The organism is Cedecea selenatireducens, from assembly GCF_042138895.1.
Taxonomy (GTDB): domain Bacteria; phylum Pseudomonadota; class Gammaproteobacteria; order Enterobacterales; family Enterobacteriaceae; genus Cedecea; species Cedecea selenatireducens.
Window position 1 is genome coordinate 284759 of record NZ_JBHIKW010000004.1, and the last position, 53998, is coordinate 338756.

Genomic DNA, 53998 nt, shown 5'->3' on the forward strand with positions numbered 1-53998 from the left:
GTTGTCCTGATTTAACTGCATGGTGCCACGCCCGCCCGTGCCGCTTGTTCCTTCCAGCGCATCGCCGAGCGATGGGCCTTTCCCCTGATTTAAGAGCGCATCAAAGCCACCGCTGCCGCCTGCTGCAGGATCGACAATATCCATCAATTTTTGCTGTTCTTCAGCTGAAGCCGTTCCGCCAGTCGTGCTCTTGCTCAACTGCCACTGCGCGCGGAGCTGTCGAGTCTTTTCCGGTGTAATCGTTTTTTTGTACCAGTCGCCGAGGTCCATATCCTCTGCCATCGCGCCGATCATCTCCGGGGATGAGTTGCCGGCCGCTACCTGCGTGAGCAGCTTTTGCTTTTTATCCTGAATTTCTTTCTCATCCGGCAGCAGCCAGGATAACTTTTCAGCAACGGCGTAAATCACTTTCCCGACATAAATAACGCCTTTAATAAAGCTCGCAATCGCTGGATAAATATCTTCCATCAGCATCGTTTTAACTTTATTTATTCCCCCGCCTTTAAACCATGCCGCGAGGTCGTCGCTCACCTCGCGGATTTTTGGCGACAATTCCCCGCCAATGGCGCCGGCAATTTCCTGCGCGCCGGTGGTGAATACGGTCCAAAGATTGTTGAAAGCCATATTCCCTTCAACGGCACCATCGGCGCCTTCCTGCGTCACCATGTTGTAGCGGTGCTGCTCGTCCATCAGGTCTTTATATGATTTCCCGGAAAGCCGCATAAACGTCAAAAGCTTGTTACCTTCTCCACCAAAAATGGCATCGGCCAGCCCGGCTGAACGTTGCTCGTCTTTCATGTTCATCAGGCGTTTTATGACCTCTTCACCCTGCTGCTGGTTATTCATGCCTGCTAAGTCGCCGGCTTTAAACCCCAGCGCTGGCAGCGCATCATGCAGGGCGCCTTTGGTGGGGTCCTCCATATAGTCAGAAACCTTGTTTTTATATTCTTCGAACAAGTCCCCGACGTTTTCACCGTTTAAGCCCGCCTGCTTTCCGATACCGTCCCACGCTTTATAGGTCCCGATATCCACCCCGTAGGACCGGGCCAGGCCTGCCTGCTCGGCCGTTTCCTGGTTCAGCGCGATCGGCGATGCCAGCGCACCGGCAGCACCGGCAATAATCCCGGCGGAGCCCCAGCGAGCAAGGCCGCCCATCATGCCGCCTGCTTTTCCTGCTGCAGCACGTCCGCGCCCCTTCCAGTGGTCCATTCGTTCGGCGCGCTTCAGCGCTTTGTTCATCCCTTCCTGCTCGTTTGTTGCCCGCTGAATTTGCCGGGTCAACTTGTCGTACTGCTTGCGCATTTCGGCCACGTTTTTACCGGCAAGCACGCCCTCTTTGATTTTTTTTGCAAGCTTCTCCTGCTGGCTCGTCAGGGTTTTGGATTGTTTTTCGACACCCTTCAGACCGTCTTTAAGTCCGGAAACCGATTTGCTCCAACTCGGATCGATATTGCCGCCAAATTTGATGTTTGCCTGCAGGTTTTGCCCTACCGTTGCCATATTTACCGCCTTCCCTTTCTGGCCTGAGCCAGCTTTATGCGCTCCTGCTGCTCATCGAAAATGAGCTGCACGAATGTTTCAAACGGCATCGCGAGGATTTGATCAGGCTGCCAGCCAAACCAGCTCCCGAGTCGCCGGAGGCCGGTCAGGATTTCGCTTTCTTCCGCTCGCTGACCGGTGTTAAAAAAACATTGAACTGGCGCTCCAGGCGCAGGTAATCGCACCCTTCCATATTCATTAAATCGTCAGCCGTCAGGCCGCACATGTTGGCAATCATATGGATATCCGCCTCGACGTCGGCGCGCTTGTCTTTGTTGCGCAGCAGGCGATCGCGGACGGTCGGCGAACGCATGACGATTTTTTCAATTTCAACGCCGGCAAGCGTGGTGAATGGAAAATCGAGGGTGATTTCAATTTTGTTATCTGGAAATGACATAAAAACTCCAATAAAAAAGGCACCGCGCGGGTGCCTTGTCAGGGGGAATTAAGGGGTTAAATGCGGACTTTACTGCGCAGGCCGGCCAGCACATCCACGCCGTTTACGCGGCGTACAAACTGATCGGGGATAATTTCGAAAAGCTCCCGGCCGTCGAGCGTTGAGCGGTAATAATTGAGACTCATTTCCACATTTAACGACGCGTCACCCAGGTTGCTGTTTGGCCGGGCATCAGGCGTGATTTTAGTTATGATCCCTTCCATCTCATCAATACGCCCGTACTCTCCACCGGTGTACTGATAACCCTCATATGCAGTAAGGCGCGGGAAACTGCTGCCGCTGGTCATGCCAAACGACGCCAGGACGTTAGTATCCATGCCATAAAGCTTAAAGGAGCACATCATCGGTTCCATGCCGTCGTCGACCGGCGCGGCCATGTCCATGCCACCGGTGCGCATGTCGATTTTGATAATCGACAGTTCTGTCGGCGTGTACTCATGCGAGCTGGGCAGGCGGAGCCCGCCGTTCAGAAACAGAGTCCAGGCGCGTAACATGTTTTTATTCATTTAGTAACCATCTCCACCACAGCGTATGTGTTGTTAATCTTCACGCGCATCACCAGGTGCTCAAGCGGCGATTTTGGCCCGAAGTCATAATCGATATAGAGCACGCCGGCGGCGATCGTTTCGGCCGTGTTCAGCTCTTCATCAAGCCATGCCTTACCGCCGAAAATAGCCCCCAGCCCTTTAAGCTTACGCATGTAAGAATTAATCGTGCCGATGATGTCATCGGCCACCTGCTTATCGAGCGGGCGGTCAATGTAGAGCATCATCGTTTGCTCGATAGAGTCCTCGATAACATCCGCGGAACGGCGGACCGACTCAAAGCGCAGCTGGGGGTCGGTGGTGCAGAGGCGGTTCCCCCAGTGCCTGAAACCGTCGTAACGAATAATCGTTGAAACGTTATCCATGTTCAGCAAGTTGGCCACGCAGTTCGGGTCATTCAGCTCGAAGCTGTCCACCTGCTCGACGCCCAGGATGTTCATGATTTCCTGATTCGACTTGCTCCACCACCAGCCGTTCTCGCGGTCGATGCGAGCGCGCAGCCCGGCGGCACATGCGGAATAAGGGCGATAGATGATTTCGCCGGTCGTGGCCGCTTGTGCAACGCGTGGGCGCAGCAGCTCAACGCGGGCGCCGAACATGCTACGACGCAGCACAACATCTTGCGCCGTCGCCATCGATGCCGAATCAACATACGCCACGCCGCGCAACTTATTGGCCGTCGTTTCCAGTTGTTTGGCCACCGCGTCATCATCCGAAAAATCGGGGGCAATCAGAATGCGAGGCTGATACGTCGTGATGGATTTGCTGTCCTGCAGCGCCGCCACGGCCGCGATGATATTCGCGCGCTGCGTCTCTTCTTTTTCGTCAGCTTCAGCACGCACAATGACAACCAGTGCCCCTTCCTGGTCGAAAATGTCGGCCAGCGCTGCCGGCAGGGTCCCAGTAGCCCCCAGCTTTTTTGCCTGCGAAATGCCGCCGGCGACAACGACCGGCACATTAAGCGGATAGGGCTCATCAGTGCCGCCGGCTAGTGCTTCAGAGAACGGCAGCACAATGCCGGTAGCCTCACCCGTTGCAGCCGCTTCAATCTCGGAAATAGCCAGCGCATTAACGAGCGTTACTACTTCTTCAGCTGTCGTTGTGACTTCGCCTTTATCGTCAATACCCAGCGTAATGCTAAGAGCGCCATTGCTGTACATCGCAGTTGCATCAACGGCGGCCGGTAAATCCGGATCCAATGCCGCCGGCTTCGCCGTCACTGTAAATTTATTACCCGCAACGCCGGGTTTCTTCGCGCTAAATACCAGCAGACTACCCAGCAATACTGAGCCCGTTTGTAATACCGCAACGGTTCCCGGAGCGGCATCCGGCGCGGTACCGGCCAGGCCAATTACCGCCGTTTTAATCGTGGTTACAGCTACCGTGCCCTGCGTGAGCTCTATAGTCTCAACGCCGTGAAGTTCGGACATATTATTTATCTCCAGATATAAAAAAACCGCCGGGCGGCGGTCATGGGACTTTTGAATAAAAATGGATTAAGCGGTTTCGGGCCATGCAGGGTTTTCGAGAGTCAAATCAATATCACGCAGAGTGATAATTTCTTTGTGCAATGCTGCAAGCTTATTAGTATCGCCAGCGCGGGATGCTTTCATCGTCGCACTAATCTGTAGCATGTTCAGTTGCGCCATTGCTGCCATTACTTTTTTATCGCGTATTTTCGTGTTGCGTCGTATTGCCAGCAGCTCGACCAGCTTTTCATCACGAATGATTTCGCCGCCCATCACGCTCCACGCACCATCAGCACAACACCCCACAGGGAAATCGGCCGGGGCAACTTCCATCACTGACATGTTGCGCGGCCAAAGTGCGCCAGCGCACAGCGTATCGCCCATACCTGGGATGGGCTCATCTACTATTGCTAAAATAATATTATTACTGTCGTACATGATTTTTATCGTGTCGTCGGCAAATAGCTTCTGACACTCGAACCAGCATTCGCCGTTTTCAGATGCCAAAAACTCCAGACGTTGCGCTGTTTCTTTGCCGAATCGCTTAATCTGCGCCGCAGTCGGCTCTACTTTTTTGAAATTTTTATAATGTTTCATATTCATATCACCCTGGGATATTCGCCCAAACGCCGCCAATGTACTGCATGAAAGGTTTAAAGCGAGCATAAGACTGGTCATCACCATAATCGCCGCCCGTCAGTACATGCCCAGGCCAAGCATCCCCGCCGCCGCCCGGCCACCATTCTGTCACGGCGGCACCAAGCTGGACGCCGAGCACGAAATACTGCTGTACCCACGCCTGCACCTGCGAAAACCGCTGCTCCATGTAAGTTCCCGTGACTGTATTTGCACCCAACCACGCACTGAGCCAGCCACCCCACGTCGGACCGTAAACATCACCGAGCGCTCCAATGGTCGCATCACCAAAGCGAGCCTCACCGGGGACTGATAGCGAGCCGTCATTGGGGTTATAAATGAGCGTACTATCAAGAAACGAGCCGTCGCCCTGCTCTTTGCTGATGTGAATACAATAACTGGGGTAATCACTATTACCCGAAACTAACACCCCGTGGCTGATTGTTGCGCGATACCCCAGGCCATTAGTTACCACGGTCGCTTTCGTCATCGGCAAATAAACATTGCCGTTAGCAACATAATTAGCTGAATAAAAGAGAGCTCTCGGGTCGTTCATTTGATTCTGAAATGAACCGCCGCCAGGCCACACATTATCTTTGATGTTGTAATGCTCAGCGTTATTGAGATAACCCACCTCACCGCCAGCGGTTGGCACCGCACCAACATTCTCTGCCGTTGCCCGGCCCGCAAGCAATGCTCGCCCCTCGATCTCATCGCCAATAATTTCTTGCACTTCAACAAAAGCCGCTGATTTAAGCCCGAGATTTTCGCAAGCCTCGGCGGCGTCCTTAACGTCGGCCAGATTCGCGTCTTGTCGTAAAAACAGGCCATCACCCGTGGTGGCCACAAGCACAATGTCAGATGTGGGAGACACGGCCAGCCGGAAATTTATGATGACATTTACGCCACTGGAGGGTTTCTCAATTGCCGCTGTACTCCCTACAGCATAAAGCTCCCCGGCATCGGTCAGAATGCCTATCCCCCGGACCGTGAATTCATCTACACCGGCGGGCAGCTCTGCAGGCAGCACCAGTTGCAGTACAATTTGGGACAACTGTTCCTGTGAAACCGACTTGCCCGAAATTGCACCCCGGTAGACTTCATTCGGCAGCACTGTTAATGCCGGGTCTGGATTAAAAAGCTGGCCGCCACCGTCGGTAATCACAAACTGTGTGAGATTAACGGTCGTGCCGTTTGCCGTAGCCGCAGCTTCCAGCTCCGCGCCCTTATTCGTTATTGTGCTGTAATAATCAGCCATTAATTCGTCCCCACTGGTATATCCACTTCAATAAATGCCGTGCTGGCGCCGCCCACGTAAAATTCGCCGTCACTGCCCACTTCCCCGATGATGTCTATCGACGCGAGAAAGCTGCGTAAATTTTTGGCTTTGTTTACTTGCCTTCGAATTTGCTCATATAGCGCGGCGTTAATGCCTTCCGTGCTGTAAACCTCCACACGAAACGTATACGGCTCAGCCCGCGGCGCATCTTCAAACCATTCAATCACTTTAGTTGGATAGCCAACGGCGCCGAGCGCGCGCCGAACAGCACCGGCGGTGCCGCGGTGCTGATGCACATAAGCCGCATCTTTCACCACCTGCCGCTTTTGGGCTTCAGTCCATGCCGGGTCCCAAAAATCGACGGCATACTCCCAGGCAAGCCACGGCAGCAGGTGCAGCGGGCAGGTATCAGGATTTTTTACATCGCGGATAGTGAGCGGAATGGCAAGAACCAGCGAATTATTCGCCTCTTCCAGTGCGCGCTCTGCCGGCAAGGAGTTAGGCGGGAGCAGGCTGTTATACGACATCAAGAACATCCCTCATCGTGACATTGTTAGCGCTGCAATACGGCGCGGCGCCCACGACAGGCGGTATGTCGGCCGTCGGCTGCGTCAAAATCACGCGAGCAACACCGGGCTGATGTAACGCATGATAAATGCCGGAGATCGGGACCATGGAATCGATGGTATGCAGACCGGCCTGGTACTCTGTGAGATTGTTAAGCGCGTTTTCAAGAATCGTGCTGGCGTCCGGGCCTGCCGGGATTTCAAGAACGGCCTCGACGCTGTAGGCGTTTAGCGTTGCACTATAAACATGTACATAATCTGACAGGGGCCGCTTATCATCGGGGCTTAGTGCCGCATCAACCTTCGCGATGAGTTCCGCGCTGGCTGTCCCGTCCCCCGTACGGGACAGCACATAAATATCCACCTCCCCCGGCCGGCTATGTGTTTCCGGCCCGTAAGCTTCGACATCCAGCACATCGGCATCAGCTGATTTACCGTGAAACAGATACGCGTTATATGCCCCGGCCGTATTCAGTCGCGCCCAGCTCAGTTGAATGCGCTCACGGTATGCATCATCGCTTTCATAGACCGCCTCGACCGGCGGAATGGCGTCAGGATCGGCCGCGGTAATCAGCAGGCGCTTTACGTTAAAGTTAGCCCCTAGCTGATCCAAGTCGGCACGGCCAGCGCTGGACAGCAGCACCGCCCGTACCGCGTCATTGACTTTTTGATAGAGCAGGACGGTGTTATACGTAACCACTTCGCCCTGTTTCCAGGCCGGATCAGATGCCACCAGCGCATCATAAATCGCGTCGGCTTCTTCGAGTTTTGCGAGCCACTGAGCAAACAGCGCATCACTGTCCGGAACAACCACGGCATCCGGCACCGGGAGTTCGGATAAATCAATTGTTGATGTATTTGTTGCCATTAAAATTTAGCCCCGTAAGCCTCAGCGCCTCGCCCGTTTCGCGATTTTTGCCGATTATCGCCAGTTCGAACTCGCCAAATTTGATGAAAAAAACCTCCACTTTTTGCACCTGCAGGCGGGGTTCCCAAATCGCCAGCGCGCCGGCGGTGTCGGCGATAATTCGCACCCTGGTAACGTTGTCCTGCGGATTGTCGAGCCGGCTCGGTAACTTGCTGCCGTAGAGCCGGTTAAGTACACGGCTGCCGATCGGCGTGCTTAAAATATCACCTACCGACTGCTGCAGGTGCTCATCACCCGAGAGCGCTTTGCCGTTTTTCGCATTCACTCCGTTCATCCAATTTCACCCGTAAAAAAACCGCCGAAGCGGTTACATTTGTTGGTTAGGTTTCTGTGTTTGCCCGCCGGAATCGCCGATATGATCGTGTCCGTTGAATACTTCGCGAACTTTGCCCATAGAGCTTGTACCGTCCGACACTTGGCCGCCGGCGCCCATATTGCCTGCGGCATTAACATTGGCATCGAATTGCCCATCACCGTTAACCGTGAGCTTTTGCGTTACGGTCACCGGCCCGTCAAGCGTTCCCTCACCCACGATTTTGTAAGTACCGCCAGCGGCAAGCGTAATCGTGAGCGCGTGGGCGCCCTGGTCGTAGCGAACTTCAGTCCCGTCGGCGTACTTCGTGAGATGCGTGTTTTCATCGCCCTCCGGCGCGGCTACGGCGTCAGTATTCCAGCCCGGAAACACACGGCCGTTATTCAGATCCCCGGCTTCAGAGAGTACGGTAACGGCATCGCCAACGGCGTAAGGGTGGAAGTCTTGCCGCTGCGCGCTGGCGCCCCACTGACAAATCGCCAGCCAGCCGGTTGTGGTTTCCCCGAGGCGCACCCGGCACGACGGCCGCGGCGGTGCCAGATTCACAGCCGAGATAACGCCACGCCGCACCATGTTGGCAATACGCTTCTGCAGGTCGGCCAGATCACTCATCAGGCTTTTCCTTCTGGCCGTAAATCTGCCGGTAGTCGTTGACGTGCGCGCTGCCAATGTCCGGCGCTTTGCCAAGGAAAATGCCTTTGAATGGCCCGCCTTTTGACTCAAACGGATCTGCGCCCATTACCGCGCCCTGGCTAAAGTCGATACGCCACACAAGATAATCATCAAGGTTTGGATCGAAAGCATCCGGCTCTGCGCCTTTAAACACTGCCCCCTCCAGCCCCTCAATGCCGAACTGATGCCCGGCTATCCATTGCGTTAAATCGGCGGCACAGCTCTGCACAAACACCGCAGGCCGCGTGATATCCGTCGTCGCGGACCGGTCGCAGACGATATACAGCTCGCATTCCAGTGCTATTGACGATTGGCCGGTCGTCACCCCGTCGCCTGGCGACCAGTTCGCTATAGACAGAAAGACAGCCGGCGTGGTCAGTTGCGTTTTTTCTTCCGGATAACTGTCGGCATTTCGCACCCAGAATATGCCCCGCAACGCATCGAGCACGCTTTCATAATAATTGGGAATCGAAACAGGTTGCGGCATCGCACAAACTCCTTAAAGATTAATCTTCTGCTTCACACGGCCGCGTAAGTCGGACTCGAAGTGATGCATGAAAATGTCCATCGTTTCACCGAAAACGTTGTCCTCGATACGGTCCAGCATCGTTGCATAAATCGGCACTTCGGCTTCCCGGATGCGTTTTCCCGACTTCTGAAAAATGGTACGCCGGCCCTTCCGGGTTTTACTGATAAATGCCCCGTCATACGTTTGTGCCGGCATATCCCCGGCGGGCGTGAACGACGGCGGAGCGACAGCGCGCCGCCTTTCCTCCCCGGCAATATACCGCCCCGTTACAGGGTCACGCAGTTCGTGATGCGGCAATACCTTTCCTTTGATTCGCCCCTTCAAATCCTTAACTTTGATGGCATTCAGACCGAAAAAGAGCTTTATCTCTTCCATCGTCTTTCCCGATCGTCCATGTCGGAAATGCATCAGACGCCGGCGAACTAAGTTCATGCTGCGCGGGGAAATGCCGGCTTTCATTTCTGCTCGAGCACGCTTCTGCAGCGTGACTGCAGTACGCTTCAGCGCGCGGGAATAGGCCATCTCGAATTGCTTCTGCGTGGCACCCAATACGCCCTGAATTTGCTTAAGCGCGGAAAGGTCGATATCGATCGGGAGGTCGCGGGATAAGCGTCTTTCGCGAGCCATTATTTTTTACTCCATCCGCTCGGGCCGGCCGCCGCTTTCCCCGGTTCTCCGCGCGCCAGGCGGACGACGGTGCTGCCGGTGTCGTCCTCGCCCACGTGCAGCACCCAGTACATTTGCGGCCCAATTTTTACCCGGTCATATTTTTTTAGCCCGGCAATCAACGCCGTTTTTACAAACAGCGTTGGGTCCACAATATCCGCCAGCGCAGCGCCGCCGGGTAACGCGGCAACGGCGTCCGGATCATCGAAAACCGCACTAACCGGGTCGGGGCTCCAGACGCCGTTTATCTGCAGATAAACGGCCGTTCCCATCGTCTCGATAATCGCGGAATCCGCCCGGAATAGCGCGTCATCAAAAAGATTGTCGAACGCGTCCACGGCTTATACCTCTCGTACCAGGCCTTTTAGCGCCTGCAGGTCGGTAGAGGCCACCAGTACCTCGCTATCCTGCACAACAACACGCACCATGCGCCGGGTTTTCGGATCCTGGCCTTTCACGTGCAACGTGCGCAGCGCGCGAACCAGCACAACCTTTTCACGGTCTTCAACAGGCGGTTTCGGGGTGTCGTTCGTTGACTCCCCGGCGCCCGCCCCCTGCCCGCCATCGCCTTCGTTACTGTCTTCGTTACCGTCCCCGTCGTCGCTCAGCGCGTCGAGTTCCTCCTGCAGCTCGCGAACGCGAAGTTTCAAATCCTCCACCGAGCCATCGGTGCTGATAGTGCGCCCCAGCTGCTTGCCCATGTCGTTTAGCTGTTTAATCAAATCGTCTTTAAGTGCCATCTTTTTTCTCCTGGGTATTCAGGGCCGAAGCCCTGAAAAAATTAGCCGCCGGTCAGGCGATGGTGATAACCACAAATTCATCGGCATCTGCCAGAACCATCAGCGGGGCGCTTTGTGTCATGGTGAATTCGCGGGCCGGGTCGCCCTTCTGGATCCAGTTCTTCGGATAGCGACTGGCTTTAGTAATGCCCTCGTTAATCGCTTCGATATCCTGAATCGCGCCGTAGGTACTGATGCCGCGCGCCTGCGTATTGCCCATGATGATGGTGTTATCCGGGAGGTAGTTTTCCTTAGCACCTGTTTTCGGGTTGATGTGTTGCCCGTAGTAAACGACGATGACCACATCGCCATAATTCCCTTTCACCGATACCACTTTGCCCAGGTCTTTGAGCGCCGTTTCAAGCACGGAAACCGAACCACGGCGGCTATCCAGCTTTTTCTCAACCTTGTCAAACGAGCTGAATTCCGCCCAGGCCAGCGGGTCCATAATGGCAATATTGATAACCCCTGATGCGTTCAACGCGTAGGCGATGAGGTCGGCCGTAGGGTCATAAGTGGCTTTATCCTGCTGCGACCATGCCGCCGCGCCGGCCTGAATAATGTTGTTAGCCGGGTTGCGCTGCAGGTCCACTTCCACGGGTTCAAACTGATCCCCGGTCATCATGTATTTGCCGAATACAACGGCATCCACACACTGCTTTTCTTCGACCTGCTGGATGGCCAGCTCTTCATCTTTCAGGTTCTGCAGCACCAGGCGGCGGTGACGGTAAGCCGGATCTTTCAATGCCTGCGGGTCTTCATCCGGAAGACGGCGCAGCACCATGTTGGGGTTTACCTCGTGTTTTGGTTACATGAGTCAAATTAGAATGTATGAGATTGACCTAGAAAGAGAAAAAGCTTAAAAAAATAGTTATCTGGTTCTAAAAGCAATACATGCTGCAATACAAAGAGAAATTGATCTGCGAATTGGTTTCAGGTCATTAGCTTTGACTTAAGCCATAAAAGTTCAATTTGAAATAATCACTTATGAAAACAAGGGTTGTTCTGTGAAAATTTTTCTTGCTCACGCTAAAGAAGATGAAAAGGTTACTGAAGAACTTTACGAAAGGTTAAAACAACTCGGATATAGTCCATGGATGGATATTAAAGACATACCAGCGGGCGTGAATTGGGATTTTGAGATACAGAAAAACTTTTCAAATTCAAATATTATAATTTTAATTTTGAGTAAGGTCAGCACCCAAAAAAATGGCTATATTCGCCGTGAAATCAATGATGCAATCGATAAACTTAAATACCATAAGCTAGATGATATAGTCGTAATTCCTTTACTAATAGATGGCAGTGACGTCCCCGCATACATATCAAGCAAGATTCAATTCATCGATTTCACAAGAGAAGATGGATGGATTATATTAGAAAAGTCTTTGCTGCTAGCCGCATCACAACAAAACTTAGAGATCAGCCAAGGTATTACGTATGGAGAATTTTTGTTTACTAATGGTCTATTCATCGAAAAATATAGTAAAGAACCAGGGCATGAAATAGAAATCGCATATCCAATAATCAAAAGTAAAATTTATCCAAAGTCATCAGAATTGATATCTAACTATTATTCAGGAAGAGTATCGGAGATTATATTCAACCAGCGAACGTCAATATGGCCAATGGAATGGCAATGGGATAAAGAAAACCCAAGCTCATACACTAGCTTTTACAATGAAGGTTATAACATAGCCTTTTGCAATAACAATATAATAAGCATAATACATGGCTATTATTGGTATGGTGCTGGAGCAGCACACCCTAATAGCAATATTAAAACAACGAACTTTGTAATTACAGATGAAGATTACGCAATAAAATTTGAATTGTACGATGTATTTACTGATGACCTAGCTCGAGAAGGTATATCTAAAATAAAATCAAAGATAATTTCTGAGACAGAAAAAGCATTCTGGGAAAAAACTGGGGAAAGACCGAGCGAAGATGATATTAGAACATTTTCCGAAGGAATAATTAACAGTAACCTAGATAATTTCACCGTAAATGCTGATGGATTTACTTTTCACTTTGCACCTTACGAAATACACTGTTATGCATTAGGCTCATGGGAGTTTTTCGTTTCATTCTATGAGGTAATTGATTATATCAAAACAAATGGAATAGTTTCATTAATTAGAAAGCAAATATAGTTGTTACAGGTATTGTACTTAAATCATAGACATGTAGTAAAAAAGTAAAATTTGGAATTTATGCCTAGAGTTTTTGTTCAAAAAGTAAACTGGGAAGTGAACTCGCGAAAAACGAGTCCAAAAAGGCCACCTAACTTCCCGGTTAAATGGGGTATGGGCTCATACAAAACAAAGAGTTAGGGTCAACTAAGTAGGAAGTGGGATCCGCCCCAGAAAATCTCGTAAATAGCGCGTTTTCGCGCGTCTTACGCCCCTCGGCGTTCCGTTCGCTGGAAAGTACCTTCAAAAAAGGCGGCCAAAAAGCCGCCTGTTTTTCACCCAACATATTTGTTTGGTTTTTCCTGAGCGTTTTTCCTCGCTCTTGCTATTTTGAGGCGCAGGGCCTCACTCGGCTTTTTTGGGATAGGCACCAGGCAGGCATTGGTCCGGCACGGAATATTATTTATCCATGTCACGACTTCGCTTAAGTACCATGCCTTGCGGCCCTCAGTCACCTGTACACGCTCAGGAAACTCACCACGTTTCTCGAGGTTCAGCAGCGTTCCACGGCTAAGGGTGGTTATCTCCATCACCTGTTCCATATCAACAAGCCGCTCACTCAGGTTCATTTTATCGGCAATATCCATCATCGACTGCAGCTCTGCATCGGGCCAGATCGCATCAGCAACGGCCATCAGGCTACATCCCTTATCATCCTTAAACATAATTAGCTCCTCAAACCCTCGATAATGACTGTACGGAAATACCTGAACCCACAAATGCTGATACCTTCGTGGGAAGTGTTGTGACCGTTTCAGGCCAGTTGAGTGCCTCCACGTTCAGCACGCCTGTTTTGTACACCTGGCACTGCGTTCTGGCGGCCGTATCGACCTCCATAGCCGAAACATAGACGGCCTGCCCGGGATGCGCTCCATCCCATGGCACCAGACCGCCCGTTGTCGCATCCAGCATTAACGGTGTTAGCGCGGGAATGACACCCTGACCAGCGCTATAGATGCCCAGGGTTGTTACCAGCATTTCAGTGCCGGCCACCAGCTCAACATGATGCACAGACATTTGGCCTCCTACGCGATATGAACAGTGACAAAGCGGTTGATACGTGCCGGAATCGGCTGCGGTGCTGAGTGCGTTTGAACATACTCAATAGCCGGGTCGCCTGGAATGATATAGTTTTTGGGAACCATATCGGCCTTGGTGATGCCCTGGCGGATAAGCTCCGGATCCTGAATCCCGCCGTAGGCCACGATACCTTGTAATGCCGTATTGCCCAGCACCATCACGTCAGGGTTCAGGAAATGCTGTTCTTGCCCCAATTCATCGGTATAACGGCCGCTGTACACAACGATCGCCACGTCACCAACATAGCCTTTGAAGCTCACTGAATCGCCCAAATCTTTAAGCGCAGTTTCAAGCTCGGAATTAGAGCCGCGACGTGTATCGAGAACTTCTTTCACCGCCTTGAATGAACGGTAGAGCCGCCAGACGTTCCCACCCATTACAATGATATTTGTAACGCCCTCGCTCTGTTCTGCGTAAAGCTCAATATCATCATTCGGATCGAACGTGTCTTTATCCTGAGCTGACCAGGCAACTGAGCCTGCTTGCGTGATAATATTTCTCGGTTTAATTGCCCAGTCGACTTCGTAGCGTTCGATCCCTTCACCCTCGATAATATTTTTACCAGTAGTGATGGCCTGAATAGCAAGCCACTCAATACGCGCCCGAATAGCTACAGCCTGCTTTAACACTGCCTGCTTTACTTTAATTTTATGCACATCATGAGAATTAAATCCCTCAGGAGACACACCCGCTGGACGAACAGTTAATTTATTTGGGTCGATGCTACTTTTCGGCTTCATATAGCCAGGGCGAATTGATTTCGACTCATACCCTTCATCTCGAGAGACCGTGCTACCTACCATAGGAGAACAGAATGCGGCCATGGGGATATAAGGATCATCAATTTCATCGAGAATAATATCGCGAGTTTCAAAGGCTACGGAACGAGAAAAAAACAAATCAGTGAAAAGTGTTTTTAAACGTTTTTGAATATCCTCACCACTCACGGCCTGAATAAGCGTATACGGTTGATATAAATTAGTCATAAAGTTTCTCATTAGTAAAAGACGAAAGGATGCTAGCACTCCCAAACAGTAATGTCTGAATGCAATAGCGTACAATAGAGTACAAAATCACTATGTAGCGACAAATCAGAAAGTTAACGTGCTAAGATTTCTTTTGTCGTACATTACACCGATAATTATCCATTAAGCAGCTCGCAATTTGCGGCTGCTTTTTTTTGCCGATTAAAATTAAATCCCTTAATTATTTTACGGTTCACTGACTGCCCCCTTCCTTCTCAAGCAAGAAATCCACCACCACCAGCCCTGATTCATTCACCAAATGCCGTACGAGTTTATTGTGTCCATCCTGCAATTTTCTCTATATATAAACAAAACATACGTGGTTCACGTGGTTCACGTGGTTCAATTTGTAAAGACATCTGTTTTATAAGGAGTTTTACAAAATCACTGAACCACGAAACCCTCAATTTGAACCACGAAAGGCCTTTTCTTACGTGGTTCACTTTATTACGTGGTTCAAAATGCTCTCTACGTGGTTCAAAACCGTGCTTACGTGGTTCACTCGTGGTTCAATATTTCATAATAAAAATCATTATTAACAATAATATAGCTATGAGGTACAGCTACTGAACCACGTGAACCACGACAAAAAACACTCACACATGTATTTTAGTTTTCACCCTCTTCAAACTCCTCTGGTGCAAACTGCAAGACGTAGACGTTAACCTGCCGTCCGTTGATACGTGGTGATTTCTGCTGGAATCGCTGGCCATCAGCCGATCCAGCTAAGACCCCCGCAGAAGCCAGTACCCGTGCAAATTGTCTTGCATTAAAGCCCTGAGCTATCTCATTTTCGAATGCGGCCGGAAATGTGTAAAACATCAGCGGCGCATCATCATTTGTGCTCTTTCGCTTCCGATAACCAGCAAGATTGCTAATTGGCAGGCTAGCCGGATCGTAAGGAAGAGGCGCAAAACGACTCAGGCCATGCGCATTGAGGAATGCCTCACACTGAGCAACAATCTGCTGGTGCTCTTTATTGCCGGTACCGAACTCCTTCACCCATGCATTGAAAGCGTGCTGTATAGCGTCGCGGCTGTCCTGCGCGTCCCAGCCAGTAATATGCATCGCCAGCACCAGGGCCGCCTCCAGAATGGCAAAACGTTCTGATACCCGGTGAACCTGCTCTCCGTAGTCGGCAGGGATTAATCCACGCCAGCGCCCCTGTGCATCCCTTACGGCCTGCCTGGCTTCCTGCTGATGATCTGCAAGCCACTGGATCCACTCCCGCCCGGCTGCCCCATGATTATCCTGGTACGCGTCTTTCAGTGCGTCAGCATGCTGTTTACCGTTTTGGTACTCATGGTAGGAAACTGATTTCTCCATCGGTAGGTTGAGCAGGCGGACCAGCTGCCCGGCCTTCACTTTCAAGCCACCAGCAGAAAGAAACGTCTCGATATCCATTTCACCGGTGCTGATCGCCACCGTTCGCCAGCGCTTCAGCTCCCGGTTACCTCCCTCCTTCGCTCCCTGTAGCTTTCCGGCACCGTTAAACAGCGTATAAGCCGACGTGGCCACATCACGGGCGTTACTGCCCTGCCCGATTTCGTCCAGGGGCAACAGGCCGTCGTTATGGGCCTCTGCCTCGTTGGCAATCCCCAGCGCGGTGCCGTACCAGGTGAGCCGAAGCGCATCGGGTTCGCCATACAGGCTGCTGGCAATATTTGCGGTCGTTGTCTTGCCGGCGCTGGATTGTTCGAACAGGTGGACACCAAAACCATCAGCGCCCACCAGACCTATCAGGGGAGCAGATAGCGCCGCCGCTACGCCCAGCATCATCGAGGGGTTGCCGCTGGCCAGCCGTGAAACCGTCTCGCGCCAGCTCGCCGCCGTACCTTTGATGCTGTAGCCTGCCGCCGCCGCACTACGACCGTTAAACAGGAGCGGTGTTTCCGGACTGCCGATAACCTCACCATCCGGCATGATGTAGGCTCCAGAATGCCAGCCGCTGGTGTTACTGATTCGCCACTCCTGCCCGCTTCCACTTTGCTGCAGCCAGTCGGCCAGCGTGGCGCGGAGCGTTGATTTTGTCGTGACGTTTACGCCACCAGCTTTCAGCATGCGCCAGCCGTCGCGTTCACCGATATCTGCCGCGGGAATAGCTCGTGTAATATCGTTCCCTGCTCCCGGCTCTCGCCAACGCAAAATCAGATAGCGTTCTGCGCCATCGCTGCCGGTGCCAATGACATCGAGGGGCGAACACAGCCAGGCCTCAGGATGAATAATTTCTCCTGTGTCGCGCTCAACCTTTGGTGTGATCCAAAAAACACCATCACTACGGCTTTCCACTCGGGGCTTCAGCTCATCTGCCAGAAAATCTTTCTGGCCCCTTCGCTTTTTGACCGGCATTTTTATAACCACACTCTCCCCGCGTTCGGCTTCATCACGCAGCGCTACAAGACGAGGGGTCCAGTCCTCGAGGTGTTCAAAACTTTCCGAGCAGAAACGCGCCTCCTGCACGTTGGCCAGCGCCAGCTGGGTGGCAATGGTCGTGATCTGCTTTTCGGTCAGCGCGCCGGCGCGATAGACACGAGCACAACGGCGATTGTGATCAACGATCCTTAGGTTTTCTAAACCAGCCAGCTGCTTAGGCCCCAGGCAAATGGGTGGGATATCGTCACCGATAGGATTGCCCTCCTCCCAGGCCTTTGCATGCGTCCAGGCATCAGCACCAGCAAAAATAATTGCCTCAACCATGACGTCGGCAGGAAGATTTTTTACGTTCGGTGCATTTTTCATTTTTTACTTTTCCCCGCCTGAATCAGCTCACGTAATTTTCTTATTTTTTCTTCAAGATTTTTTTCACGACACCATGACGGTATATTTTCATTTTTCACCAGCACAAACTCGCGCCGTAGCCGGTCAGGTGAACAGATACAGGGGTTTTCATACCCTTCCCGGAGGTACATCACCCGGTTGTGGGCAAAGTCAGTAATTTTAATTTTTGAGCCAGCGCGATCTTTCCAGACGTCACCAGGGCGAATTTCAGGTTGAGTTGTGCCGCTGGCAACTAAGCCAGTTTTATTTTTTTTCATGATTTTTTTCCTTAGTTCGGCGTAACGCTGAAGCCGCTGTAGATCAGCTGCTCAATCAGGTTCGGTAACGAGGCGATGTGCAAATCATCTCCCAGATTCTCACGGGCAACCTCTTTGCCTTGTTCGTAATACGTCACAACCCTGCCGGTGAACGGTGTTCCATCAATCGAGCTTTCGGAATCAATTTTTCTGCTCCGGATAAGTTCGGCAAATTCAAACAGAGCGGGCACAGAACCGAGGATCTGATCCGTAGGGACTGAGTAATTGCACTTCACGGCGCCGCCCTCGACATAGAGAAGAATGCGGCCGGTAACAGGTTCGCGCAGCCGGATACGGTTCAGATCTGAAAGGGAGATATCAAGCATGGCTCGCCCCCCTTTCCGGGAAGCGTCCGGCGAATACCAGGAGACTATCTGCCGGTGATTGTTCACGGGCTTCGCTCTCTGTGCCGGCAGTGATGTGGATGATATGGCTACCGGTGATATCAAGAGCTAGAAAGCGCCATGTAAATTTGGGGTGAGTTTGGGTATGCTGTGTTCCAGCCATAGTCGTTACTCCTGTTAACGGTTTGGTCAGAAGCCCCATAAGTGTTCGCGCACTTTGGGGCTTCGCTATTTTGCCATTGCAAAACATGAAAGGTTACGTTGTAATTACAATCACAAATTCATAATAGGTATTTTGTAATTACAATGTCAACAGAAAAAACCAAGACTGACCAGTACCAGATCCGCTTAGCTCATGAGTTCAGAGCTCAGTTAGAGGACGAAATGCGTAAAGATGGAGATACTTCATTAGCTACATGGATTAAACGTATTCTTCGAAAAGAACTAAAGCACCGTGGTATCGATCCCAAAGGTTGATGTTTTACCGATCCAAACAGCAGGGCCTTTTTGGCCCTCATCAAAAAAATATTTGATCAAAATCCACGTTATAAGCCTTTTGTCTTGATAGCATCTCTACCTCTTAACTTCGCAAGGAATGTGAAAATGATTATCGAGCTTTTAGCCACTAGCAGCAGTGGTTCAGAATTCTACAAAGTAACTGTTTCTGACGATGCTAACCCGATATCAATTACATGCAGTTGTTATGCAGGAAGTTCAGGTACAATGTGCAGACATCGAATTGCTCTTCTAACAAACAAAACTCGTTGTATGTACTCTTCTAAAAACAATGAAGCAAGTAGCATTAAAAATGCAATAGATATTTTAAAAAAATCCGGATTGTCAGAAAAATACATTTCACTTGAGAATAAAATTTCCGTACTAGAAAAAAAATATAAAGAAGAAAAAAAGCTAATCAAACAAGAAATAAATTCATTAATCTAATACTAATTGGCCGGGGAACCGGCCAATTTTCACAAGCCAAATAGGTAGTTACGATGATTTTGATTTTGCAACATCACCAATCACATCCAGAGCCTTTCCATATAAAGTACTTGGCTCCTTACCCAAATTGATATGATCGTTAGATAAAATACTCATAAGAATTTTAGCTGACTCAACATTGCCACCTGATGCCATCAACGCAGTTATTTGTGAATCATACAGTTCCGCCAATCGAGAGTAATATCTAATGAAACTAACAGCAATTTGCATAAGATAGAGAACAAAACCTACGATACCTGCAGACAGTGCTATAGTTGCTATTAGATTACTGATTGTATCGTCATTTTGAGCAACTGGAGTGGAATTATTTGCCACAATAATCTTTGAATATAATTCAACCATTTTTTCTGCATTCATCAGTGAATCTTTTTTATGTGATAATTCACTCGATTTACTAATATCATTTTGTTTATCAGGGCGGGCTTTAAATGCATCATTTAATTCTGCATTAATAAGTTCCAAGAGACCAGCATCCTTCCCTGTACCAAATTTCGCCATGGAAACCCGGGTTAATGTTTGATAGTCTAAATCATAATTCGGAGTTAACCTGTAGGCAATAAAAGAAGTCAAGATAACAACCATAACTAAAATTGTGGCACCTACAAACAATCTTGAACGCCGTGCTTTTTTCGCACGATCCTGCAGATCAATAATTACATTTTTTAAATTATTCTCTAGTATATTACTCATTCATTCCCTCTCTTTATAATATAAAACTCATTTCCATTCACCTTTAATCCACGCCTGAACTTCAGAGAAGCGATAACCTACCGCGGACGCCCCAATTTTAACTCGCTTAGGGAATTTCCCTTCTCTCTCAAGGTTCCAACGAGTGCTGTTAGCCAGTGTGGTCAGTTGACGGCATTCTTTCTCGCGGATAATACGATCAACGTTCGGAATGTACTCCATCGCTTCTGCATCAACAACTACCATCTTTTTCATATTAACCAACCTTTTGCTTGAGAATTGTTACTTTAGAATCAGCACCAGAAATGCTGTTGAGATAGGTGGTCCATAGCTCTAACGCCTCAGACTTCTTCACCATAAATTTACTTCGGTTATAAATACCGGCGACACCAGGTAGCGCGTGGCCAAGCAGCTGCTCAATGACGTAGAAATCAATCCCCAGATCTGTCAGGTGGGTCGAAAGTGTTCTCCTTAGGTCATGCAGCGACCACTGCTTATCGTGGCCGAGCCGTTTACAAATCTTACCTCCTGTCTTACTGACGCTCTCCCTGATGCGTAGGCTGCCCAGCACGTGGTCAGAATGTTTTGTTTCAGCATGCACATTCACGATCCACTGCCGCATGATTTCAGGAACGGGTCGAATAATTTCCACACCTGTTTTGGAGTGTTCCTTAGGAACGGTCCATGTCCAGGCATCGAAATCCCATTCCTTCCATTCAGATAATCGGGGCTCACTCATGCGGCAGCCAAAAACGATGCAAAGAACAAACATTTTCCTGGTATAGGAGGACATCAGCTTTATGTCCGGAGTTACAAAGACTGCTTCCCAGAGTTCGCCAAGCTCTTTTTCTGAGAGCACCCGATCACGCTTTTCTGCGACCTTGCCAACGTCCGTCATTCTGAGGTCTTTCAGAACGTCCGATTCCATGTACTGACGAACACGGCAGTAGCGCAGCGCGAACTTGGCATCAGAAAACACGTATGCGGCCATGACCGGCGCCCGCCGTTTTATACGGTCAAAACAGTCCAGCCACTCATAAAGATGTGTTTCATTGACAGGCAGATGCCCAATGTACGGAAAAATATCTTTTTTAAATCGGCCAAGGGTTACTGCATGACTTTTGCGTCGGGCCTTACAATCGTTCTCGTACCAGTACATCAAAGCATCTTCCACCGTGACCGGGGCCAGCCGCTCTTCCGCCTGAATTTTTATCTGGATGCGTGGATCTCGTTTTTCTGCCAGCCAGCTGCGGCATTCATCGCGCTTCTCTCTGGCCTGTTTGAGCGTCATATCCGGATACTTGCCCAAAGTTAGCCAAACAGGAGCGGCCACCCCACCAGGCAGCCGGTAGAAAAAAACAAAGCTAACGGCCCCCTTTTTACTCAGCCTGACCGAAAGCCCTTTTCCATCGGCCACCGTCACCTGCTTTTCCCTGGGCTTACCCAGGAACCCTTTAAGCGCTTTATCGCTCAACTTATTCTCACCAGCCATTTCTAGCCCTCAAAAAGCAATACAAGTTGCAATACAGAGGTGATCGCAACGCGCAGAAAACGAGGAAAACCCAGAGAAAGCGAAAGAAAACATTACTCTTTATAATCATAATGTTAACTGTAAAAACCAGTAACTACAGGAAAGCCTCTGAAAGCCATGCTATGTACTTTGGTTTAACGTAACCCGGCTGCAGCTGGGTAGTCAGCCCCCCGCGGGTTCGCAGTACTTCGCCGGCGACGGTCGGCGAGACATAAACCGCCATCGCAACGTTGCCAGGAATTTTCGCCAAATCGACTTTTTCGGTGTCAAACTCGTAGGACTCTACGAAAAACAGCTTTTTGAAAAACTGCTCAAATTTGAATTTTTTTTGCGTGACCGCGATGAGGCGAGTGGTTGAATAAGAAGAATCAGACATAGATTTTTTCCATTAAAAAAAGGCCGCTTAGCGGCCTTTGCACGGTGATTTTGATTAGTTGACGCTGACGGCGCTGCCCACAAAGGCGTTTTGCTTCTGCTCCGCGCTAAGGCCAGCTGGCCAGAGCAAATCAGAGGTGCGGAAGGTCCCGGACTTGTAGTAAGTCACGCTGGCCTGCCCGGCGGTAACATTCAGCGCCAGCACGCCAATTGCCGTTCCTGCGTTGGCACCGTCCCAGGGCATCAAAAGTCCTTTTGTTGCATCGAGCATCAGCGGCGTTAGCGCCGGGGTGTCAGCCGCGATTTCTGCAGCACCGATCGCTGTGTTGGCATCATCGCTGCCGCCCAGCGGCTGGTGATGTACAAACTCTTCAATGTGAGCCATTGCTCGTGTCCTCTTTGTTAAACGGGAATATCGTCCCAGCCATCGTCTTCTGCTGCCGATGCCTGCGCACCGGTTGCCCCACTTACCGCCGCCGGAGTGTCATCCAGCAGCGCGTCAAACCCGGTTTCCGTGCGGGCTTGCGCACTTAGCGGCACGGTCGCCAGGATAGATTGAGCACTTTCGACGCTCATATTTTCCGTGCCCGCCAGCGCCCGTGCGGTGGCCTCACGCCCTTTCGCTTCCTCGCAATTCAAAATGCCCATGATCCGCTGATTCTCCGACTGCACCGCGGCTGCTACGCTGGACGCTGACGCCGTGGCAACATCAGCTGCAGGCGTTGTTGTTGTGGCTGATGTGCCCGCGGTAACAGCGGCAGCCGTGGTGCCCGTAGCGGCAGCATCGCCCGCCGTGGCGGTTGTGGTGGTTGTGGTCGTTGCCATTACTTCTCCGATAATTACGTGGTTTTTTTGTTTATCCAGGTGCTCACGCATCACGCCCAGGGCATCTGCGTTGATCACCACTTCATTAGCCAGGCCAGCCTTAACGGCTTCCTGTCCGTCGTACACGGCGGCCTCGGTCGCCAGCACGGCTTTAACGCTCATGCCGGTGTAAGTCGCTACCTTCCCCGCGAATCTTTTGCGCTGGCCGTCGATTTTTTCCTGAAAACTCACCCGCACGTCTTCCGGCAGCTTGTTGTACGGATTCCCGTCAACTTTATGGCTGCCGCTGAATATCAGCGTGATATCGATGCCTTCCTGCTCCAGCATCCCGGAATAGTTGCTGTGCGCCATCAGCACGCCGATCGAACCCGTGCGCGCCGTTTGGGTGACCAGGCGATGACTGCAGGCGCTCGAAAGCAGCTGGCCGGCACTGCAGCTCATATCGTTGGCCAGCGACCAGATCGGCTTTTCGCTTCGCATCCGGGCAATCAAATCAGCGGCATCAAATGCGCCGGCCACCATGCCGCCGGGGGTGTCCATGTCCAGCAGCAGGCCGTCCACGCCCGGATCGGCTATCGCCTGCATTACCCGGCTAACAATCCCGTTGTAGCCCGTCATACCGGAATACGGCCGTACAGCAGCCATCTTGCTGACCAGCGTTCCGGAAACCGGGATGACGGCGATCCGGTCTTTCACTTCGTAGCTGCGGGCCGTGGCGCTTTCACGCCCATCACCAAACAGCGACATTGTTTCGCCCATCGCCTCCCGGCTGATAATTGTGCCGCTGACGGCATCCACCAGCCGGCTGGCGCCGATTTCTTGCCCCAGCGCGCAAAAGAAAACCCGCGCGTAGGCGGGTTCCAGTAGTAAGGGTTGGTTAAACGCCATTCCGGCGATATGCGATAAATTACGCGGCACGCTGGCCCCCTGTTTCGTTGTTGTTGGCGGAGTTTTGCAACTGCGCATTGAATGCCGTTGCAATCCAGGCAGGCTGAGTGAGTCCGGCTTCGCGGCGTTCTTGCGCTTCACGGACCTGCTGACGGAATACCTCCTGGTAATCCTCGCCGAGCTTGCCGCACTCTTTTTCGTAAGTGCTGAGTCCGGCTTCAATCAACATGACCGACTCCTGCACTTCCTTCAGCCCATCGATGGCCATACGGCCGGCGCCGATCCACTCCGAGTTACTCCACGCCCCGCGGGCTTCTTGGTATGAGTAACGGGCTTTTGCCGGCATCCGGATAATGCCACGGGCAAATGCCTCTTCCAGCCAGCAGCCGAACATCATGCTGGCCTGTCGCGCGGCGATGAATTTGCGACGGCCGAGGAAATAGCGCCAGGACTCGTTAGCCGAAGCACGCGCGCTCGAGTAACTGACTTGCGAATAATCGCGGGACAGCTGCTCATAAGAGACGCCAAGCCCGGCGGCGATGTAGCGCAGCAGGGATTGCTCAAACACGGAATAGCCGTTATCCGTGTCCTGCGCAGTCTGCAGATTGAGTGAGTCACCGGGGAACAGGTGCGGCACCTTAGCGCCACCGAACTTAACCTGCGCCGCCTGGTAGTACACGATGTACTGCTGCAGCAGCTTAGATATCCCGCTATTGTTTTGCGCTGTCTTGTCGTCGCCGGCGCCGAGAATGAATTCAAACGCCTTTTCTGTATCGAGTTCGGATTCTATCGTCGCCGCGTACATCGCTTTCACAATCGCGGACTGCAGCTGCGTGTTTTGCAGCGTATCGAGCATTTTCATCTGCTCCATCACGCTGTAAAACTGGTTGGCGCCGCGCGTCTGGCCATCCTCCAGCGGCTCGAAAATATGAATCATGCCCGGACGACCGTTCGCCAGCTCGCGCGGGATGTAACGCCACTTCCGACCGCCCCACAGAGGATAAGTGTCTTCCGAAACGTTATAGCCCACGGCCGCGCCATTGCGATCAATAACAACGCCTGCGCGCTGTGTGGCGGAATCCATCACCCCGTTATTGTTGCTGACGCGTTTGGGGCTCACCATCTTGAACTGTGTGCGGAAAATTCGGCCTGCAGAGCGTGCCGCCGCCGCCGGCTGCGTGAACAATTCCCCGTTGAAGGCGTGCATGGCCACGCCCTCACGGATCATCATCGTGAACGTGCGCTTTCGCTCCACGTCCATATAGCAATGATGATCCTCGGCGTATTCGCGCCAGGCAGCTTCGACATCATCGGCCATCGCCCGCGAATCATCTTCCGAAATTCCCAGCCGCTGCCAGTTGGGCCGGTAGCTGAGTCGGAAAAATGAGCCAACAATGTGATCCTGGTGGAGCTGCACGCCATTCGCCGCATAACCGTTGTTGCGTACCAGGTCGTCGGCGCGGGCGTTGCCCCGCTCAAACTGCGGCAGCAAGGCCGCATCGGCGCTTTGGGACGATGGCAGCCACTGCGCCAGCTGTCCGCCGAAACCCGCCCCGCCGCCGCTGTATGATGCGTATTCACGCAGCGGCGTTTTGCCGTCCGGGGCCAGCAATTGCCCGCCGTTATTCATAATCCGAACCTCGCTGGGCGACGGCGAACCGATACAATCCCCAATTCACTCTCAAGATTTGCGATATACGTGCGCAGCTCGCTGAGCGTTGCGGAGGTAAACGTTACACTCCGCCCGTCTTTTTGTACCGATGCCACACGCTTGCCGGTCAGCAAGTCATGCAGCGCCTTGCGTGCCTCGTCCAGCTCCGCTTTTGTCGCCACTGTTATTCTCCAGCAAGTTGCGCCGCCAGGGCGGCAAAGGATTTATCCTGATCAACCTGTCCTGAATGCGCCCGACTCTCGGCCAGAGCATTCAGATCCAGTTGCCAGCGTGATTTACTGATGCGTAACGCCGCCAGCGCATAGACAAAGCAGTCCAGCGCCTCGTTTCGTCGTTTTTTACTGTCCCACAGCAGTTTTATCCGCCCTTTCTCGTACTTCTCGATCAGCTCTTCAGCCACCAGCTGCTGGGCTTCGACTAAATCGAAAATCTCCGGGTTGTTCGGGACGTGGATTAAGCCCTCTACCGGCGAACCATCAGCCGGCCGCTCGAGCTTGTAGCGGGCATAAATCACCTCTTTCGCGGTGTCGCTGCCCACTTCGGTGAGGTACACCCCTTTGGCGTTGCGCTTGCGGGGCATATTCGCCACCGGCTTGCCGTAGATGCTGGCACCCTTGATCGGGATAACGCGGAACATGCCGAGCTTTCGCGAACGCTTGTAAACGATGTCCGGATCAATGCCGCCGGTATCCCAGCAGACGCGGGCAATACTCATCATGTCGCCGCTTTCGCTGAGGTACTGACCAGCAATCGCCGCATCAACACGCAGCAGCGTGGCCTCTTCATCGTGACGGCCCATGATGATTAGCCGATCGATGAGATAAGCCTCTTCACCGGGCGCCCAACCCCAGACGCGCATCTCGTAGCGGTCGAGCTGGGAGTCGATACCGGCAGTGAGATACACAACGCGCAACGGAACCTGCGCGGCGTAAAGCTCGCCCCAGCTAAACACCAGCTCCGGCAACGGTCGCTCGCCCACTTCTTCGGACCAGGTTTCGCCCAGCGTGGTGTTAGTGAAGGTTTTAAGCTTGCCGGGGTCGCCTTTCGTCTTGAAATAGTCTTTGACGATCTGCACCCAGGTTGTGAACGGGCTGTACGCAGTCCAGATGTGAAACGACACGGCGTCCGGAGGGTCAATTTCCTCGCCGTCAGACGCGAACCACGCCAGCCCATCTTCGGTATAGATGCCGGTGTTATCGCAGATGTAGCGCGCGCCGGTGTAGTCCAGCTCGTTCTGATGAATCACGCAGCCGGAATGCTCACAAAGATAAAATACGGTTTTCGCGTCGTGGTTTTCCCACTTGAAGCCATAGGGCTCCTCTTTGCCGCCCCATTTCAGGTACTGCTCGCCGCCGCAATGCGGGCATTTGAGATGAAAGCGCATCAGGTGGCCGGACTCGCTGGCCGCGCGCTCGATCTGGCATACGCCCTTTATCTTCGGCGATGAGCCACGAATTGATTTTGGCCACACGGAACCCTCGATACGCTTATCGCCGAGGAATGTTGGCGAGCCTTCTTTCTCGATATCCTCATCGAACGCGGCCAGCTCGTCATAGCCCACAAAATCGACTGACTTTTCGCGATAGTTTTTCGCCGCTTTACCACCCAGGCACCAGAATCCGCGGCCGTTCGAAAAGCGTTTCATGGAAAGCGTGTTATCGCGGTGCTTCTTGCCATACCACGGCGCCATCTCGCGTAGTCCTGGCACATCGCGGATCGTCGGCTCGACGTGCGATTTCATGAAGTTTTCGGCATCACCATCGGTCGGTTGCCATAGCAAGCCATTACGCTGCTTGTGCTGCAGGAAATAGCTGAAAACGCCCAGCAGCATCTTGGAATAACCCACGCGGGCCGATTTGATGAGATTCACTTCGCGGATATCGTCGCTGCCCATCGCGTTCATTATCGCTACCTGAAAAGGCAACGTTTCCCAGCGTCCCTCGGTGTACGCAGATTCTTTCGGGAGGTAATAATGTTCGTTGGCCCATTCAACGGCCGTGACCGGCATCGGGCGAAACAGCGATTTAAGCCCGGCGGCTATCCACCGGCCAAGACTCTTAATCTGTTTTTTCGAGATACTCACTCAGCAACCCCGGCAGCTTTTCATCCAGCGCCGCCGCTTTGTTCATCGCCTTCACCACATCACGCTTTAGAAATTCGATGTAGCGATGATCAAGCGCGGGGAAACGTCGCTGCATCGACAACGGGATCCCGTCCAGAATGCCGGATATTTCCCCGGCAATTTTGGACAGGACGAACATGCAAAATGCGGTTTCGACAACCTCGGCAGCTTCTTTGGCGTTCTTCAGCTCCTGCCCGTCGGCCTGCGCGCGGGTCAGTCGGTGCCGTTCGTAATCGATAGTGCCCGGTACAAGCTCTGATTCGACCGTGGTCTGCAGCTCGTTTAGCTCTTTTCGCAGCACCTCGTTTTCAAGATCGGTTTCCCGCTTGCAGTACCAGTCAATGACAGCTTTTAGCGAATACGCATTATCCCCGCCACGCCCGCCGCTGCCGTCGCCGTTTTCAACCGGACAGCCTTGCGCCTGCCAGGTTGTAATTGTTCGTGCCGAAACTTCGAAGATCCCGGCCAGCTGAGTTTTGTTCACAATCATGCCCGGACCTCCCCGGAGAGAAAGTTGATTAAAAATTAAACTGGGAAGTGAAAAGGCTAAAAACACGGAAAAAAGGATCACGCCACTTCCCGGTTAAAGGGGTAGCGATTCTATGTAAAACAGAGAGTTAGCTTTAACTAAGTAGGAAGTGGGATCTGCCCCGAAAAATCTCGTAAATAGCGCGTTTTCGCGCGTCTTACGCCCGTCGGTGTTTCAAGTACTGGAAAGTACCTTTAGAAATGCAGGCCATCATCGTTGTTTACCTGCATAGAGGCTCAAATACAAAAGCCACAGAAATATTCAGTGACTCCTTAAATGATCAAATGTTTTTCATTTGGCTAATTTAAAATAATCATCAATTTTTTTGATTAATGATTTATTTAATTTAAATGTAATATTTTCACCAGTAGTTACTCTAACAACACACCTGAAATCTTTCGGGTTACCACCATGCTCTTTTAACCCATTAGCTATATGTTCAATCCAGTTAGGCTCATCATCAAGGTCAATCCATAATGATAATTGCTCTCCATACTCAAGCTTTTGAGGTAACTTTGCGGAGTGCCGGGAACTAAAAGGCTGGTAGAAAGATATGCTTTTCTTGAACACCCAATTAACGGACTGAATTTTAACTGAGTAAAGCGATTGGTTTGTAATAATCACTGAAACCCCATTATTCCGATATGGGCCGGCAAAAAAAACTGACTCCCCTATCTTACAACTGATTTTTACCGCAGGTTTCCTAAGCCCTAAGTGCAACGATACGCACACTGCTAAAAATGTTGCCAAGCCGGCAAACCAGGTACCAATCATTGACCAAAATGCCCAGTCAGCAGCATTACGATTCGCCACAAGTGTTTCATATGCTATGTAATTACTGTCCATCTAAACCTCACCCAAGTTAATACTTGATTGTAGTAAATACCAATGGCAGAAACATTCGCTAAGTATGGACTGTGATGCTTACCAATAATGGTGATCACATCACCGCGTTATAAAACGCGATTGCAGTTCACCAGCACAACTCGCAGGGGGTCAACACCTTTTGCTTCGGCAAGCACGCCGAGAAACCCCATGGAGTCAATATCTACATCCTCTGGATCCTGTACCGTCAAAAAATGGCTTCCCTTTTCGATCATATTCCAGTTGTCATCGTATATTTCCCATACAAGAAAAAATCGCATTTTACCCTCCATTATAATCATATCGGACAGTGGACATTATCACAGGCACTCAGTGAATACCTGCTGTGAGTCCTCGAACCGTCGTTTTGATAACATGCAAAATCACTGGAACACACAAAATTATTTGTAAGGCAATGAGCACGTTAGCAGTGATCTCGCTGATAGTGTCTACTGTCATATAGTCTACTAAAGGCGTATACACTAGCAGCCTGAACACAACAAGGTACAAGCCGACCAGAAAAATGTAAGCGAAGAGACTCCTTAGGATAAACATCAACAAGGGCTTTAATCCTAATTTTTTCTGCCAGTAAAAGGCGTCTTTTATCGTACAAAAATAATCCAACATCCTTGATTTCCAATCACTAAGTTTCATGGAACTATTTTAGCGAATTAGCTCACTTGATGCACCGTGTTTTGATGTATTCCTGCAGCCTGTTATTTGCTTGTTACTGGTTTCGATTCGCTTCCTAAGACGGAAATAATCCTGTTCAGAGTCGTCAGTAAGTCTGGGGCTGGCTGCATCATTCACACAGGCGTTGGCGTTGGCGTTGGCGTTGGCGTTGGCGTTGGGCAGCGAAGGACATATCCTATTTACGGCTGTGATATAGAAATTTGCTGTTGTATATTCATTTCAAACAGCATGGAGAGATCATATGAGCGTTAAGGTATTCAGGAGTGATATTCAACCAGATAGCGAATGTGCATATCAATTTTGGCTTAAAAATAACCCCGATGGATATGTCGTTAACACTTTAAAAGCCACCAGCAGCAAGGCCAGTAAAAGTGATGAACGTTTTACCAGAATTCACAAGGCAACGTGTAAAACGATTAATCCGCTGCTTGGGCAGGCAGGAAAAACAGGCTTCACGACAGGAAAATATCAGAAGCTATGTGCCAGTAGCTTTGAAGCGGCTGACAGTGAAGCAAGGATCGTTACTGGACTGCAACGTGTGAAGCGTTGCCCATGTATTTGATTTTGCGATTAAAGCCATCAAAAGTCACTTGGTGGAGCCTAATAGATTCTAGTGATGGCAGTAATAAATCATGTGCTAACAGAAAAAATTAAATCTATGACATAGAGAAACTACTCACCAGACTTATTTTCTTTCTCACTATTAGCGCCTTGAGTTGATAGATATTGTGCGGCTTCATTTTTCTTTCTTGTTTTCTCTGCATTTTCATACTCAGTAAGATCGTATGTAATAAATCTATTGGATTCAAAAGTATCACAACATCCTAAAAGAAGTTTTCTAACCCGATTCATTAACTCTCGATAGCTTAGTGCATCCTTTTTATGGGCAAGAACCTTTGACAATTCAGTTGCCAGATCCGACGGAAGCCATAGAAATGCTTCGTTGGTCAATTGCCTCAGTTTTCTTAGGTCTTCAGGTTTACTAACCCATTCAGCCATTAAATCAGCCACTAATACAGCTTTAGACCTTACCTCATATTTTTTCTTTATTGATTGTTCGACCCAAATTTTGAACACCGTTTGCACAATATATATTATTAGGGCGACAATAATAACCCAGTCACCCAGGTCATAATTCTTTAAAACTTCCATTAACATCTCCTTTTGACATAGAAGTACTTGTATCGGCTTTGTACGATAAAGCTTTAATTTTCCCTTAAGCATTGATCGCTAATGTATTGTTGCAAGCCAGCTATTTGCTTGACGCTGGTTTCGATTCGCTCCCTGAGACGGAAATAATCCCGCTCAGCGGCGTTACTAAGTCTTGGGCTGGCAGCATCATCCATTCCGACGGGGCAGGTGGAGTTGAGCAGCGAGGTACAGGCGGCGTTAATGTGCAGCTGATTAACGCCAGCGGCAATATCCCGCTGCAGCTGCGCAATAGTCGCTTTGGCATCAGCCAAATCCTTTGTGTATTTTTTATCGAGCACCTCCAGCTCCCCTTGGCGCGTCTTCATAACATCAATCGTGGCGTTTGCGCTGACGTAGTTCAGTCCCTGCACTTATCACCAGTCTTTCGGTGAGGTACCTTTTTGGCGTGTTCGGCGAGGAACTGGTCTTAAGGCGCTCCCCAGTTCGGTTTGGCCATACTGCTGTTCCTATGTTTATAGGACCATTAAAAAAACCACCCAGAGATGGCCTTTGTGATGGCGATAAAAAGCGCCCGGATGCGGTTAATAATTTATTCCGTGACGAGCTTTGAAGTCTCGCTCATCTCTAGGATGCACGACTCCCAGCACCTTAGAGACTTGTATGCGCTGATATTTTTCATTGAAGTACGCACGGGCTTCAGATTCAGAGTTGCCACGTGCGTAGAACTTTGACCATTGAAGGGCGCTGTCTTTCATTTTGAAATAAACAATGTATTGCTGCATATGCCATTCCTTGCTGAGTGCAAAGAGGTAACTTTATCATCATCGAGCGAACTCGCAAATGCCCCCACTGATGAAAGACAAAAACCTAATTAAGCTGGCTATTCAGCGCATTACACACTCAAAAATCTGGTTCTTTAACATTATTTTGTCTCGCTATAATTCGGCGTGCGGCGATGCTAACCACCTGATCATGGGTGAACTTTGAATGCAAATACAGTACGTTCTCAAACTCAAACCCTACAGGCTCAAAGTAACAGTCAACCCCTCTGGCCCTCACTTGCTTACATAAGCTATCACCATGTGAGGTGTTTCCGCTAAACCAGTAAATCCCATAGGCTGACAACGCATTTATAGCTTGCTGCACCATATTCATCTCCATGTTAAGAGCTTTACATTTTACAAGCTTAAAAATTACAACTTTTAGTTAAAGTAGTGAAACAATGATTTATTTTAAACAAAATTTTATAACATACTCTTGCAGTCCAGCTATTTGCTTTCCAGCGATTTCGATTCGCTCTCTGAGACGGAAATAATCCCGCTCAGCGGCGTCAGTAAGTCGGGGGGCGGCAGCATCATCCAGGCGGGCGGGGCCGGAGGCGTTGGACAGCGAGGCGCAGGCGGCGTTGATACGCAGCCGCTTAGCGCCAGCATCAACATCGCGCCGCAGCTGCTCAATAGTCGCTTTTGCATTAGCTAAATCCTTTGTGTATTTCTCATCGAGCGCGCCCAGCTCCAACTGGCGTACCTTCATAACGTCAATCGTGGCGTTTGCGCTATCACGTTCGCCGGTCACCGTGTCCCTTTGCTCTTTGTACTGCAGCGCGTTAGTTCGGTAATGATCCACGGCCCATCCCATGGCCACCAGCGCCCCAGTGGCAGCAATGCAGACCACCAGCACAACCCGACTCAATGCTGACTCCAGGTGCAGAGTTCATGTTCCACGTCGCGCCGGTTGATTAGCCCCTGCCACTGCTTGCCGCCAGCCCAGACCCACGCGCGCAGGCCGTCACATGCCACTTTATAGTTGCCGGCGTTCAGGTGCCGCAGCACAGAAGAGCGCTCGAACGCCCGGACGCCGACGTTATAGCTGAAGCTAATCAGAGCAGCTTTTTGATACTCATCAACTGGCACTTTCACTGAACGCTCAACAGAACGGGCAAAAGGCAGCATGTCTTTATCAAGCATCGCCTGGCACTCTGCCTCGGTGTATTTTTTGCTTTTGATGATGTCATCGCCGGTATGGCCATAACAGACCGTCAGCACGCCGGCAACGTCGTAATACGGCGTATGCCTCACACCTTCCAACTCGGGGATAACAAAGCTGGCGATCGTCAGCGCGCTGGCAGCCCCCAGCCCGGCCAGTGTCTTTTTCAGTGATGGGCTCATTTCTTCCTTACCTTCTCAAGCGTGTGAACCAGTACATCGAGCGCTGCAGGGTTATGCCCGTTAGTTGCGGCGTTCTCAGCATATTCAGCAATTATTGCCGTGCGCTTCGAATCTTCTTTCCGTGCGTGCCTGGCATCTATGCGGCCGCAAATGAACGAGGTAACGGAAACCACTGCCCCGAGCGCGCCGAACGCGATGTAAGCCAGATCCTGTGTGGATATTCCCATCGCCGCCGCCCAAGCCGTTACGACGGCAAAAAAGCGCGTGACGATACTCTCTGTATGCTCGTTAAATAACGGGCGCATGACTCACCCCTGAAATACTTAATAGTTATTGCGCCGAGCGTGGCGCGGATTGTTACTTCGATACGGATGGCTTGAAATTGCTAATAATCAACTCCCCAGCCTGATGGGTGTTTTTAATCCCCACCGTATAGGTCGTTTTAACGTCAGTAATTTCCAGCCCCGAAAATACCCGATGCATTTCGGGATGGTCGTTCACAGAGATAATCATTTTCCCCAGGCTCCGGTGTGCCAGCTCAGCCATCGCGGCGTATTCGGTCAGCTCGAACGGGACACCGTAATCCAACGTCTGCCAGTACGGCGGATCGAGATAAAACAATGTAGTGGCGCGGTCATAACGCGTGATGCACGACTTCCAGTCCAGATGTTCAATCGTGACCCGGTTTAACCGTAGCCATGCTTCAGAGAGCGTTTCCTCAAGCCTGAGAAGATTCAGGCTCAACGGTGAATCCTTCCGAACGCCAAATGTGCGGGCGCCCGTCTTCGCTCCAAAAGACAATTTTTGAAGGTAGTAGAACCGGGCCGCTCGCTGGATATCCGTTAACGTGTCCGGAGGGGTATCGTTCTGCCATTTGAAAATTTCGCGGCTCGTCAGCGCCCATTTGAATTGCTTAATAAACTCTTCCAGATGGTGTTGTATGACCCGGTACAGATTCACTATATCGCTGTTAATGTCGTTCAGGACTTCAGCTTTGGACGGTTCTTTCATGAAGAACAGAGCCGCAGCACCACAGAACGGCTCAACGTAGCAGGTATGCTCCGGGAACAACGGGAGCAGATGCCGGGCCAGCTTTCTCTTGCCGCCCACCCAGGGAAAAATCGCATTGGCCATAATAAAAACTCCATCCCTACGTCGAGTCAGGGAAATAATTCAGGCACAAAAAAACCCCGCCAAGGCGAGGTTCAATGTTTGATTTTGTTGGCTTTACGACGCTGCCATCGTGGCGCAGCTCTGCTAAGCATGAACCGATTATCTAACTTTTTGACTCGTTTTCAATACTTAAATGAATTTACTTTCCCGCAACATAATATGCATTGCGATAACTTAAACATTGTTTTTTAGGCTCCATCGCCCGGAATCCGGGAAATATCTCATTAATTGATCGCTTTGAACGATCAATCCCAGGTTATTGATCTACAGTACCAATTTTAACTGTATGGTTATTAGCACTAAACTTATCCCGCATACTCTAAATGGAATTAGTAATGACCATATATTTAGCTACTTATTTCGTAGGATTTGTTGGGATGTGGGTGCTGTCATTGCGTGGAGATAAAAGAAACGAAATTGAGTTTAACTTTTTTGAAACGCTGATTACCGCCACGCTATGGCCGTTCTTTGCAGTAGTTATTCCATGTATTACCGTTTATACATTTCTTACCCAAAGACTTACCGCGAAAAAATAACACACCAGCCGATAAAGGCCGGGACACGTTGAAAGTGCATCAAATATTGAACAACACCAATCCTCCTTAAACCCCAGGCTATAAATCTGGGGTTTTTTATATACAATCAAGTTAGGGCCATCTTTTACCCACGGGCCTTTGACACTGAATATTGTTAATCAACTGCTGATTCTCTACGAACCGCCAGAAAAACTTTAGCCTCAAATATCTGCACGCACCAGCGACAACGCCGGCGGGCCTCATGCTCTGCCAGCCACGGCGCCACGCTTTGCAGTTCTCGGGCGATGTCCGCAATCTTCGCCCTGCTCGTGTAATACTGCAGGCCAATGAGCAGCACCGGATCATCGCTCTTGAATGCTGCCAGTACAGCACGCTCAACGAGATCGGCGTCTTTCCGACGGTTTGTCTCGTCTATCATCTCGCTTAGCGATTTTGCCCAAAGAATTGTGTGTGCTCGAGCAACGGCACGGCGGCCTGTAAACCCCTCTTTCTTCGCCTTTGCTAACGCTTCGGTAATGCGTTGAAGCTGAGCATCGGACCACTCATCACTTTTAGCCGAGACGATGAACCGGTTGCAGTTCTCGAGTCGATATTCTGCCGGAGTCTTACCGCCTACGTATTCGCCCCATGCTATGAGCAACGATTTTATCCAGCCGGATTGAATACCCGTTAGCGCGGTAAATCGGCCCAGATAGCTTTTCCTTGGCGCGCCGGCAACGTGACGAACGGCAGACTGGTGCGCGCGGAGTTGGCGTGGGGTCATGAGTTTTCCTTTTTATTTATCGGGGAGGTTTTTAGAACTTTATCTATGCGGGCGCCAATCCAGCGCATTACCGGCACAGCCATTGAATTGCCGATCGCTTTATAGCGTGGGCCATCGGCAGCCCTGCCGCAGCACTCTTCAAACGTCAGCTTGCCGCCGCGCATCAGGTATTTGGCGAAATCGCGATCCATCTTTTCAGGGCTGATTTTGCGGCCGTATTCAATCAGAGTGTGGTCGTCTGGGAATCCCTGCAGGCGCTCACACTCGCGGGGCGTAAGGCGGCGAACCTGCATACCCCAGCCAATGGCCCCCACTCCCATCCCTGCACGGCCGCCGTTTGGCGTCAGTAAGGCATTTGCTGTTCCGTCGCTTCGCACCTCTACAGAGGAGCCCTCGGCGCGCCCACGGATAGCGAGGGTGTATGGTTCATAAGCGATAGCGGGATATCCCTGTCCTGGCTTACCGCCACCAGTTGATAGCGGGCCGGTAATCAGCCCATCTCCATTCTGAAGACGAACTTGATTCTGGCTGTTCTCAGCAAACGCTATGGCGAACGTCTCAACATCAAAATCAATACGCTGGCCTTTGGCCGTCAGGCAGGCCGCAACATCGATGTTTCCACTGGTATTGCCGCCGCCGAAAGCGATAACTGGAGTTCCCCGACCGGTGCCATCCTCGCTGCCGTCGAAGCCATCAGCTTTCAGCGTGTGGCTAATTTTCCCGCTGACGCACTCGGCGATCAGGTGTCCTGCTTGTCCCTGATTGTCGTCTGCACCACACGTTCCAACGCCGTTTGCAGTAAGGGCGGCAACTGCCGTTTGCGGTTCTCGGCGCGGCGGAGTATCCCTGCGCAGGCTTTCGAACTCAAAAAGTACCGCTGCGGGATCGAATCCCTCTCGAGCACTTGCGACAACGAACACACGGCGGCGTCGTTGGGCCACTCCGAAAAATTGAGCGTCGAGCACTCGCCAGGCAATAGCTCTTTGTGGTCCCAACACATAACCAGCGTTGTTCCATTTTCCCCCTGGTGATTCCAATGCACAGCTTTCTCCGGCAAGCCCCGCGAGAAAGCATCCGAAAGAATTATCTTTTGATGAGAGAACTCCGGGGACGTTTTCCCAGACGAGGATTGCTGCGGGTTCGTTTCGTTCGCGTCGTTTGTCGTCGATAGCATTTGCCAGCTCAACATAAGAAAGGGTTAATTGCCCGCGGGCATCAGAAAGACCATTGCGCAGGCCTGCAATGGAAAAGGCCTGACAGGGCGTGCCGCCAACAAGAATGTCCGGAGCGATAATCCCCCGCCGCACTGCCGCGGCGAGCTGTGTCATATCACCGAGGTTCGGGACGTGTGGCCAGCGTTGTGCCAGTACTGCAGAAGGGAATTTTTCAATCTCAGAAAACCATGCTGGCTGCCAGCCCAACGGTTCCCAGGCTACGCTCGCGGCTTCTATGCCGCTGCAAACGGATCCGTAAATCATGCCATTAGCCCCAGCTCTTCTTGCACCTGCAGGAGTAGCTGCTGTTCAGTACCGAAGATTCTTTGCCATGTTTGCCTGCCTGCGTGAATAGCAACGCCGTGGCCGCCGTTCCGGTGGTGCTGGTGGCAAAGGGGAATTACTGAGAAGTTGTCAGCGCGCTGCGCTATGCCGTGCCCGGTCCGGATGTGATGGATTTCCGCCGGCGTTTCACCGTGGCCCATCTGCCGGCAGACAATACAGCCCAGGGCGGCAACACGGCATAGATGCTCTCGCTCTACTTTAGTCATTGTTCACCGCCTGGGTAAACGCAGAGCATGAAAAAAGACCGGTCACCGTGGGTGCCAGCTGCTGAGTGTATTCAGATTGATAGTGCGCCATCGTGATCTCCGGTGGCGCGATAGATTTACGGGTGTTCAGCCCTGTTGAGCATTCTAAATCACTTCTTCGCCGTCTGCACTGCTTAGCTCCGCGTGCGCAGGTAGCGTAATCATTACCTGCTCCCTTATCAGGGGTAGAACAATGAAACAGCCACTACCATCTGAATAAACCTGGTAGCGCCCTGCAACCTTAAGATAATTCAATAAGTTTTCTTCATTCATACTCACCAACCAAAACAAAAATAACAATCTGATTTGACTATAAAAATCAGGATGGATTTAAGTCATGGTTCTGTATTTTTCTCTGATTCCTTCCCGTTGTAAATTGACTTAAATCAAATAAAGTCACTCGGTGTAACTATTACACCGAAACGGCCAAAAATGCATTTTATCGGGCGAGATCATCAGTTTTTTTACACCAAGAACTGAAAATATATTTTCCTTACATACCAAAACGACGAGCGAAATTTATGCATCCCGCTGTTAAGTTAATGAAAGATGAAATGAACAATCAGAAGATGTCGTTAAAAACGTTACAACGCTTAAGCGGAATATCATATGAGAGACTAAAAAATATCATGGCAGCCAGATCAGCAATGACACTCAAAGAGCGAGACAAAATTTCAGATGCGCTTGGTGTTTCACCGGTGAACTTTTTTGTAAATCGGCCTGATCTACACAATGAGGATAACGACCTGTTTCTCGACATTAGTTGGATGCCGCCAGACTTACGTGCGGCGGCAATTCGATATAATAAACAGCTACGAGAAGTATTTGAAAAGCGAACTTAATTATATCTAGCGCATGGATGCGCTTAGTTATAAAAGATGCAGAAATTCCTTTACCTATACCGGTCAATATAACCAACTGAAGATAGACATTAGCAATAGGTTATGAAATCATCTAGCATTACAAGTCAGAAATAAGGTGACTGACATAAGATTCAATTAATCTTTGTATTTCTGATGGTTGAGGAGTACCATCATCCATATAGACATCAACTTTCAACACCCCAGAAATCTCATTATATTCAGCATTTTTCACCCTAGCTCCAATTGCATCTGAAAATTCCTTAATATCTTGCAACTGTAATATCTTCCATGCAGAAGAAGAAATTTTAACATTTAACGAAACAAAACCACGAAGTATCCCAATCTCACTTTTATATCTAGCAGTAGTTTTATTGTTATTAACAGACCCCATTATCAATGACTTTAGCTCTTTTATTTCGGCAGATAAAAACTCTACACTGGAAACTTCTTTTTCATCAATCTTTGCAACTTTAAAAGTACCAAAGTGCTTAAGGAACGTGGTGTATTCTACATCACTCTTAGAGCGTTTGTACGTCTCAACTATTTTAGATTTAAGTTTTTCCTTAAACTCATTAATAAGTTGATACCTCAAATCAGATGGATATTCAAGGTGCTCAATTGCAGCAATATCGAAACTATATGGCGTTTTATCATCCTTAACGATTATTGTCGGCTTATCAAAAGCCAATCTCATGCCTAATTCAAGCATGACATTAGCATTCCTGCTACTGATGTCACATATTATTATTGGGTTAGAATATATATTCTGTACAATTCTTTTGTGTATGATACCAACATCATCATCAAAACTTACTAAGTTTGCAGTAAAACTTGCGGACTCTGCAACTTCACAAAGAATAGCGTATACATCTGCCCAGTGCTTCTCTGGATAACCTTCAGCTTTTGCAATGGGCATAATAATACCGCACACAAGTGGCTCTTTGACATCATCCTCACCTTCAGCAATCTGAGTTTTTCCTTGCACAGCTCTCGCCATATTACAACCCCTTAAAATTGATAGTTAGACAGATGTCACGAAATATGATTTAGTTTTACTAAAAATAGATATTGAACGTTATCAAATGATAAATTCACTTTAAACATTTTCATACAATAATAATGGATGTCTAATAAAGTAACACAGTTGCGAATAAATCTGAAGGTGGATGAATTTCACTCACGTTTAGCGATAATAATTAATTACGTTCTGAAACCAATTCAAAATTCATTCTACAACTCAGCTAAGATGTGACTATCTCATTCTTTCATTCCATTCAGCGATAACTTCATCCCGGATTCTTGATTTCATCCCTGCGCTTTCGCTGTAAGAGTTCGTTACACGCAGGCAGCCGCAGTTGCGTTTCAGGACGCAGTTATGGCAGTACTGGGCCTATGCGGTGTGTCTGTTCGTAAGGCTGGGTGCCCTTCGGGCAGTACGGATCTCCCTTTCGTCTTTCGCTTGTTCAGTCATTAGCCGGGCCCTTCTGCAGCGTTAATTTTTTCTCGTATACGTAAGCGCTACGATTACCGCTACGCGATAGCCGCCCTTCCCTAAACGCGTTGCAGAGCGCGGTTGAAACTGCTTTGCGGCTTGCGTTGATTTCGTCGGCCAGCTCACGCGCGGTGATAGGTCCGCGCTCTTCCACCAGCTTCACCAGCGCCGGCAGGCTTACTTTGGCGATACCCCCGCTGCGGCGCTGACGTGGATTGCTATGCGTACAGAAATGCCAGAATCCGTTGCGCTGCCAAACACGGCCGGTGCTTTCGAGTCTCAGCAGGGTTGCAATCGCCTGCCGCGGCTCAACCGCGCAGAGTTTTGCCAGCTCAGCTGCTGTGCTTTTTTCGTGTTGTTGTAGCGCTGCCAGAATTATTCCCATCAAATTTCCCTCTCGACTTTTCGTGACTCAGCCTGCATGGCTTTGGCGTTCTCAAGCCACAAGCGATCCCATTCCTGTTTTGCTGCATCTGCCGATTTCTGCCCGATGTTCGCCAGGCCAGCGGCTTTTCTAACCCGGATTTCCAGCGGTGTTTTAAACGCTGCCCTCGCCCACAATCGCCGGTACGCAGCATCACGCTCGGCAGTATCAATGTCAGGGGATCGCACCGACGGGCACCCATCGTCGTGCCACTTGCGCGCCAGCGGCAGGTAGCGTTCGAAGTTTTCGAAACTGAAAAGTGTTTTAGGGTTCAGGTATTGGGACATTTTTGGATCGCCGCCCCAGTGCTCGACCCGGTGATCGATAACCAGGTTCAGCTCGTCAGCAACGTATTCGCCGCTCAGCAGCCCGTTGATAAACCCGAGCGTGGTTTTGCCGTTCTGAAACTTCGCGCCAGTGGCCAGGTTGAGATGGTTTAAAACCCGCAAAGCCGGATCGGCGAAATCGTCGGGCAGTTCGTCTGCCTGACAATCTCTCTGTGTATTCTCTGTGTAATCACCTGATAGAAAGTTTGCGGGATCCCCGCAGGCTTGTTGGGTGGGTTCCCGCAAGCTTGTTTGCGGGGATACCGCATTCTTGTTTGGGCAGTTCCCGCAATCTGGTTTGGGGGAATGCCGCAATCTAGTTTGCGGGGTTGCCGTAATCTGGCGCGTTTGCTGGACTGAGAGCAATAAAAGCTCTTCCAGCCGCTCGGCGTTAACACGGTAATGAAGTGTGGCCGGCACACCGCGCAACTCTTCCTCTACGACGCCCAGGGCAACCAATCTTCGCCGGGCTGTTTCCTGCTCATCCCGGCTCAGCCCTGTTTCCCTGTTTATCTCCGACTGAGTTTTGTAGATCCAGCCACCGTCCATGCGGTTGTGCCAGTAGACAAACTGTGAGAGCAATACAGCCGCTGACGGACCTGCTTTAACCTTGCCGGCGCGCAGCTGCGCGAACGACGGCTGATATGCGATCGGCCTGTCCAGCAGTTGGATTAGTGCGGACATGAAGCCCCCTTAATAACAAACATATTTAGCGCAGGCTCTGCGGCAGCCGTGCTTTCTGAATTGGCCCGTGGCGCTCGGGCGATGCCGGACGCTTATTGTGTCGGGCAAAGAATTTCGCTTTTTCGATGAGAGTGAGCGTGCTGGTGTTTGGATTTGAACGGCGATAATCCAGTGCCTGAGTCACCGCGGCGCCAGCCTGGTTCTCGTCGTATTTGCCGTCGGCCGACAGCATGCCGCGTAGCTGCTTCGCTAAGAAATCTTCATGCAACATATCGGCCTCGCTTAGTGCAGAACGACGGAAGCACTGGTGCTGCCGGTGATGTGATTAACAAGATCTACGACAGTCGCAGCGACGTATGCATCAGCTGCTTCGTCAAGAGCTGCACGCGCCTGCTGCAGAGCTCTGTACTCCATGGAATTGGCAAGTACCAAGCGGGCGCTCAACTGGCGTGGCAATGCGCTGAGGATTGCCGGCAGCAGCTGGCGCACCTTTGCCTTTGATTGCGCTGAGTCACTGTCTAACCAGCGGAATAGGTTTTGCTGGTTTACGTGGTCGGCGTTCTGCGCATCTGCAGGCAGCAGTCGAAGCGCCCCGCCCCCCATGCGGAAATACTCGATGGATACTGCACGGCCAACATTTTCTCGGTTAATTTCCACGGCCCAGGCGCGAACAACGTCGCGGATCAATTCATGTTTGATTTGCATTGTTCAGTCCTCAAACCACAGGGGTGTTATTGTTTTTCTCAACTGGTAGGCCAGATGTTGGATTTGGATGAATATCAGGCCGTAACTCATGAGGCGTAACTCCAGTTAACTCATGAATTTTTTGGAGATACTTAGGTGGAATTTTCCCGGCATATTTATTCACGACTTTGTTTAGAGTTGGTGCGCTAATACCCAATGCGCGAGCCAGCTTTCGTTGCCCACCAAATGCGTGAATGGCTTTATCTAAGCCTGTTTTTAAATCGGACATTTATTGCTCCCGTTAACTTAACGAAAGCAAATGTAAGCACAAAGCTAACGAATGTCAACACAATGCATCAGGCACTTATATTGTTGGGGTGTTAGCCTCTGGCTTATAATGTTGGAATGGAAAATGAGAACCTTTCTGATCTGCCGCTGGTCACACAGCGCTTAAATGAGATCATTGATACCAAACACGTATCCAAAGCAGACCTGGCAAGAATTACTGGGGTCAGCCGCGCTTCTGTTAACGGATGGTTCAAGCGAGGAAGCATAAGCAAAGAAGCCGCCGCCAAGCTTGCAAGCCACACGGGCGTATCCATGGCTTGGATCTTGGGTGAAGATGAGGAAATTCATAGTCAATACAGCGAGGATGAAAGAAAGCTGATCGAGATTTACCGTGAGCTTCCTAGCGTAGAACGCACTAATATGCTTGCTGTCTTTGAAATGCGCCTTAATGAACTTAAAAAATTCTACGGAAAGTTTTTCGACTCAAACAAATAGTAATCAATAAGATACAGTAACTATTCTCCTTTAAAGGTCGCCATCAAGGCGGCCTTTTTTTGTTTTCCCAAAACTATTTTGCATGCCTTATGTTGACACACGTTAGCTTAATGCTAGCATGTGTACATCTTAGCAACGCATGACCATAGCAGCGCGATAGATTTCAAACGTTCAGCCGGCCAGGCTCAATGGCACCGTTGTAGTAACAAAAAAGCGCCCTGGTGGACGCTTCGCTCTTTAAAAACTGGATATTTCTAAATCTTTTAACTTGATTGCTGATCATTGCTTGCCGGAACTGGTTCAAACTTCCTAATTGATAGTGAGCAAAAAAGAAGGAGTAATATTAAGTATACTAACGCAACCCAATAAAATGCCGTCAAATGATCCATCCCAACATTTATTTTAGAGAAGCAATCAAATATTAATGAACATAGAATTCCGATAACTATATATTGAGCACCTAGAATTATATTGGCAACATTCGGATAATACCAAATTTTACCAATTGAAAAAACAACTCTGTTTGGAGTGGTTAGACTTCTACGCCATAAAACGAAGCTAATAATTATCCAAGCGTGTACTACTAAAAACTCACCACCCATTAACTCCTTTAAGGTCAGAGGAGTAATCATTAACGCGGTAAAATAAACCCCCAGCATAGAATAAAATGTACCACTTAACATCCCACGCAAGCCATCGTAATAACACTTATTGCGCTTTAGTGGCACTATTATTTTTTCTCTTTCCATTCAACCCTATACTCCTGTATTTAGAAATAGCCCAGAAAATGAATCTTTGCACTAGCTAATGGCAAGGATAGCACCAATCATAAAGTGAATATGACCTACTAAATATTGTAGTGCGGTCAATCCGACTATGTTCACCAGTCTTCAAACTGCAAAACCTGTGTTAAAGGAGACATCAGAAGATGGTACAACAATACGTTTCACAGGAGGTAATTAGGGGATGCGTCAGGCCAGGTATGTTCGTACGTCATAAGGGCATAACCTGGAAAGCATCCGCTAACACTCGTGGAAAATTGGTAATTTCCACCCTCCGTGACAGCGCGGTGATCAGGGACGTGTTTGTAGAAATCCTCTTAGACAGTCATGGGGATCCACTAGGGGAGTTTAACAAGGCCGAACATGGACTTATTCACTCTAGTCATATTAATCATTTCATTACTGATAACGATGTCATTCGCATTACTGATTTTCATCGGTTCTCTGCTACTGAGTTTTCTCATTAACATCAGAGACTAATAAATACAGAACATAAAGTCACACCATTAATTTGGCGGGGATACCCATAACCATTTCATGAAGGATGTACAATGAACTTCAATATAAATCAATGTTCAGTTAATTTAATCTCACCAGAAGTTGCCGAAGTAATAGTTGATGAATCTGTATTCGCTTATACACGCCTTGAGGAAAACCAAGAAGTAACAGTCATTTTCCCCGGCGCGATAATTCATGAATCATTCAACTCTCACGCAGATGCATTAGAAGAGATTGGCCGTATATGGCACCTCATTCGGGAAGCGGAAATTGGCATGCAGTTGTTATTCAGGAGCAGAAACAGAGAATGTCACACTGTTCAAATTGCCTCAAGCCATTAAACGACGAAACGAAAATAGAGCGACGGGAAGGATATAAGCAAAGACACACTGTTTTTTATTGTGATGATGACTGCGCGCGCAAGGCAGCAGAGCGCCAACAGGCAAAAATGAATCTTCGCAAATTCCATCGTTCCAGAATGAATTATAAATAAAAGGATACTAATCGTGAGTGATAAAGTTTTTGGCGGCTATAAAGAGCCGAAAAAAGGGAAAGAGAAAGAACTTAATCTCGAGCATTTGGTTATCGCCATCGAGGCTCCGAATCCGAAGGCCGCGGCAGTACTGATTGAGGCAGAATTCATCAAGCAGCATCTGGATTTGTCAGAGCACTACTTTGCTGTGAAGGTTTTCGAAGATCGCCCCGGCCTACCACGTGGCCCGCTTAACGAGTTCATCGGTGACTTTTTCGAGCGCGGTGTGCGTTGGAATAAAGAGCTGAAAGATATGGAACCTGTAAACCCGCCAGCCGGCACGAAAAAAAGTAGTCCCGATCCTGAATTTATAGAGGTGTCTAAATTGCCGGCTGATGTCCGCTCCGCCCTTCTCGCTCTATTCAGCCGTACGTCTCACATAACGAAGCATGAATATGGCCAGGCCTTAGATCTTGTTAACGATACCGAAAGCAGTTACGCAAAAGAACTTGCCGAGGCTATATCCCGCTCGCCGTGGATTCTGGCGCTCTACGAAGAGAAAGCCCTGCAACTCATTACTGCCGTTCGCACCAACATCCCGACCGGGAGCCAATGGCCGGTGTTCAAAAAGTACTTTGACGTCTGGAATAACGCACCCGTCGAGAAACGCGAGGGAGTGGAACGCAAAGCCCCGTTTTACTACAAACGCCCTGACACCGACGAATTCGGTGACCTCTTTACCCTGGATAAACTCAATGAGCTGTGCGCTGGTGGATGCGTGGAGATCACTAAAGTCGAGTTTCTACAGCTTACAGAGGCGCGAAAAGCCAAAGAGCTAAGTGATGCATCATTGCAGGCTGACGCCGAAGAAAAACCCGGCAGAACAGTGTTCAGTGTTGAAGAGCTAATCAATACCCCAGCTGCTGCACCTGCAGATAGCCGCAAAGAGCTTAGCCCCCGCCAGGTAGAGATTTGTTTCCTGTTAAACGAGCTTTTATCAGGCCAGACTGATGTGATTGACCAAGACGGCGCGGAGGATCTTCTTTTACGCGCAGGCCAAACAATATCTGAAATTTATCCCCTTCTCATTTCAGATATTGAATCAGCAGAGTTTCTGCTTTCTCCTGATTTTTCTGATGAAGAAATTCACTGCGTAGCGACAACATTGCTTGAACGTTGGAGCAATGATGTTTCGGTGCGTCAGAAGATAGCAATGGAAGACATAATCTTTTGGCGTAAAGAAGCTATTCAAAGTAACAAAGGCCCGGCACCAGATCCGGCGGATTTGCCACCGCTTGATAAACCGGTGCCATCTACTGCCTTATCTTTCAAGCAGCAGCTGATGCTGGCCGCCGTGCAGGGACTGTGCGCCAACCCAGCGCATGCTACCAGCTTTGATGAACTGTCATCGATGGCACTACATCTGGCCGAAACACTGGATCAAGAGGAGGCATAGCTGATGATAATTTCAAGCAGACACGATGTTGCCCTCGCCTTCCTGATCCAGCTCGCTGGCGAAAACAAATCCGTGGCCAAAATCGCCCATAACACTGGTTCTTCTCTAAGCAATATGGAACACACAGCGACAGTACTTCGGCATGCAGGCCTTATCACTTCAATCAGGGGAAAGACAGGGGGTTATGCGCTAACTCGTTCACTGGAACAAATCACTGTCGGTGATATTTTTGATGCTGTGGGTACCGAAACAAAGCGCCGGGGTTACGGACTCTTTGATGAGATACACCGGCGCCTGAAGGATGTTGCTGTCAGTGATTTATTGGCGAGACGGTCGTGTACAAAATAACTGCAGTAGTGAAAAAGCCGGGCGGAGGTCCTGTGGACTGGATGCGCTTTTCCGAGAAAAGGCTCACGCGAGAGCAGTGCGAAAAGATGTTATCGCGAAGCAAAGAAGCCGGGAGAACCTCTGAGGAAAAAGTAACCGTCTCAAAATTTAACTGCGTCTGCATAAAGCAATCGGCAAAGACCAAAAAATAATACCAGGGCGCCGCACTGGCGCCTGATTTTCAATAATCATTTTCAAATCGACTCCCACAGTATTGTGTAAGCCGTTCTGAGGTTTTACATGCCACAGGTCATTTTCAACGATAAATGGATGGTCGCTGCTGCCCTCACTGGACGCACAGGTTTAAGTGAGCGGCAGATCAAAGCTCTTCGTGATGGGGTCTGGATCGAAGGGATTCACTACAAGCGGCAGTCCGTTACCGGCGGCAAAACTAAAAGAGGATTGCTCTGGTACAACCTTCCGCAAATCAACCAACTTATAGAGGAGTTGTAATGGTGTTCCCGACAGGTGTTGAACTGCACAACGGCAAGATCCGCATTTCTTTTACTTATCGCGGCATCCGCTGCCGTGAAGTACTGAAAGGCTGGACCGTGAGCAGCTCTAACATCAAAAAGGCGGGAAATCTTCGAGCAGTCATTGTCAGTGAGATCCAGCTTGGCGAGTTTGATTATACCCTGCGCTTCCCCGAGTCCAGTTCAGTTAAAAAATTCACTTCGGCCCGGGTAGCTCGTTCGTGGGGAGAGCTTGTTGAATTGTGGATGGATGCCAAAGAGGAAGAGGTTTCCAAAAATACGATGGCCAGGATGAAGGCCCAGCTTAAAAGCATAGCTATCATCATTGGCGAGAGAACGCCCATCGATAAGATCACGCACAGCGACATGATGCAGTACAGGAAGAAATTATTGAGGGGAGAGACATTTTATAAGGAAGGAAGTAAACGGAATAGAACTGGCCGGAGCGTTAACACCGTCAATGACTATATCTCGCTAGTCTGCCAGATCCTGCGGTTTGCTTACCGCAGCAAATTTATACGTAGCAAGCCCTTTGAGCACGTCACCAAATTACACAAGGCCCGTACTAAACCCGATCCGCTACTGCGTGATGAATATGCCGCAATGATGCTGGCTAACGCCGGGCAGGACCGGAATATGTGGCAACTGGCCATCAACGCCGGTCCGCGGCATGGGGAGCTCGCCGCGCTGTCGTGGGCTGATGTGGATTTTGAAAAAGGCACGCTTCACATCTGCAGGAACCTGACAAGCCTGGGTGATTTTGTTCCGCCAAAAACGCTGGCCGGCGACCGGGTAATCACTCTGCTCTCTCCAGCTCTCGATGCCCTGCGAGCACAATTTTTATTAACGGGGAATTTACCACCAGTGGAGATCCGCCAGCAATTCAGAGAGTACGGTAAAAGCGAACTGCAGCAGCATAGATTTGTCTTTGTCTCTGGCTTATCACGTAACATGCCAGGCAAATTTTTTACGCCTCAGTCAATCGCCGATCGCTGGGATGCCGCAATAAAAAAATCTGGCATCCGCCGGAGGACGCCTTATCAATCCCGACATACCTTCGCCTGCTGGGCTTTATCCGTCGGCGCAAACCCGTCGTTTATTGCCAGCCAGCTCGGGCATGAAGATGCTGAAATGGTTTTTCGTGTTTATTCGTCGTGGATCAAGGAGTTCGATGGTGAGCAGGTCAGCATGCTAAATCAGAAATTAGGTGTTGCCCCCACAGTGCCCCCGAATAAAAAAATAACGAAAAATACCAAATAAAAACAGGTGGTTAAGGATGGTTTACTTTACTGTAGGGGGGTATAGTACCTTATTTATTAGCTAATACAATAAAAAGGGGGGGGTAATCGCCGCCTTGTAGGAAATCCGATCGATTCGGTTTACAATGAAGGCCTATATCTGAACGGTGATTCTCATAATTATTATCTGGGTAGAATTCCACAAACAAGCCTGTATGAAATAAACACAACCAGAGAATAGAAAACAAATTTTCTACCAATGGTACGGGAATGACACTATCAGTAGATAGCAGGTCGGACTCAGCCAGTTATGTCCGAATTATTTATTGAAGCATAAATCCAATATATAAGGCAGTTTCTCTAGCTTAGAAATACTGACGATAATGCCAGTACAATACGCCGACCGGGATACAACCAAACTTTATTTAAGATAAAACCCGAAATGAAAAATGTATGCAATAAACTATTTGTCATGAGCACCATTTTCGAAAATCACACTGGGGTAAAAAACTCATTATGTTAAGGAAGTTGAATTTATCAGCAGGTGCTGCCTGCGCAATGCTTGGCTTGCTGACTGGCTGCGCCGAAGGGGTACCCGAATACAAAGAGCCTCCGGTAGCTACGGTCGCGGTCAAAAATAGCCAGGCCCGTATAGTCTTCCGCTCGGCGGGCATGCCCATGGCAGTGAATTACGCAGTTGATTCTTCAACGCCGACCAGCGAAGGTTTTACGCCTATTGGCCGAGTCTTCCATAGCGGGCGAGAGCAGCTTCTGCCCTGGATTGCCACTCTGACTGAAAATACTCGTGGGGCAATTTCCGACGAGCAGTTGCAGATTGAGAAAACCGTCGAAGCAGAGCACAGTATTCGAATCAGGGGTACTTCTGGCTGGTCTGATTATGGCCAACAAATTAATACCTCTGGTTCATGTGGCCCACTCTTCTCTCAATTTATCCCCGAGGGAGGCAGTACCTACCTGGTTGAGTTCCGCTTTAAGGGAACCAATAGCTGCTCTCAACAAGTCTACAAGATAGGCGCCGGTGAAGTACGGTTACCAGTGCCTTCTTAATTCATCTGACTCCTTCGCTGTAGTTCCAGCGCCCTGCGGCAGTAAAAGCCAGTATCTGCCGCTCGGCTTACTGACGGCATCGTATTGCTTTGCCAGTCGGCTTAGCAGCGCTGCATCAGACTCCCGGACCTGATCAATATGCGTGATATTAATGCTGCTTCACGAGGGCGTTCATGTACACGCCCGGCCTTATTGTGACATAGAGACAGGTGAGGCTCTTCTGCCCCCGCCGAATGAACTGTTCAGGCGATCGATCTCACTGAAAAGCACCATCAGATCGTTGCTGTCCAGTCCAATCAGCTCAAGCTCGTGAACCAGTGACTGCAGGAGCAGCTGCTTGCGGGCATCAGGAGAACCAGCGGACAGCGCCGCCTCAATCAGCACGAAATTAGCACTACGCGGGGATTCCAGGTCAGGATAAGTTGGGTCCACATAAAGCGAGTCATCGTCGAGGCTTATAAAGCGCTGGAACAGATCGTTATGTGGGTAACCAGTTGTGATTGTAGCGGCGTGAATGGCGGCCGAAATTCTTTTTTTATCTAAAGTACCGGTGCTTCGCAGTGTAACAGTAAATACGGGCATGGTCAGACTCCTCAGGATGGTAAACTGAGTCTACTGTCTTCTGTCCTTATAGATAGCCTGAAAACTGTTTCGTGCTGTAACTACTGCCAATTTGAGGCCCGCAGATCTCCCTGCCCAAGGCAAAGATGTCTAAAACAGTGTCCTGCATAACCCTTAAAACTTAAACACAGCACTAGCGCACCACTATGAATAACAATCAGCCGCACTTGTGTGCGACTGATATTTAAATATTCATTTAAATTTAAACTTCACGGGAGTCTTAGGTGTTTGAATCTCGATATTATGAAGTGCGTGATATCGCGGTTCATTCTGAGCCTTTATTGACAGTATAACTCTATTACCTTCAAAGCTTAGATCGTCACTGTCGAATAAATGGTGTAAATCTGCTGCTAATGCAATCCCATTTACAACGGTGGGATCTCCTTGCGAGGCATGGCTGATGATATGACAAGCCTCAATGGCAAGTGAGCTTCCTGTAATTGCACATTTATTATTCCAGTTATTCAAAACATCTCGCCTGAATGCGTCTTGATCTTTCCTAAATTTAGCCATTCTAAGGCCATCTTTTCGGCGAGGCCTATACTCAAACTGTGCTTCAACCGCCTCCCCAACTAGCGAACGCAAGACATCAACGACGTTGCTATCCAGTGCTCTCGCAAAGGATGCACCCTGACGGCAGAAGTGCCGCTGGAATATACTCAGGCGGCGGTCGCCTTCTCTTTGTGGTAGCGTTTTACTTAATGCTATCGGATCAAGCTCTATGAAATTATCTAACTGTGATATGTCTTTCAGTTCAAAGCGATATTTATAGTTAAGTGTATTACTAATAGAATGCCCAGTAATTTCATATTCACCGCAAAGATAAAATGGGCTATTTCTTCCGTTGAGTTTCTGGATGATGAAGACCCGATCCCCATCTTTAACCCGCTCATAATTATGTTGCAATCGGGTACCATAGCCTCCTTTAGGGTCGAACGCTTTATCATTTTGCGGTCCGTGGTAAGCATAAAAATATTGCATTTTTTCTCCTTGTTAAAAATCTGCCTTTATAAATAAGAAGTTAAAATTGAAGGCTCAAACACCATGCTTATTCGATGATGGATAGAAAAATAGTTGAATCTGACAGTTCAATTTCTCTTGCACAAAAATTAAAAACGCCAGCTATTAACCGGCGAATACCTCTACATCAGAAAATCATCCCACCACCACATCACAAACCATCTCAACAGCCCCGCTTTTCAGCACCTTCTGCGTGACTGGCCTGAAGCTCAACGATTTACTCACCGGTAACAACGGTATCCCCGCCCCGATAACCACGGGAATCTGGGTGATAAACAGGCGCTGCAGCTCGCCGGCTGCTGCAAACAGGGCGGCGGTTTTGCCTCCGCCAACCAGCCAGACATCTTTGCCTTTGGCGGCTGTGCGAGCCTGTGCCGCAATTACGGAGGCCGTATCCTGCACCAGGGTGATGTTTTTCCCCTCAGGAATGGAGAGCGAACGATGCGTGACGATAAATGCCGGAACATCGGCATAGGGCCAGGCCTCTGGTGAGTTTTTCAGGATCCAGCTGTAGGTTTCCGCCCCCATAATCACCGCGCCGACTGTCTGATAAAACTCATCGTATGGCGTTGCGTCATCCCCCAGCTGGAAGGTCATGAGCCAGTCGAGCTTGTGGTGGCTGTCGGCAATGTAACCATCCAGCGTGGCCGCCACGTAATAAACGATGTTCGCCATCCTTTTCCCTCTCAGTCAGACAATTATCCACCTGATAATACAGGGATAAAAATACATCACCACTGCCAGTTTTAGGCTTGCAGTTCTTCATCGCCCCGTGCCTGGCGGCGTATAACCTGCGGCGGCTGGCCGTAGGCACGAAGAAACGCCCGGCGCATTCTGTCCCGCTCGCCAAACCCGGTTTGCCGGGCAACTTCGTCTATGGAGCGGGCACTGGTTTCAAGCAGCATGCGGGCAGACTCCAGGCGCAAATACTCTATCGCACGGGCGGGCGACTGCCCGGTTTCTGCCTGAAAACTGCGGCTAAACTGCCGGGGTGATAAATTTGCCACCGCGGCCAGTTCCTCAACGCTGAGCGCGTTTTCCAGATGGGCACGGGCGTAAGTCATCACTTTCTGAATGCGGTCCGATTTAGGCTCCAGCTCAAGCAGCGAGGAAAACTGTGACTGGCCGCCGGAACGGCGATGGTAGAGCACCAGTTTACGGGCAATGGTGCGGGCGATGTCCGGCCCAAGATCGTCCTCAATCAGCGCCAAAGCCAGATCGATGGCCGCCGTCATGCCTGCCGAAGTCCAGTAAGGCCCGTCGCAAATAAAAATCTTGTCTTCTTCCACGCTTATTCCGGGAAAACGCTGCTGTAGATCGCGCGCATACATCCAGTGCGTGGTAGCTCGCCTGCCCTCCAGCAACCCGGCTTCCGCCAATAAAAATGTCCCCAGGCAGGCGGCGGCCACGCGGCGAGCATAGGCCGCAGCCTGGCGCACAAACTCGATGGTCGCGGCAGAAGCCTGCTCCATAGTGGCGCCAAACAGCAGGAGATCGTACTGCGTATCGGCCATTGACTCGGTCATTACGTCAAACCCAGCCGACGTTTGCACCCTGCCGCCGTGCTCTGACAGCAAATGCAGCTCATAAACCGGTGCTTCCGCCATCAGGTTAGCGACTTCAAACGCCGTAATGACGGCAAAGCCCATGGTGGAATAACCGGGAGTCACGACAAAACCTACTTTCTGCATGATGAGCACCGCCGCATTTAATGATGTCATAAAAAGACGGTTATATGACATTTAAGACATAAAAAGCCAGTGTTAATGTTGCGTTCGTTAACCCATCCCTTCTTCAGGAGTCACACAATGAGCAACGCATCTAAAGGCACCGCCCTGGTCACAGGCGCATCCGGCGGCATCGGCGCAGTCTATGCGGACCGTCTCGCTAAACGCGGCTATGACCTGATTCTGGTCGCCCGTAATACTGCCCGCCTGAACCAGGTTGCCGAACGTCTCCGCCAGGAAAGCGGCCGGTCAGTCCAGATAGTTACCGCCGATCTCGGCAACGCCGCGGAGCTGCTGCAGCTGGAAACGCGGCTCAAAGACGATGAGTCGATTTCGCTGCTGGTTAACAACGCCGGCTTCGGCTCGAAGGAAAGCATTCTGGAAGCCAACGTGGATGAAATGACGGCGATGATCGACCTGAACGTGACGGCGCTTACTCGTCTGACCTATGCCGCTGCCCCGGCAATGGCAGCCCGGAAGCACGGCACCATCATCAATATCGCCTCGATTGTGGCCATCGCGCCTGAATTGCTGAACGGCGTTTACGGCGCCAGCAAAGCTTTTGTGCTGGCATTGAGCCACTCTTTGCAGCATGAACTGGCGGAGTTCGGCGTGCGTGTTCAGGCCGTGCTGCCGGGCGCAACCGCCACGGACTTCTGGAACATCACCGGCGTCGGCGGCCATGAAAACCTGCCGCAAAGCTGGGTGATGAGCACCGAAGATATGGTCGATGCCTCACTGGCCGGCCTGGACGCTGGCGAGAAAGTGACGATACCTGCGCTGCAGGAAGGCAGCGACTGGGATAACTGGGAAGCTGAGCGCCGGGCGGTTAGCACCCGCCTGAGCGCGGCCCAACCAGCCCCGCGTTACGTCAGATAGTCTTTCTCGCTATTTTATCCCGCAAGATGCCGCCTTCTGGCGGCATTATCGCTACGATTAATGAGATCGGCAGCGCATATCATACCCTTACTAATTAAATGCAAATGATAATGAGTATCATTTGATCGCATTGTTTGTTAACATCCCGCCCGCTATACATCATCGATATCAATATAAACAGCCAGTGAAGGCTACCTCCGGGCAAAAGATATGCGTAAAAAATTGATCCTTGCGTCTTTGATAGCGTTAGCCAGCCTGGGCCTCAGCGCCTGCAGCCAAACCACTCACACTCCCCCAGCGGCCAGCCAGGCCGCCATTGCTCGCGGGCAAATCATTGATTTGCACAGCGGCGAAACCCTAACCGATCGGCAGCTGCTGGTTAAGCTCGCTGGCGCTCAACGGCTTATCGTCGGCGAAAAACACGATAACGCCGAACATCATCAGATTGAGCTCTGGCTGATGCAAAACCTGGCTCGGAAACGCCCACAGGGCAGCGTGCTGCTGGAGATGCTAACGGCAGGCCAGCAGCCGCGCGTCACCAGGGTTAAAAGCTGGCTGAAGGAAGACCCGCTGGTGCGGGATGGCCGTATCCAGGAACTGCTTAGCTGGCAAAAAGGCTGGCCGTGGGAGATGTACGGCGGCGTTGTCACCGAGGCGCTTCGTGCCCCTTACCCTCTGCTCAATGCGAATATCAACCGCGACGAGATAATGCATCTTTATAAAGAGCCGCGTTTCCCTGAAGGCAAACTTTCGACGGCCCCTGCCGTGCAGGCCGCGCTGAAGGAAACCATTATTGCGATGCACGAGGGGAATATCGAAGGCCAGCAGCTGACGTCAATGCTGGCGATTCAGCAGCAGCGTGACCGCTATATGGCGCAACAATTGCTGAATGCCCCCGCTCCGGCGCTGTTGATTGCCGGCGGCTACCACGCGTCTAAAAGCTTCGGCGTTCCGCTACATATGGAAGATCTCTCCCCTTCATCACGGCCGGTTGTACTGATGCTGGCGGAAAAAGGCATGAACGTCACCGAGGCTCAGGCTGATTACGTCTGGTTTGTCGCCCCGGCCGCAGCAAAACGGTAAGCCGGGAATGACAGACACATTTTATGCGCATCCGACAAGCGGAAAAGGCGTGTGGTTTACCGTTTCTTTGCTCCTGCACGGCCTGCTTTTTTTAGCCCTGATTTGGCAGGCAACGGAGGTGCAGCCTGCCTTACAGCCTGCACCCGCCGTGATGCTGC

71 protein-coding genes and 3 pseudogenes (2 of these 74 cut by a window edge) are annotated in these 53998 nt (G+C 50.2%); 17 read left to right on the plus strand and 57 right to left on the minus strand.

Annotated elements, in window-relative coordinates:
• The 15 genes and pseudogenes from ACE38U_RS09155 to ACE38U_RS09225 all read right to left on the minus strand — a co-directional run.
• Positions 1–1500 carry the 5' portion of a phage tail tape measure protein gene (locus ACE38U_RS09155; RefSeq protein ID WP_375529570.1) on the minus strand. The gene continues 138 nt to the left of window position 1, outside the view, so the window shows 1500 of its 1638 coding nt (coding positions 1–1500); its start codon is at positions 1498–1500; its stop codon lies off the left edge, out of view.
• A 145-nt stretch (positions 1501–1645) separates the two neighbouring features.
• Complete coding sequence (locus ACE38U_RS09160) at positions 1646–1936, minus strand: phage tail assembly protein (RefSeq protein WP_375529571.1); 291 nt, start codon at positions 1934–1936, stop codon at positions 1646–1648.
• A 56-nt stretch (positions 1937–1992) separates the two neighbouring features.
• Entirely contained in the window at positions 1993–2502 is a 510-nt protein-coding gene (locus ACE38U_RS09165) for a phage major tail tube protein (RefSeq protein ID WP_038472635.1), read from the minus strand.
• On the minus strand, positions 2499–3971 hold the full coding sequence (locus ACE38U_RS09170; protein ID WP_375529572.1) for a phage tail sheath C-terminal domain-containing protein: 1473 nt from the start codon (positions 3969–3971) through the stop codon (positions 2499–2501). The genes ACE38U_RS09165 and ACE38U_RS09170 overlap by 4 nt, the downstream gene beginning before the upstream one ends.
• 66 nt (positions 3972–4037) lie before the next feature.
• Positions 4038–4613 carry a tail fiber assembly protein gene (locus ACE38U_RS09175; RefSeq protein ID WP_375529573.1) on the minus strand — a complete coding sequence of 192 codons (576 nt, stop codon included), beginning with the start codon at positions 4611–4613 and terminating at the stop codon, positions 4038–4040.
• A 1-nt stretch (position 4614) separates the two neighbouring features.
• On the minus strand, positions 4615–5904 hold the full coding sequence (locus ACE38U_RS09180) for a phage tail protein (protein WP_375529574.1): 1290 nt from the start codon (positions 5902–5904) through the stop codon (positions 4615–4617).
• Complete coding sequence (locus tag ACE38U_RS09185; RefSeq protein WP_375529575.1) at positions 5904–6452, minus strand: phage tail protein I; 549 nt, start codon at positions 6450–6452, stop codon at positions 5904–5906. The genes ACE38U_RS09180 and ACE38U_RS09185 overlap by 1 nt, the downstream gene beginning before the upstream one ends.
• Positions 6442–7359, minus strand: coding sequence for a baseplate assembly protein (locus ACE38U_RS09190; protein ID WP_375529576.1), 918 nt, complete (start codon positions 7357–7359; stop codon positions 6442–6444). Before ACE38U_RS09190 ends, ACE38U_RS09185 begins: the two co-directional genes overlap by 11 nt.
• On the minus strand, positions 7334–7693 hold the full coding sequence (locus tag ACE38U_RS09195) for a GPW/gp25 family protein (RefSeq protein ID WP_375529577.1): 360 nt from the start codon (positions 7691–7693) through the stop codon (positions 7334–7336). Before ACE38U_RS09195 ends, ACE38U_RS09190 begins: the two co-directional genes overlap by 26 nt.
• 33 nt (positions 7694–7726) lie before the next feature.
• Positions 7727–8344, minus strand: coding sequence for a phage baseplate assembly protein V (locus ACE38U_RS09200; RefSeq protein WP_375529578.1), 618 nt, complete (start codon positions 8342–8344; stop codon positions 7727–7729).
• Complete coding sequence (locus ACE38U_RS09205; protein ID WP_375529579.1) at positions 8337–8891, minus strand: hypothetical protein; 555 nt, start codon at positions 8889–8891, stop codon at positions 8337–8339. Before ACE38U_RS09205 ends, ACE38U_RS09200 begins: the two co-directional genes overlap by 8 nt.
• 12 nt (positions 8892–8903) lie before the next feature.
• Positions 8904–9560, minus strand: coding sequence for a hypothetical protein (locus ACE38U_RS09210; RefSeq protein ID WP_375529580.1), 657 nt, complete (start codon positions 9558–9560; stop codon positions 8904–8906).
• Positions 9560–9937 (minus strand): head-tail joining protein, encoded by a 378-nt coding sequence (locus ACE38U_RS09215; protein ID WP_375529581.1) that lies wholly within the window; start codon positions 9935–9937, stop codon positions 9560–9562. The genes ACE38U_RS09210 and ACE38U_RS09215 overlap by 1 nt, the downstream gene beginning before the upstream one ends.
• A gap of 3 nt (positions 9938–9940) precedes the next feature.
• Complete coding sequence (gene gpFI / locus ACE38U_RS09220) at positions 9941–10339, minus strand: DNA-packaging protein FI (protein ID WP_375529582.1); 399 nt, start codon at positions 10337–10339, stop codon at positions 9941–9943.
• A gap of 52 nt (positions 10340–10391) precedes the next feature.
• Positions 10392–11186, minus strand: a pseudogene (locus tag ACE38U_RS09225) (major capsid protein); the annotation flags it as partial.
• Positions 11187–11385: 199 nt separating this feature from the next.
• Here ACE38U_RS09225 and ACE38U_RS09230 point away from each other — a divergent pair.
• A complete protein-coding gene (locus ACE38U_RS09230; protein ID WP_375529583.1) occupies positions 11386–12534 on the plus strand; it encodes a TIR domain-containing protein in 1149 nt (382 codons plus the stop codon).
• Positions 12535–12848: 314 nt separating this feature from the next.
• Here ACE38U_RS09230 and ACE38U_RS09235 read toward each other — a convergent pair whose 3' ends face one another.
• The 7 genes from ACE38U_RS09235 to ACE38U_RS09265 form a co-directional block, all read right to left on the minus strand.
• A complete protein-coding gene (locus tag ACE38U_RS09235; protein ID WP_375529584.1) occupies positions 12849–13238 on the minus strand; it encodes a helix-turn-helix transcriptional regulator in 390 nt (129 codons plus the stop codon).
• A 10-nt stretch (positions 13239–13248) separates the two neighbouring features.
• On the minus strand, positions 13249–13590 hold the full coding sequence (locus ACE38U_RS09240) for a head decoration protein (RefSeq protein WP_375529585.1): 342 nt from the start codon (positions 13588–13590) through the stop codon (positions 13249–13251).
• 8 nt (positions 13591–13598) lie between these two features.
• Positions 13599–14639: a major capsid protein gene (locus tag ACE38U_RS09245; protein WP_375529586.1), complete on the minus strand. Its 1041-nt coding sequence runs from the start codon at positions 14637–14639 to the stop codon at positions 13599–13601.
• 648 nt (positions 14640–15287) lie between these two features.
• Entirely contained in the window at positions 15288–17417 is a 2130-nt protein-coding gene (locus ACE38U_RS09250) for a DUF927 domain-containing protein (RefSeq protein ID WP_375529587.1), read from the minus strand.
• Positions 17414–17713: a DUF4222 domain-containing protein gene (locus ACE38U_RS09255; RefSeq protein WP_375529588.1), complete on the minus strand. Its 300-nt coding sequence runs from the start codon at positions 17711–17713 to the stop codon at positions 17414–17416. The genes ACE38U_RS09250 and ACE38U_RS09255 overlap by 4 nt, the downstream gene beginning before the upstream one ends.
• A gap of 11 nt (positions 17714–17724) precedes the next feature.
• Positions 17725–18078 carry a hypothetical protein gene (locus ACE38U_RS09260; RefSeq protein WP_375529589.1) on the minus strand — a complete coding sequence of 118 codons (354 nt, stop codon included), beginning with the start codon at positions 18076–18078 and terminating at the stop codon, positions 17725–17727.
• Entirely contained in the window at positions 18071–18346 is a 276-nt protein-coding gene (locus tag ACE38U_RS09265; protein WP_375529590.1) for a host cell division inhibitor Icd-like protein, read from the minus strand. Before ACE38U_RS09265 ends, ACE38U_RS09260 begins: the two co-directional genes overlap by 8 nt.
• A 353-nt stretch (positions 18347–18699) precedes the next feature.
• Between ACE38U_RS09265 and ACE38U_RS09270 the strand changes: the two genes are divergently transcribed.
• Complete coding sequence (locus ACE38U_RS09270; RefSeq protein WP_375529591.1) at positions 18700–19038, plus strand: SWIM zinc finger family protein; 339 nt, start codon at positions 18700–18702, stop codon at positions 19036–19038.
• Between the two features lie 48 nt (positions 19039–19086).
• Here ACE38U_RS09270 and ACE38U_RS09275 read toward each other — a convergent pair whose 3' ends face one another.
• The 13 genes from ACE38U_RS09275 to ACE38U_RS09335 all read right to left on the minus strand — a co-directional run bounded on the left by ACE38U_RS09275 (position 19087) and on the right by ACE38U_RS09335 (position 29476).
• On the minus strand, positions 19087–19788 hold the full coding sequence (locus ACE38U_RS09275) for a hypothetical protein (protein WP_375529592.1): 702 nt from the start codon (positions 19786–19788) through the stop codon (positions 19087–19089).
• A gap of 27 nt (positions 19789–19815) precedes the next feature.
• Positions 19816–20040 carry a helix-turn-helix transcriptional regulator gene (locus ACE38U_RS09280; protein ID WP_375529593.1) on the minus strand — a complete coding sequence of 75 codons (225 nt, stop codon included), beginning with the start codon at positions 20038–20040 and terminating at the stop codon, positions 19816–19818.
• A 1-nt stretch (position 20041) separates the two neighbouring features.
• On the minus strand, positions 20042–21277 hold the full coding sequence (locus tag ACE38U_RS09285; RefSeq protein WP_375529594.1) for a tyrosine-type recombinase/integrase: 1236 nt from the start codon (positions 21275–21277) through the stop codon (positions 20042–20044).
• Positions 21278–21410: 133 nt separating this feature from the next.
• On the minus strand, positions 21411–21692 hold the full coding sequence (locus ACE38U_RS09290) for a major capsid protein (RefSeq protein ID WP_375529595.1): 282 nt from the start codon (positions 21690–21692) through the stop codon (positions 21411–21413).
• Positions 21693–21746: 54 nt separating this feature from the next.
• Positions 21747–22076: a head decoration protein gene (locus tag ACE38U_RS09295; RefSeq protein WP_038472663.1), complete on the minus strand. Its 330-nt coding sequence runs from the start codon at positions 22074–22076 to the stop codon at positions 21747–21749.
• 17 nt (positions 22077–22093) lie between these two features.
• On the minus strand, positions 22094–23404 hold the full coding sequence (locus tag ACE38U_RS09300) for a S49 family peptidase (protein ID WP_235212949.1): 1311 nt from the start codon (positions 23402–23404) through the stop codon (positions 22094–22096).
• Between the two features lie 19 nt (positions 23405–23423).
• On the minus strand, positions 23424–25034 hold the full coding sequence (locus tag ACE38U_RS09305) for a phage portal protein (RefSeq protein ID WP_375529596.1): 1611 nt from the start codon (positions 25032–25034) through the stop codon (positions 23424–23426).
• A complete protein-coding gene (locus ACE38U_RS09310; RefSeq protein ID WP_038472671.1) occupies positions 25031–25237 on the minus strand; it encodes a phage head-tail joining protein in 207 nt (68 codons plus the stop codon). The genes ACE38U_RS09305 and ACE38U_RS09310 overlap by 4 nt, the downstream gene beginning before the upstream one ends.
• Before the next feature lie 2 nt (positions 25238–25239).
• Entirely contained in the window at positions 25240–27159 is a 1920-nt protein-coding gene (locus tag ACE38U_RS09315) for a phage terminase large subunit family protein (protein WP_038472674.1), read from the minus strand.
• Positions 27134–27688 carry a terminase small subunit gene (locus ACE38U_RS09320; protein ID WP_038472676.1) on the minus strand — a complete coding sequence of 185 codons (555 nt, stop codon included), beginning with the start codon at positions 27686–27688 and terminating at the stop codon, positions 27134–27136. The genes ACE38U_RS09315 and ACE38U_RS09320 overlap by 26 nt, the downstream gene beginning before the upstream one ends.
• A gap of 330 nt (positions 27689–28018) precedes the next feature.
• Entirely contained in the window at positions 28019–28573 is a 555-nt protein-coding gene (locus ACE38U_RS09325; protein ID WP_375529597.1) for a hypothetical protein, read from the minus strand.
• A gap of 107 nt (positions 28574–28680) precedes the next feature.
• Positions 28681–28872 (minus strand): hypothetical protein, encoded by a 192-nt coding sequence (locus ACE38U_RS09330; protein WP_375529598.1) that lies wholly within the window; start codon positions 28870–28872, stop codon positions 28681–28683.
• Positions 28873–29254: 382 nt separating this feature from the next.
• Positions 29255–29476: a lysis system i-spanin subunit Rz gene (locus ACE38U_RS09335; protein WP_375529649.1), complete on the minus strand. Its 222-nt coding sequence runs from the start codon at positions 29474–29476 to the stop codon at positions 29255–29257.
• Positions 29477–29525: 49 nt separating this feature from the next.
• Here ACE38U_RS09335 and ACE38U_RS09340 point away from each other — a divergent pair, with 49 nt between their 5' ends.
• The gene (locus ACE38U_RS09340) at positions 29526–29846 is read left to right on the plus strand and encodes a hypothetical protein (RefSeq protein ID WP_375529599.1); all 321 of its coding nucleotides are present in this window, start codon (positions 29526–29528) and stop codon (positions 29844–29846) included.
• Between the two features lie 110 nt (positions 29847–29956).
• Here ACE38U_RS09340 and ACE38U_RS09345 read toward each other — a convergent pair whose 3' ends face one another.
• The 7 genes from ACE38U_RS09345 to ACE38U_RS09375 all read right to left on the minus strand — a co-directional run bounded on the left by ACE38U_RS09345 (position 29957) and on the right by ACE38U_RS09375 (position 33738).
• Positions 29957–30436, minus strand: a complete 480-nt coding sequence (locus tag ACE38U_RS09345; protein ID WP_375529600.1) for a hypothetical protein — start codon at positions 30434–30436, stop codon at positions 29957–29959.
• A 53-nt stretch (positions 30437–30489) separates the two neighbouring features.
• Positions 30490–30846: a lysis protein gene (locus tag ACE38U_RS09350; protein WP_375529601.1), complete on the minus strand. Its 357-nt coding sequence runs from the start codon at positions 30844–30846 to the stop codon at positions 30490–30492.
• Between the two features lie 171 nt (positions 30847–31017).
• Entirely contained in the window at positions 31018–31218 is a 201-nt protein-coding gene (locus tag ACE38U_RS09355) for a hypothetical protein (protein ID WP_375529602.1), read from the minus strand.
• Between the two features lie 445 nt (positions 31219–31663).
• Complete coding sequence (locus ACE38U_RS09360) at positions 31664–32128, minus strand: lysis protein (RefSeq protein ID WP_375529603.1); 465 nt, start codon at positions 32126–32128, stop codon at positions 31664–31666.
• Positions 32125–32604, minus strand: coding sequence for a lysozyme (locus ACE38U_RS09365; protein ID WP_375529604.1), 480 nt, complete (start codon positions 32602–32604; stop codon positions 32125–32127). The genes ACE38U_RS09360 and ACE38U_RS09365 overlap by 4 nt, the downstream gene beginning before the upstream one ends.
• The gene (locus tag ACE38U_RS09370) at positions 32601–32909 is read right to left on the minus strand and encodes a hypothetical protein (RefSeq protein ID WP_375529605.1); all 309 of its coding nucleotides are present in this window, start codon (positions 32907–32909) and stop codon (positions 32601–32603) included. Before ACE38U_RS09370 ends, ACE38U_RS09365 begins: the two co-directional genes overlap by 4 nt.
• A 52-nt stretch (positions 32910–32961) precedes the next feature.
• A complete protein-coding gene (locus tag ACE38U_RS09375) occupies positions 32962–33738 on the minus strand; it encodes a DNA adenine methylase (RefSeq protein WP_375529606.1) in 777 nt (258 codons plus the stop codon).
• Positions 33739–34112: 374 nt separating this feature from the next.
• On the opposite strand from ACE38U_RS09375, the gene ACE38U_RS09380 reads away from it, so the two are divergent.
• The gene (locus tag ACE38U_RS09380) at positions 34113–34313 is read left to right on the plus strand and encodes an oxidoreductase (RefSeq protein ID WP_375529607.1); all 201 of its coding nucleotides are present in this window, start codon (positions 34113–34115) and stop codon (positions 34311–34313) included.
• 154 nt (positions 34314–34467) lie between these two features.
• Here ACE38U_RS09380 and ACE38U_RS09385 read toward each other — a convergent pair whose 3' ends face one another.
• The 3 genes and pseudogenes from ACE38U_RS09385 to ACE38U_RS09395 all read right to left on the minus strand — a co-directional run bounded on the left by ACE38U_RS09385 (position 34468) and on the right by ACE38U_RS09395 (position 36841).
• Positions 34468–35076, minus strand: coding sequence for a hypothetical protein (locus tag ACE38U_RS09385; RefSeq protein ID WP_375529608.1), 609 nt, complete (start codon positions 35074–35076; stop codon positions 34468–34470).
• 47 nt (positions 35077–35123) lie between these two features.
• Positions 35124–36554 (minus strand): annotated as a pseudogene (locus ACE38U_RS09390) (DNA cytosine methyltransferase); the annotation flags it as partial.
• Positions 36551–36841 (minus strand): Ref family recombination enhancement nuclease, encoded by a 291-nt coding sequence (locus tag ACE38U_RS09395; protein ID WP_375529609.1) that lies wholly within the window; start codon positions 36839–36841, stop codon positions 36551–36553. The pseudogene ACE38U_RS09390 and the gene ACE38U_RS09395, both read right to left, overlap by 4 nt.
• Positions 36842–37401: 560 nt before the next feature.
• Between ACE38U_RS09395 and ACE38U_RS09400 the strand changes: the two genes are divergently transcribed.
• Positions 37402–37722, plus strand: coding sequence for a helix-turn-helix domain-containing protein (locus tag ACE38U_RS09400; RefSeq protein ID WP_375529610.1), 321 nt, complete (start codon positions 37402–37404; stop codon positions 37720–37722).
• Between the two features lie 118 nt (positions 37723–37840).
• Here the strand turns inward: ACE38U_RS09400 and ACE38U_RS09405 are convergent, their stop codons facing one another.
• The 6 genes from ACE38U_RS09405 to ACE38U_RS09430 form a co-directional block, all read right to left on the minus strand.
• Complete coding sequence (locus ACE38U_RS09405; protein ID WP_375529611.1) at positions 37841–38740, minus strand: hypothetical protein; 900 nt, start codon at positions 38738–38740, stop codon at positions 37841–37843.
• A gap of 466 nt (positions 38741–39206) precedes the next feature.
• Entirely contained in the window at positions 39207–39620 is a 414-nt protein-coding gene (locus ACE38U_RS09410; protein WP_375529612.1) for a hypothetical protein, read from the minus strand.
• Positions 39620–40669 (minus strand): conserved phage C-terminal domain-containing protein, encoded by a 1050-nt coding sequence (locus ACE38U_RS09415; protein WP_375529613.1) that lies wholly within the window; start codon positions 40667–40669, stop codon positions 39620–39622. The genes ACE38U_RS09410 and ACE38U_RS09415 overlap by 1 nt, the downstream gene beginning before the upstream one ends.
• Before the next feature lie 25 nt (positions 40670–40694).
• A complete protein-coding gene (locus ACE38U_RS09420) occupies positions 40695–40940 on the minus strand; it encodes a hypothetical protein (protein ID WP_375529614.1) in 246 nt (81 codons plus the stop codon).
• An 11-nt stretch (positions 40941–40951) separates the two neighbouring features.
• Positions 40952–41374, minus strand: a complete 423-nt coding sequence (locus ACE38U_RS09425; RefSeq protein WP_038472721.1) for a toxin YdaT family protein — start codon at positions 41372–41374, stop codon at positions 40952–40954.
• A 10-nt stretch (positions 41375–41384) separates the two neighbouring features.
• Complete coding sequence (locus tag ACE38U_RS09430; protein ID WP_071842921.1) at positions 41385–41642, minus strand: transcriptional regulator; 258 nt, start codon at positions 41640–41642, stop codon at positions 41385–41387.
• Between the two features lie 116 nt (positions 41643–41758).
• Between ACE38U_RS09430 and ACE38U_RS09435 the strand changes: the two genes are divergently transcribed.
• On the plus strand, positions 41759–42136 hold the full coding sequence (locus ACE38U_RS09435; protein WP_038472725.1) for a helix-turn-helix domain-containing protein: 378 nt from the start codon (positions 41759–41761) through the stop codon (positions 42134–42136).
• Between the two features lie 263 nt (positions 42137–42399).
• Here ACE38U_RS09435 and ACE38U_RS09440 read toward each other — a convergent pair whose 3' ends face one another.
• Entirely contained in the window at positions 42400–42885 is a 486-nt protein-coding gene (locus ACE38U_RS09440) for a hypothetical protein (protein WP_038472728.1), read from the minus strand.
• A 179-nt stretch (positions 42886–43064) separates the two neighbouring features.
• On the opposite strand from ACE38U_RS09440, the gene ACE38U_RS22455 reads away from it, so the two are divergent.
• From ACE38U_RS22455 to ACE38U_RS09475, 8 genes are all read left to right on the plus strand, one after another.
• Positions 43065–43385 carry a hypothetical protein gene (locus ACE38U_RS22455; protein WP_071842922.1) on the plus strand — a complete coding sequence of 107 codons (321 nt, stop codon included), beginning with the start codon at positions 43065–43067 and terminating at the stop codon, positions 43383–43385.
• Positions 43386–43469: 84 nt separating this feature from the next.
• A complete protein-coding gene (locus ACE38U_RS09445) occupies positions 43470–43757 on the plus strand; it encodes a hypothetical protein (RefSeq protein WP_038472731.1) in 288 nt (95 codons plus the stop codon).
• Positions 43758–43922: 165 nt separating this feature from the next.
• Positions 43923–45344, plus strand: a complete 1422-nt coding sequence (locus tag ACE38U_RS09450; RefSeq protein WP_375529615.1) for a phage-associated endonuclease — start codon at positions 43923–43925, stop codon at positions 45342–45344.
• A 3-nt stretch (positions 45345–45347) separates the two neighbouring features.
• The gene (locus ACE38U_RS09455) at positions 45348–45692 is read left to right on the plus strand and encodes an RrF2 family transcriptional regulator (protein WP_375529616.1); all 345 of its coding nucleotides are present in this window, start codon (positions 45348–45350) and stop codon (positions 45690–45692) included.
• Between the two features lie 41 nt (positions 45693–45733).
• Positions 45734–45883 (plus strand): DUF1187 family protein, encoded by a 150-nt coding sequence (locus tag ACE38U_RS09460; protein ID WP_326979647.1) that lies wholly within the window; start codon positions 45734–45736, stop codon positions 45881–45883.
• 88 nt (positions 45884–45971) lie between these two features.
• On the plus strand, positions 45972–46184 hold the full coding sequence (gene xisR, locus ACE38U_RS09465) for an excisionase family protein (protein ID WP_375529617.1): 213 nt from the start codon (positions 45972–45974) through the stop codon (positions 46182–46184).
• Positions 46184–47464: a site-specific integrase gene (locus tag ACE38U_RS09470; protein ID WP_375529618.1), complete on the plus strand. Its 1281-nt coding sequence runs from the start codon at positions 46184–46186 to the stop codon at positions 47462–47464. Before xisR ends, ACE38U_RS09470 begins: the two co-directional genes overlap by 1 nt.
• A gap of 536 nt (positions 47465–48000) precedes the next feature.
• Positions 48001–48510 (plus strand): hypothetical protein, encoded by a 510-nt coding sequence (locus ACE38U_RS09475; protein ID WP_375529619.1) that lies wholly within the window; start codon positions 48001–48003, stop codon positions 48508–48510.
• A gap of 18 nt (positions 48511–48528) precedes the next feature.
• Here the strand turns inward: ACE38U_RS09475 and ACE38U_RS09480 are convergent.
• From ACE38U_RS09480 to ACE38U_RS09500, 5 genes and pseudogenes are all read right to left on the minus strand, one after another.
• Positions 48529–48663 (minus strand): annotated as a pseudogene (locus ACE38U_RS09480) (contractile injection system protein, VgrG/Pvc8 family); the annotation flags it as partial.
• 36 nt (positions 48664–48699) lie between these two features.
• Entirely contained in the window at positions 48700–49092 is a 393-nt protein-coding gene (locus ACE38U_RS09485; RefSeq protein ID WP_375529620.1) for a tautomerase family protein, read from the minus strand.
• Between the two features lie 231 nt (positions 49093–49323).
• Entirely contained in the window at positions 49324–50112 is a 789-nt protein-coding gene (locus tag ACE38U_RS09490) for an HNH endonuclease (protein ID WP_375529621.1), read from the minus strand.
• Positions 50113–50286: 174 nt separating this feature from the next.
• Complete coding sequence (locus ACE38U_RS09495; protein ID WP_375529622.1) at positions 50287–50826, minus strand: dihydrofolate reductase family protein; 540 nt, start codon at positions 50824–50826, stop codon at positions 50287–50289.
• Positions 50827–50897: 71 nt separating this feature from the next.
• Positions 50898–51842: a GlxA family transcriptional regulator gene (locus tag ACE38U_RS09500; RefSeq protein WP_375529623.1), complete on the minus strand. Its 945-nt coding sequence runs from the start codon at positions 51840–51842 to the stop codon at positions 50898–50900.
• 117 nt (positions 51843–51959) lie between these two features.
• On the opposite strand from ACE38U_RS09500, the gene ACE38U_RS09505 reads away from it, so the two are divergent.
• The 3 genes from ACE38U_RS09505 to ACE38U_RS09515 all read left to right on the plus strand — a co-directional run.
• Positions 51960–52757, plus strand: coding sequence for an SDR family NAD(P)-dependent oxidoreductase (locus tag ACE38U_RS09505; RefSeq protein WP_375529624.1), 798 nt, complete (start codon positions 51960–51962; stop codon positions 52755–52757).
• Positions 52758–52967: 210 nt separating this feature from the next.
• Positions 52968–53840: a ChaN family lipoprotein gene (locus tag ACE38U_RS09510; protein ID WP_375529625.1), complete on the plus strand. Its 873-nt coding sequence runs from the start codon at positions 52968–52970 to the stop codon at positions 53838–53840.
• A gap of 7 nt (positions 53841–53847) precedes the next feature.
• A protein-coding gene (locus ACE38U_RS09515; protein WP_375529626.1) for a TonB family protein crosses the window boundary here: on the plus strand, positions 53848–53998 show its start. Its footprint extends 638 nt past the window's final position; the window shows 151 of its 789 coding nt (coding positions 1–151); its start codon is at positions 53848–53850; its stop codon lies beyond the right edge, outside the window.

Coding starts and splice junctions, on each gene's coding strand:
- ACE38U_RS09160 (WP_375529571.1), bottom strand. CDS start 1,936: ATGTCATTTCCAGATAACAAAATTGAAATCACCCTCGATTTTCCATTC.
- ACE38U_RS09165 (WP_038472635.1), bottom strand. CDS start 2,502: ATGAATAAAAACATGTTACGCGCCTGGACTCTGTTTCTGAACGGCGGG.
- ACE38U_RS09170 (WP_375529572.1), bottom strand. CDS start 3,971: ATGTCCGAACTTCACGGCGTTGAGACTATAGAGCTCACGCAGGGCACG.
- ACE38U_RS09175 (WP_375529573.1), bottom strand. CDS start 4,613: ATGAATATGAAACATTATAAAAATTTCAAAAAAGTAGAGCCGACTGCG.
- ACE38U_RS09180 (WP_375529574.1), bottom strand. CDS start 5,904: ATGGCTGATTATTACAGCACAATAACGAATAAGGGCGCGGAGCTGGAA.
- ACE38U_RS09185 (WP_375529575.1), bottom strand. CDS start 6,452: ATGTCGTATAACAGCCTGCTCCCGCCTAACTCCTTGCCGGCAGAGCGC.
- ACE38U_RS09190 (WP_375529576.1), bottom strand. CDS start 7,359: ATGGCAACAAATACATCAACAATTGATTTATCCGAACTCCCGGTGCCG.
- ACE38U_RS09195 (WP_375529577.1), bottom strand. CDS start 7,693: ATGAACGGAGTGAATGCGAAAAACGGCAAAGCGCTCTCGGGTGATGAG.
- ACE38U_RS09200 (WP_375529578.1), bottom strand. CDS start 8,344: ATGAGTGATCTGGCCGACCTGCAGAAGCGTATTGCCAACATGGTGCGG.
- ACE38U_RS09205 (WP_375529579.1), bottom strand. CDS start 8,891: ATGCCGCAACCTGTTTCGATTCCCAATTATTATGAAAGCGTGCTCGAT.
- ACE38U_RS09210 (WP_375529580.1), bottom strand. CDS start 9,560: ATGGCTCGCGAAAGACGCTTATCCCGCGACCTCCCGATCGATATCGAC.
- gpFI (WP_375529582.1), bottom strand. CDS start 10,339: ATGGCACTTAAAGACGATTTGATTAAACAGCTAAACGACATGGGCAAG.
- ACE38U_RS09235 (WP_375529584.1), bottom strand. CDS start 13,238: ATGTTTAAGGATGATAAGGGATGTAGCCTGATGGCCGTTGCTGATGCG.
- ACE38U_RS09240 (WP_375529585.1), bottom strand. CDS start 13,590: ATGTCTGTGCATCATGTTGAGCTGGTGGCCGGCACTGAAATGCTGGTA.
- ACE38U_RS09245 (WP_375529586.1), bottom strand. CDS start 14,639: ATGACTAATTTATATCAACCGTATACGCTTATTCAGGCCGTGAGTGGT.
- ACE38U_RS09250 (WP_375529587.1), bottom strand. CDS start 17,417: ATGAAAAATGCACCGAACGTAAAAAATCTTCCTGCCGACGTCATGGTT.
- ACE38U_RS09255 (WP_375529588.1), bottom strand. CDS start 17,713: ATGAAAAAAAATAAAACTGGCTTAGTTGCCAGCGGCACAACTCAACCT.
- ACE38U_RS09260 (WP_375529589.1), bottom strand. CDS start 18,078: ATGCTTGATATCTCCCTTTCAGATCTGAACCGTATCCGGCTGCGCGAA.
- ACE38U_RS09265 (WP_375529590.1), bottom strand. CDS start 18,346: ATGTTTTGCAATGGCAAAATAGCGAAGCCCCAAAGTGCGCGAACACTT.
- ACE38U_RS09270 (WP_375529591.1), top strand. CDS start 18,700: ATGATTATCGAGCTTTTAGCCACTAGCAGCAGTGGTTCAGAATTCTAC.
- ACE38U_RS09275 (WP_375529592.1), bottom strand. CDS start 19,788: ATGAGTAATATACTAGAGAATAATTTAAAAAATGTAATTATTGATCTG.
- ACE38U_RS09280 (WP_375529593.1), bottom strand. CDS start 20,040: ATGAAAAAGATGGTAGTTGTTGATGCAGAAGCGATGGAGTACATTCCG.
- ACE38U_RS09285 (WP_375529594.1), bottom strand. CDS start 21,277: ATGGCTGGTGAGAATAAGTTGAGCGATAAAGCGCTTAAAGGGTTCCTG.
- ACE38U_RS09290 (WP_375529595.1), bottom strand. CDS start 21,692: ATGTCTGATTCTTCTTATTCAACCACTCGCCTCATCGCGGTCACGCAA.
- ACE38U_RS09295 (WP_038472663.1), bottom strand. CDS start 22,076: ATGGCTCACATTGAAGAGTTTGTACATCACCAGCCGCTGGGCGGCAGC.
- ACE38U_RS09300 (WP_235212949.1), bottom strand. CDS start 23,404: ATGGCGTTTAACCAACCCTTACTACTGGAACCCGCCTACGCGCGGGTT.
- ACE38U_RS09305 (WP_375529596.1), bottom strand. CDS start 25,034: ATGAATAACGGCGGGCAATTGCTGGCCCCGGACGGCAAAACGCCGCTG.
- ACE38U_RS09320 (WP_038472676.1), bottom strand. CDS start 27,688: ATGATTGTGAACAAAACTCAGCTGGCCGGGATCTTCGAAGTTTCGGCA.
- ACE38U_RS09325 (WP_375529597.1), bottom strand. CDS start 28,573: ATGGACAGTAATTACATAGCATATGAAACACTTGTGGCGAATCGTAAT.
- ACE38U_RS09330 (WP_375529598.1), bottom strand. CDS start 28,872: ATGCGATTTTTTCTTGTATGGGAAATATACGATGACAACTGGAATATG.
- ACE38U_RS09340 (WP_375529599.1), top strand. CDS start 29,526: ATGAGCGTTAAGGTATTCAGGAGTGATATTCAACCAGATAGCGAATGT.
- ACE38U_RS09345 (WP_375529600.1), bottom strand. CDS start 30,436: ATGGAAGTTTTAAAGAATTATGACCTGGGTGACTGGGTTATTATTGTC.
- ACE38U_RS09355 (WP_375529602.1), bottom strand. CDS start 31,218: ATGCAGCAATACATTGTTTATTTCAAAATGAAAGACAGCGCCCTTCAA.
- ACE38U_RS09365 (WP_375529604.1), bottom strand. CDS start 32,604: ATGAGCCCATCACTGAAAAAGACACTGGCCGGGCTGGGGGCTGCCAGC.
- ACE38U_RS09370 (WP_375529605.1), bottom strand. CDS start 32,909: ATGCGCCCGTTATTTAACGAGCATACAGAGAGTATCGTCACGCGCTTT.
- ACE38U_RS09375 (WP_375529606.1), bottom strand. CDS start 33,738: ATGGCCAATGCGATTTTTCCCTGGGTGGGCGGCAAGAGAAAGCTGGCC.
- ACE38U_RS09380 (WP_375529607.1), top strand. CDS start 34,113: ATGACCATATATTTAGCTACTTATTTCGTAGGATTTGTTGGGATGTGG.
- ACE38U_RS09385 (WP_375529608.1), bottom strand. CDS start 35,076: ATGACCCCACGCCAACTCCGCGCGCACCAGTCTGCCGTTCGTCACGTT.
- ACE38U_RS09395 (WP_375529609.1), bottom strand. CDS start 36,841: ATGACTAAAGTAGAGCGAGAGCATCTATGCCGTGTTGCCGCCCTGGGC.
- ACE38U_RS09400 (WP_375529610.1), top strand. CDS start 37,402: ATGCATCCCGCTGTTAAGTTAATGAAAGATGAAATGAACAATCAGAAG.
- ACE38U_RS09405 (WP_375529611.1), bottom strand. CDS start 38,740: ATGGCGAGAGCTGTGCAAGGAAAAACTCAGATTGCTGAAGGTGAGGAT.
- ACE38U_RS09410 (WP_375529612.1), bottom strand. CDS start 39,620: ATGGGAATAATTCTGGCAGCGCTACAACAACACGAAAAAAGCACAGCA.
- ACE38U_RS09415 (WP_375529613.1), bottom strand. CDS start 40,669: ATGTCCGCACTAATCCAACTGCTGGACAGGCCGATCGCATATCAGCCG.
- ACE38U_RS09420 (WP_375529614.1), bottom strand. CDS start 40,940: ATGTTGCATGAAGATTTCTTAGCGAAGCAGCTACGCGGCATGCTGTCG.
- ACE38U_RS09425 (WP_038472721.1), bottom strand. CDS start 41,374: ATGCAAATCAAACATGAATTGATCCGCGACGTTGTTCGCGCCTGGGCC.
- ACE38U_RS09430 (WP_071842921.1), bottom strand. CDS start 41,642: ATGTCCGATTTAAAAACAGGCTTAGATAAAGCCATTCACGCATTTGGT.
- ACE38U_RS09435 (WP_038472725.1), top strand. CDS start 41,759: ATGGAAAATGAGAACCTTTCTGATCTGCCGCTGGTCACACAGCGCTTA.
- ACE38U_RS09440 (WP_038472728.1), bottom strand. CDS start 42,885: ATGGAAAGAGAAAAAATAATAGTGCCACTAAAGCGCAATAAGTGTTAT.
- ACE38U_RS22455 (WP_071842922.1), top strand. CDS start 43,065: ATGGTACAACAATACGTTTCACAGGAGGTAATTAGGGGATGCGTCAGG.
- ACE38U_RS09445 (WP_038472731.1), top strand. CDS start 43,470: ATGAACTTCAATATAAATCAATGTTCAGTTAATTTAATCTCACCAGAA.
- ACE38U_RS09455 (WP_375529616.1), top strand. CDS start 45,348: ATGATAATTTCAAGCAGACACGATGTTGCCCTCGCCTTCCTGATCCAG.
- ACE38U_RS09460 (WP_326979647.1), top strand. CDS start 45,734: ATGCGCTTTTCCGAGAAAAGGCTCACGCGAGAGCAGTGCGAAAAGATG.
- xisR (WP_375529617.1), top strand. CDS start 45,972: ATGCCACAGGTCATTTTCAACGATAAATGGATGGTCGCTGCTGCCCTC.
- ACE38U_RS09470 (WP_375529618.1), top strand. CDS start 46,184: ATGGTGTTCCCGACAGGTGTTGAACTGCACAACGGCAAGATCCGCATT.
- ACE38U_RS09475 (WP_375529619.1), top strand. CDS start 48,001: ATGCTTGGCTTGCTGACTGGCTGCGCCGAAGGGGTACCCGAATACAAA.
- ACE38U_RS09485 (WP_375529620.1), bottom strand. CDS start 49,092: ATGCCCGTATTTACTGTTACACTGCGAAGCACCGGTACTTTAGATAAA.
- ACE38U_RS09490 (WP_375529621.1), bottom strand. CDS start 50,112: ATGCAATATTTTTATGCTTACCACGGACCGCAAAATGATAAAGCGTTC.
- ACE38U_RS09495 (WP_375529622.1), bottom strand. CDS start 50,826: ATGGCGAACATCGTTTATTACGTGGCGGCCACGCTGGATGGTTACATT.
- ACE38U_RS09500 (WP_375529623.1), bottom strand. CDS start 51,842: ATGCAGAAAGTAGGTTTTGTCGTGACTCCCGGTTATTCCACCATGGGC.
- ACE38U_RS09505 (WP_375529624.1), top strand. CDS start 51,960: ATGAGCAACGCATCTAAAGGCACCGCCCTGGTCACAGGCGCATCCGGC.
- ACE38U_RS09510 (WP_375529625.1), top strand. CDS start 52,968: ATGCGTAAAAAATTGATCCTTGCGTCTTTGATAGCGTTAGCCAGCCTG.